We start from the raw sequence: 57,671 nt of genomic DNA, 5'->3' as shown, positions 1-57,671 counted from the left end.
GCGTCGCGTGACGAAATCGCCATGCGAGCGAAGCTTGCCGAAAAACCCCGCGGGCGTGCTCATCGGGCGGTGTTCACAGATGATCCGGACAACGGAACTGATCCGCGAGACCGGGCGTGAAAGGATTGGTCACGCTGCTCGCGCTCAGTTCGAGCACAACGCGCCGCCCATCCGGGCCGAAACTGAGGCGGAAACGGTCCGGCTGTCCGGCGCTCTGGAGATGCCCGGCGTCGAGGAGCCTCAGCAGCGCCCACGGCCCCTGCGCGCTCGCGCCAGCCGTATCCTGCTGCGGCAGGAAATCGATATGGGCCTGCCCCGTGCCGCGCCCGCTCGGCCACTGAAAATCCGTCCAGCGTGGTTGCGTGGGCGTGGCCACGAGCTGCTGCCCGTCGATATCGAGCGTGATCTGATCGAGCGCGGGGTCCATCGACACGGCGTGCACCGCGAAGCGCACCGACACTTCGCGCCCGCCCGCATGGAAGAAGGCATCGCGGATCTGCGCCGCGCGCTGGAACTGCGCGAGCACGCCGTCGCTGATGCCGAGCGGCGCGACGCCTGCCCGCCAGCGCCACTTCGGGCCGGACATCTCGACATAAGCGGCGAGGTTCTTCTGAAAGAAGTCGTCGATCAGGCCGCCCGGCGCGAAGAGCCGTCCGAAATCGTCCGGCGCGGCGTCACGTGAGGATGAACGCACGAACGGGTATCGACCATCGATCGCCTGCCTGCACAACCGGCCGACGTTGGTCTGCCAGAGTGCATCGAGCCGCGCATGCTCGCCGCCCGTGAGCACCGCCGACGCATCCGAGGACAATCGCGCGCCGATCACGCTGAGCGGCGGCGGCGCGCTCTGCGCGGCGGTCGTGAGGCGCGCGAGCGCGTCGTTGGGCGGCGCGGGCTGGCCCTGACGGCGCGCGGCATCGGCGGCGTTCAGGTAGGCGGCGGTGTCGCGCAGCACGGCGAGTTGCGCATCGAGCGCACTCGCGCCGCCCGAGCCGGAAGGTGCGCCTCCATCGGCGCTTTTTGCCGCGCCGGTCAAGTCGTGCAACGCCTGAAAATGTGCATCGACGGGATTGGGCGGATCGAGCGGTGGCGGCGTACCGCCCGGGGCTTGCGCGGGCGCATCGTCGAAGGTGTGCGTCATGCGTTGCTTAAACGCGCCCAACTGACCCGCGATTCCCGTCGCCTGGGCCTGCGCCGAAGCAGCACCGCCTTGCGCGACCCCGAGCGTGGTTTCTGCCGCGGCGCGCTGCATCAAAAGACGCAGCGGCGAGTCCGGTGCGGACAGCACGCTTGCCGTGCGCGCGGCGCGCTCGACGCTATCCGGCGCGACGATGCTCACGTCCGCGAGAAAGTCGTCCCAGTGCCGGATGTAGTCTTCCTCGTACAGCCGCGTCACCGATGCTCGCAAATCGTCCGCGCCGCCGCGCTTCTCGACCGACTCCTGACGCGCGAGCACCCAGTCGTCCTGCACGATGCCGCGCACGGCCGCATCGCGCGCGGCGCCGAAGCGCCGCCATCCTTCCCGCGTCCAGACGCCCGGCACGCCGCGCGTGAGTGGCTGGCCGCTCACGCGCGCGAGCACGAGCGGCGCGCTGCGCCCAGCGGCATCGACCACGCTCAGTTCGGGCAGGTTCATCTGCTCCAGGTCGCGCCGCGCCTGGTTGTACGCGCGCTGCGCGAGCGGCATGCGCGCGAGCGTGGCCCGCGCATGGGCGACCAGCTCGCGGTCGAGCGGCAGGCCCGGCTGAAACAGCGCGGGGGAAAACAGCGCCGCGAGATGGGCGTCGAGCGCGGCGCGTTCAGCGTCGGTTGCGTTTGCGAGCGGGCCGCGCCGCCAGTCGGCGTTCGCCCACTGGCGCACCGCGCGGGCATTGAAGTGCGCGACGTCGCCGAGCATCAGATAGGCGCGCAGCACGTCGTACTGATATTCGAGGTCGTTCGCGTCGCCGCGACGCAACTCGTCGGTCATGCGCCCGACGACGAGCGGCAGCAGCGTCTGCTGAAGCAGCCGCGCATACGCCGCCTGTGCCTCTGCGCCGAGCTTGTCGCCCTGAAACAGGCCGAGCCGTTCGAGCCACGGCACGGGCTCGTCGCGCTGCGCGTATCCGCGCGGCAGATTGCGCGCGGCGTCGAGCAACGGCAAGAGCGCGCGCGGATCGTCGCCGGGGCTGACCGCTTTCGCCAGTGCCTGCACGTGCTCGGCCTGCTCATGCGCGGTATCGACGAGCGCGAGATTGCGTTGATAGCTGATCGCAAAGCCCGCCAGCGCCAGCAGAACCAGCGCGCCGATCACACCGAGCGCGACCCGCTCGAGCCACGCGTGGCGGCGCTCCTGACGCGGATTCGCGCCCACCAGACCCGCTTCGCGAAAGATCACGTCGCGCATGAGCCGCGTGATGAAGTAGGAACGCCCCTGCGCGTGTCCCGGCACGACGAGCTTGCGCTGCATGCCGAGCGCCAGCGCAATGGCGCTCAGCATGCGGTCGATCGGCCGGCCTTCCTGCGTGCCGCTCGTGAAAAACACGCCGCGCAAGAGCGCCGGCTGATCGAAGCGCGATCCGCCGAACGCTTCGGCGAGAAAGCGCGTGAGCGCGCTCTTCAAACCGGCGAACTGCTGGGGAAAGGCGTGAATGAGCGCGCGGCGCTGCACGTCCGGCTCCTGCTGAAGACGGCGCAGCAGGTTGGCCTGCAACTGCTGCTCGAGCGTGTCGAATTCGGCGGGAAAGCGTCCGAGCGCTCCGTCGGCGCGGCCGTCGGCGCTGACGGGAAAGGTCATGCCCCAGACCTGCTCGCGCTCGTCGCTGCCGAAATCGGCGAAATACTCGGTGAAGCCCGCGAGCAGGTCGCACTTGGTCACCATCACATATAAGGGCAGGCCCGCGCCGAGACCCGCCTGCAATTCGCCGATGCGATCGCGCACCGAAGTTGCCGTGCGGTTCTGGCCGGACTCGTCGAGACACAGCAGGTCCGCCACCGAAAGCGCGACGATCACGCCATTGAGCGGCCGGCGCGGCCGGTACTTACGCAACAGCCGCAAAAAGCCGGACCACGCGGTGCGGTCGGCTGCCGCGTTGCTGTCCTGCGTCGTGAAGCGGCCGGCGGTGTCGAGCAGCACCGCTTCGTCGGTGAAAAACCAGTCGCAGTTGCGCGTGCCGCCCACCCCGCCGATCGCGGCGCGGGCAGTCTGACCCAGCCGTTCGGCGAGCGGAAAGCGCAGTCCCGAATGCACGAGCGCGGTGGTCTTGCCGGTGCCCGGCGCGCCGACGAACATGTACCACGGCAACTCGTATAGGTAATGCTTGCCGAAGCGGCCCTTCACGCGCGCGGCGCGCAGCACGCCCAGCGCTTCCTCGAAACGCTGTCTGAGCGTGGCGAGATCCGCTTCGGATTCCTTCTTGCCCGGCGGCGGCTCCGGCATGTCCTCGACTTCGCGCACGAAGCGCACGTTCGCAAAACGCCTCACGAGATGCCGCGCGATCCAGTACAGCGCCCAGATCAGCAGCAGCACGAGCGCGACCATCAGACGGCTGCGGCGCGACGCGAGCGGCTCGGCGCCGTCGAACACGAGCAAGGGCCCTTCGATCCCGACGATCAGCGCAAGCGCCAGCACGCCGACGAGCGACAGGATGACGGGGCGGCACAACCAGCGGATGAGTTTCATGAACCACCTGCCTGCGATGAAAAAGGTTTTCGGATCAGGGCATCGTGCCCGGCGCGAGCACCACGATCTCGACGCGCCGGTTGCGCGCCCGGCCCGCGGGCGTATCGTTCGAGGCGACCGGCTCGGTGTCGCCGCGTCCCTCGGCGGAAAAGCGCTGCGGCGTGCCGGTGCGCGCGGCGAGCAGCGCAGCGACCGTTTCGGCGCGCGCCTGCGACAGATGCCAGTTCGACGGAAAACGCGCCGACAGCATGCGCTGGTTATCCGTATGGCCGGCGACGATCACCCTGCCCTGCACCTTCGTGAGCGCATCGCCGATGCGCGCCATCAGGTCGGCCGTAGCCGGGTCCGGTTGCGCGCTGCCGGAGGCGAACAGGCCATCGCCGTTGATGAGCACCGTCGTGCGCCCCGGCAATGTACTCACGCGTACGAGCCCGCGCGCAATTTCCGGGGCAAGAAAGTGCGTAAGCTCCGGCGCGGCCGGGCTCGGCGGCAAACCCGGCAAGGCGTGCCGGGTGGCGGCCGGCTGCGGCGCGACGCGAATGGCGTGCAGCGCCTCGAAGACTGGATCGGAGACGGCGTTCAGACGCAGGCTCAAACCCAGATTGAGCGTCACGAGCGCCACGGCCGCGAGCGCGCCGCACACCCACACCGGCATCAGATGCGAAAGCGGCTTCTGCTCGCGCGCCTGCGGTTGCCAGCGCGGCGAGAGCGCGCGTTCGGGCTCGCCGCGTTCGCGACCGATCAGGTCCGCGAGCCGTTCGCGCACGCCTTCACGCTGGGCGCGGCCATCGCCTAGCAGGTGATAGCGTCCTTCGAATCCGAGACTCAGGAACACGTAAAGCTGTTCGAGAAGGTCCACATGCGCTTTGGGGTCGCGGGCGTAGCGCTGCAGCACCAGAAAGAAGCGCTCGCCGCCCGCCGTGTCGTTGTGAAAGATCACGAGCAGGCTGCGCGCGCCCCACACGCCCGCGCCCCACGGCGTGCTCGACACAGCTTCATCGACGAAGGTGCACAGGCAATAGTGCGCCGCGCCGAGCGTCTGTTCGTCATAGCCGCTCGCGCCCGCCTGCGTTTCGAAGGCCCGGACCATCTGAACGAGCTGCATGCGCAGTTCCTCGACGTCGGCATGCGCCGGCAGCGCGCGCAGCATGAGCGCTACTTCGATTAGCGGATTCGATGCACGCAGGAGCGGATTGAGCCCGCTCGCGTAGGCGGCGAGCGGCGGCGCGCCGCCCGTCACACCGCTCATGAACGCGGCCGATCGCGCCGCGCCGGGACGCGGCACCAGGATGGTCGGGCCGGAATCGGCGTCGGCATAGGCATCGGCGTCCGGACTGGCTGGCGCCGCCGCGAAGTCGTCATTGCTCACGATCAGGCATCCTTAAGATCACCGGGCGGCGGCATGCCGTGCCGGGCGCGTCATCAGTTGCGGATCGCCCACATCTGCATGGCGAGCCCCGGAAAATCGCCCGCGACGAAGAGCGCGAGCCCCGCCGATGCGGGCAACTGCTGCCACAGCTCGCTGCCGCCATCGAGCGCGAAATAGGTGTAGCCCGCATGAAACGGCAACTCGCGCGGCGCGACCGGCAGCGCCTGCAGGCCGATGCCCGGCAGATGCAGATTGACCAGGTCGCGAATACGCTCGATCGGCCCGATCTGCACCTGTGGCGCAAAGCCCGTGAGCAGCGCCTGAGCCGGCATGTGGGCGTGCACGGCCAGCACGAACGACGCGTTCGCGTAGAGCGTCTTGTCCGCGACATCCGCGACACGCACGCCGTACCGGCGCTCTTCGAGCGGAATCGGCACGGCGCGGGCGTCGTCGGCCATGCGCAGCGAAAAGCACAGGTCCTCGATCACGGGCGCGAAGCTCTCTTTCAACTGATCGTGGCGATACACCGGATAAGACGGCGGACGCCTGCCGGTTTTGGAAAACGTGGACAGTTCGCCCGCCAGTTGCAGGACCACGCGATACAGCGCGTCGGGGTGCGTCAGCGCTGTTTGCGCGAGATGTGCGAGGAGTGGCTCGGCGCGATTGATCGCCTGTAGGAAGAGCAGTTCGGCGACTTCGGCCGCGCCGGTTGTGCCGGGCTGCGCGAGGCGTCCCGCGAGCGACTCGCCTCGCTGGTGCAGCATGGCGACGAGATCGTCGACGAAGCCGGCCAGATGCGGCGCGACGTGGAAGTCGAGGCACGGCGGCGCGTATTCTTCGTCGATGAGCACGCGGTTATCCGCCAGACGCTCCATTACTTTCACGACACCGAGCGACGTGTATCCGTTCGCGACATCCGGCGCGAGCGCGAGCCGCACGCAAAGCCGCCCCACGCGCAGCAGCGCCGCGCCGCCGTCGATCGTGCTGCTGTCGCGCACTTCGAGGTCCGCGCCGCAATGCCGCGCGAAGCTGTCCGCGCGCGGCACGTTCTCGCATTCGGGCACGTCGGGGCGCGTGAGCGGCAGCGCGAGCACCACGAGCGTATCGCGGGCGCCATCGGGTATATCGAGCGGTTCGGGCAGGCTGTCGCTCGCGGGCATGTCGAAGGGCGTGCCGTCGGGCAGAACGCCGGACGCCGAGCGCAGCGCGAGCTTGCCGAGCGCGAGCAGCGGCTCGTCGATTTTGAGCGACGTGAAACCCCAGCCGAACGGCCGCAGCCCTGCGCAGCGCGCGGTGAGCTGCGCACGCTGATAACGGTCCTGCTGCTGCAGATGCTGGGGCTGCAGGAACATGCCTTCGGACCAGATCACCTTGTTGTTGAGCGACATATGCGGACTCATCCTTGCTGGTTGGGAGCGCGGGCGCCGCCGGACAGCGCGGCGATCTGCTGTTGATAGCCCTCGTTGAACGCCTGTTCGGCGAACGTTCCACCGCCCGCGGCCGCGTCGCGCCCGCTGCGCGCCTGCATCGCGACATACAGATCCCACAGACGCGCCTTGCGCCCCGGCAGCAGACTTCGCGAGCGCGCGCTGCCCGCCTGAGCCTCGATGCGCGCCGGATGAAAGCGGGCCTCCATGCCGTCCAGCGCGGCGCGCATGCCGGCCATCACGGCCAGTTCGTGCGCGGCGAGATCGGCGAATGCCTGGCGCACGGCTTCGTCGGGCGGCAGATACCCTGCTACGTGGCCGGAGAACATCTGCAACAACGCGCTGTCCACGTCGGGGAAGAACTTGAGCGGATTGTTGTCGCGCGTGGCGATTACGGTCCGGTCTAGGCGCGCCTCCTGCTTGATGCTGGTACGCGAACGCAACGCGGCCATCGCGCCCGCGAGCGATTCGCGCAGCATTTCGCCGGATAGGCGCGCGAGAGCGGCGGCGTCCAGCGTGAGCGGGTGACGCACGTCCAGGCCGAGACCTTCGAGCAAGGCGGCGAGTACGGGGTCGGTGTCCGGCGCGCGGGATGCGGGGGCACGTGGGGATGTTGGGGGTTTTGATGCGGGCGGCGACGGGTGTTCGGGCAGCCGGTTGATTTCGTTGACAGGACGGATTTCGCTGGATTCGTCACCTCCACCGATTCCGGCGATCCCCGCGATTTCGTCGCTTTCAGCGCTTCCGCCAACCCCACCCAAATCCTCCGGCAACCCACGCCGGGCGTCCGGTGTGCGCTTTGGCATCAGCACGTCGGCATCGCTTGGCGGCGCGGCGGGTTGTGCGCCGAGCGGATCGAACGAATCCGGCAGCGTGAGACGCGGCGCAGGTGCAACAGCAGGCAGACGTCGCACCCCGAACGACGCTGGCAACGCGTGCGATCCGGGCGACGCGTGATCGCTCACCGAGCCGATCGCACCTATCGCACCTATCGCACCGCTCCCGCCCATCGCGCCACTTGCACCACCCGCTCCCCCCACCGGACGCCTCAGCAGATCCACACCAAAAAGCCCCGCCGCGTCACGCGCGCCGTCATCCGCACCTTGCCCGTTCTGCGCATGCACGCCCCACGCGGCCTGTCCCCCGGATATCCCGCGCCGCACACCGGCATCTTCGTCGCGCGGAATCATCTCCGCCACCAGCGCATACGCGCCGATCCGTATGCGGTCGCCCGCCGACAGCCGCGCTTCACGCGTGCCGCCGAGCGCGCGGTCGTTGAGCAGGCTCGCGTTACCGCCCAGATCGCAGAACAGAAACGCATCGCCGCGCCACTCGATGCGCGCCTGCTCCCGCGAAATCAGCTTTCCGGGATCGGGCAGCACCAGCGTGCAATGGCTCGCCCGCCCGACCGTGCCGCCCTGCGCGCCGAACTCGACGGCGATCGGGGCCGCCATCGGCTGGCCGTTGGAAGTCAGGACACGCAGCGACAGGATCATCTGGCTCATTGTGGTTTCTCCCGGCGAGTGGCGGCGCGGGCGGCGTCAGGAACGCAGCCGCTTCGTGCCGTCGTCGGCGTCCTTGGGCGCAGTAGGCGCGGTGGGCGACGCGCCATCGCCCGATTGCGCCGAGCCGCCGGAATTGAGCAGGATCGGCGTGCCCGACACCGCGACGCTCGCCGGTCCGATCACCACGAACGCGCCGCCCGCCTTGAGCGTGATGCTCATGCCCGCCTCGATCACCACGTTCATGCCCGCCTTGATATGCACGTTCATGCCCGCGTCGATGGCGTGATCGGTGCCGACCTTCTGCTGCATTTTCTGCCCGACTTTCAGCGACACCGTGCCGTCCACCTGCGCGTTGCTGTCGCCGCTCACGGCGTCGTTGCGCGCGCCCGTCACCGCGACGAACTCGCCGCCCTTCACCTTCAAGTGCCGGTCGCCGCCAATGTTGGCGAGCGCGTCGTGCTTGATCCACGTTTCCTCGTCGTTTTCGGCGTGGAAGAAGACCTGCTCGGCGCCTTTCGTATCGTCGAAACGCAGTTCGTTGTAGCCGTCGCCGCCGCGCGTGGAATTGCTTCGCAGCGTGGAAATGGCGGCGTTCGCGGGCAGCGTAAACGGCGGCATGGTGTTGGCGTTGTAGAGACAACCCGTGACGAGCGGCCGGTCCGGGTCGCCCTCGATGCACTCCACCAGCACCTCCTGGCCCACGCGCGGCAGGAAAAAACTGCCCCAACGCTTGCCCGCCCAGCCCTGCGACACGCGCACCCAGCAGCGACGGGTGCGCGCGGCGGCGTCGGCGGGCGGGTCGAACTGCTCCCAGTGGAACTGGACCTTCACACGGCCGTATTTGTCGGTGAGGATTTCCTCGCCATCCGGGCCGACCACGACCGCCGTTTGCGGACCCGCGACGACCGCGCGCGGCGTACTGCGCTCGCTGCGAAAGCAATAGTCCTTGCGCAGCGCCGTGAACCCGCAATCGAAGAACGGCCGCGCGGCCGCTGCCGCCGACGTTGAAATGTTCTCGTCGGAATGGATTTCGTAGGTCGTGCCCGTCACGAGATACTCGCGGTTGAACGCGTCGCGCGGATGCCCGCGTAGCCTGAAAAAACCGCCCGGCAGGATGCCCCGCACGCTCGATCGTCCCTCGATGCTGTCGTTGCGCGCCTGAGCGATCTCTATGCCGATGCGCGCAAAGCGCTCGCCGTCGCCCCGCTGCACGTGCCCCGCAAGATGCTCCTGCTGCGCGTAGACGGGCGGATCGTGCGCGGTGTGGCGCGTCGCGCGCGACACCAGCCCTTGCTGCGCGCTCGCCGTGGGCTTTTCGAAGTCGTAGTCGTTGACTTCGTAAGTGCCGGTCTGCAACTGGCCGCCGCAGGACCATTCGTAGATGCACTGTTTCTCTTCGCCCGATGCGTGCCACGGATCGTAGGGAATCGTCTCGTAGTGGGCGAGCGGCGCGTGTGCGTCGGCGGAGTCGGCCAGCACGAGCGTGTGCCGGCCATCGGCGTGCTCGAAGAAATAGAAGATGCCTTCGCGTTCGAGCAGCCGGCTCACGAAGTCGAAATCGCTTTCGCGGTATTGCGCACAGTGTTCGAGCGCGGGATACGACGCCGTGCAGCGGTTGACGAAATCGATCTGATAGTCCTGCAACAGCCTGGTGACAATCTGCGGCACGCTTTCGGCATGAAAAAAGCGGCTGTGCGATGCGCGCGTGAGCAACCACAGACGCGGATGCACGCTCGCCTCATAACGCGCGAGCCGGTTTTTTGTGCGATCGCCCGCGTCGGCGAGCCGCCACGCGGTGACGATGCCGTTCATCTGCCGCTCGCCGCCGCCGGGCAGATCCACGGCGACGGACAGATCGCGCCCGAGCACGTCGGCGGCGGCGATGTCGGCGCGTGTGCTGAAGAGTTCGAGCCGGTATTCGCTCAGGCGGCCGAGCGCCTCGCGCCCGGACAGGCTCGCGAGGCTGACCGGCTTGCCCGCGCAGCGCACTGCGACATGGCGATGTGCATCGATGGTCGTCATAGCGCGCTCACGGAATCATGGTCTGCACGGTCGCCGGAACTAGCACCGACACCACGCCGCCCCAGTTGCACATGCACTTCGACACGTTGTCGAGCGATGGCATGCTGTCGAGCAGCACGGTCGGCGCGCCGGGCACCCATGGCGTCATGGTCGCCGGGATGCAGGGCATCGGCGTGAGGACGCCCATCGCCGCGGCCGTCGCCGACGCCACTACCGGATTGGCTGGCGACGTGCACATGCCGAAGGGCAGGATATTGACCATCGGCTGATGGTCGCCAATGTTCGCCGCGGGTGGCCCTTCGGCCATCACGAGGTGAACGGGCAGCACGACGAGGCTGGAGGGCGCGAGCCCGAACGAGCATTGCAGCGTCGCGCCCATGGTGACTTGCTGGGGCATCGTAATGTCTCCGGTTGGCTGACGCGAAACGGCAAATCATGACGGGCTCAGTCGAACGCATAGCTGAACTCGCCGTCCTCAACGCCGATCGCCACACGCGTGAGCGTGCGCTTGTCGATCATGCGCGTGAGGAACTCGGCGCTGATGCGCGGCAACAGCGTGTTGGTGACGATCGAGTCGATCATGCGTCCGCCACTTTCCAGCTCGGTGCAGCGGCTCGTGATGAGTTGCACCACTTCGTCGCTGAAGACCACCGGCACGCCGTGGGCGTCGCGCACGCGCTTTTCGATACGGCCGAGCTGCAGCCGGATGATCGCGCCGAGCATGGCGTCGGAGAGCGGAAAATACGGCACCACGACGAGCCGCCCGAGCAGCGCGGCGGGGAACACGTCGAGCAGCGGTTCGCGCAGCGCGCGCGCCATGGCATCCGCATCGGGCACGTGCTGCGGGTCTTTGCACAGATGCGAGATCGCCTCGCTGCCGACATTGGTGGTGAGCAGGATTAGCGTGTTTCGAAAGTCGATCACGCGGCCTTCGCCATCTTCCATCCAGCCCTTGTCGAACACCTGGAAGAAAATCTCGTGCACGTCGGGGTGCGCCTTCTCCACTTCGTCGAGCAGCACGACGCTGTACGGACGACGCCGCACCGCCTCGGTCAGCACGCCGCCCTCGCCGTAGCCGACATAGCCCGGCGGCGCGCCCTTGAGCGACGAGACGGTGTGCGCCTCCTGATACTCGCTCATGTTGATGGTGATGACGTTCTGCTCGCCGCCATAGAGCGCTTCGGCGAGCGCGAGCGCGGTTTCCGTCTTGCCGACGCCCGAGGTGCCCGTGAGCATGAACACGCCGACCGGCTTGCCCGGATTGTCGAGGCCCGCGCGCGCGGTTTGGATGCGCCGCGCGATGGTCTGCATCGCGTGATCCTGACCGATGATGCGTGCGCCGAGCGTGTCCGCGAGCTGCAGCACGCTGGCGATTTCATCGCGCACCATGCGCCCCACGGGAATGCCGGTCCAGTCCTGCACGACCGCGGCCACCGCCTGACGGTCCACGCCGGGCAGGATCAGCGGGTCTTCGCCTTGCGCCTCGTCCAGTTGCGTAAGCCGCGCGCGCAGTTCGTCACGCAGTTCGTCACGCAGTTCGGCGCGCGCGGCGTCGCCGGTATCCGGTTCGTCGCACAGACGCGCGCGCAGCGCGAGGATCGATTCCACCAGCGATTTCTCGCTCGCCCAGCGCGCTTCGAGTTGCGCGAGCCGGGCGCGCTCTTCATCGACGCATGCGCGTGAGCGGGCCTCGCGCGCAGTTGCATCGATACCCTGCGCCATCTCGCGCGCGATGATCGCCAGCTCCGTTTCGTGCGCGGCGATCCGCTTGCGGGCGTCATCGACCCGCGCGGGCGTGGCGTGCTGGCTGACCGCGACGCGCGCGCAGGCGGTGTCGAGCAGACTCACGGACTTGTCCGGCAACTGGCGCGCCGGAATGTAGCGATGCGACAGCCGTACGGCAGCCTCGATCGCCTCGTCGAGCACCTGCACGCCATGATGCTGCTCCAGCGTCGCGGCCACGCCGCGCATCATCGCGACGGCGCGCGCCTCGTCCGGTTCGCGCACCTGCACGACCTGAAAGCGCCGCATGAGGGCGGGATCTCTCTCGATGTGCTTCTTGTATTCGGCCCAGGTGGTCGCTGCCACGGTGCGCAGCGTGCCGCGCGCGAGCGCGGGCTTGAGCAGGTTGGCGGCGTCGCCGGTGCCGGCCGGCCCGCCCGCGCCGACCAGCGTATGCGCCTCATCGATGAAGAGCACTATCGGCTTCTCCGAGCCCTGCACTTCCTCGATCACCTGCCGCAACCGGCTCTCGAATTCGCCTTTCACGCCCGCGCCGGCCTGCAATAGTCCGACATCGAGCGTGCGCAGCGTGACGTTCGCGAGCGCGGGCGGCACGTCGCCCGCCACGATGCGCTGCGCGAGTCCTTCCACCACCGCCGTCTTGCCGACGCCCGCCTCGCCCGCGAGCAACGGATTGTTCTGGCGGCGGCGCATCAGGATGTCGATGACCTGACGAATCTCCTCGTCGCGTCCGACGATAGGATCGAGCTTGCCGTCGCGCGCCTGCTCGGTGAGATCCACGGTAAAGCGCCGCAGCGCCTCGTTCTGGCCGAGCGCGGCGGGTGGCATGGCGTCGGCGTCGTGACCCGAGGACGGCGACGCGGCATGGATCGCGCTCGCAGCCGTTTCCGGCGATGCGGCAAGCAGCGTGGCGAAGCGCTCCACGAGTTCGTCGGGTCGCACGCGTTCAAACTGTCGCGAAACGCCGCGCAGGCTATTGCGTAGCGAAGGCGTCTTCAGCGCGCCGACGATCAGATGGCCGCTGCGCACGCGCGCCTCGCCGAACAAGAGCGACCCGTAGACCCAGGCGCGCTCGACCGCCTCTTCCATTTGCGGCGCGATGTCGATGACCGAGGACCCGCCGCGCGGCAGCGCATCAAGCGCGTCGGTGAGGTCGCGCGCGAGGGCGGCCGGTTCAATGTCGAAGTGCGCGACGATACGATGCAGATCCGAGTCCTGCAGTTTCAGGATCTGGTGCATCCAGTGCACGATTTCGATATACGGATTGCCGCGCAGCTTGCAAAAGAGCGACGCGCTTTCCATCGCGCGATAGCTGAGCGGGTTGAGCTTGCCGAACAATGCGGCACGGCTGATCTCGGCCATGAGCTTGCCTCCTTGGTTAGCCATCCTATGCTTAAGGTTTGCATTGCCTTGCGATGACGGGTGCGGGCGCGAATACCAGATCGTCCGCATCGCGGCGGGCCGGGCCGCCGGCGATCCATGTCGTGTGACCGAGCCTCGCCTGCTGCCCGAGCGCGAGGCGCGGCACTTCCGCGCGCCTGAGCACGAGCCGCACGTCCCAGTCGAGCGGGTCGCGCAGGTAGCCGCGCACCCATTCGATCAGCCGCGCAAGGCTCGCGCCGCACGGCAGAAAGCGCAGATAATCGGTCAGGCAGACCGGCCCGATAACGATTCGAAACTTGTTTTGCCGGTCCCACACGCGCGCGCCGAGCATGGTCGAGGAGCCGAGTACGCTCGCGCCGTCGGGCGCGCCGAGATGCGTGTGCGCTTCGTCGGGCAAGGTCATCCAGTGCCCGACGCCCTCCTCGATGCGCACCGGCAAGCCGAAGAAGCGCGCGAGCACCTGCTGCAGGCCGACGGCGGGACGCGTCGGCAGCGCGAGCAGGCCGGCGAAGTGCAGCCGCGCGAAATCGGGCACGGCGGCTTCGTGTCTGCGATCAGTCTCACTGTCAACGTCACGATCATGCTCAAGCGTTTTCCCGCGCGGCACGAGCCCGAAGGTGCTGCCGACATACACGGAAAAGCGGTCGCCGCCCGCGCGATCCAACGACACGGCGGGCTGCGCCTGTGCCCACGCGCGATAAAACAGCGCCACCATGCGATGATGAAACACATCGAGAAAACGCGCGAAGGTGGCGTCGCCCGCGTAACGTGCCCGCTCGCGCGCATATTCGGTGAGATGGATCGGCAGCGGCCCGTTCGGCCCGAGCAGTCCCATGAAATTGACCACCAGTCGGCCGCCGCCAGGGAGTTTGGAAATCGGCCGGAAGCCGGCGAGCGTGGTCGGCGCGAAACAGAGTTCGGGCTCTTGGGAAAAGCGCACGAAGTCGTCGCGCGGGCGCGGCGATTCGCCCACCCGTGGACAGGACGCATGTGCGCATTCGAGCAAACGCACGGCCTGAAAGAAGTCGTAGCGCGGCGCGGCGGCGGCGAGCGTCTGGCTGGCCTCTAGAGTGTCGGGCATGCGCCTCTCCTCGCGGGCCACCGCATGAGTTCGCCGCGAGCCGCCGTCTTCACGACGGTCTCGGCGAACGAATTGAGCGTCACGTACTGCCTGAAAAAGCGCGCGAGCACCGCGCCGAGCAGGAATGCGCCGGATGCGCCGCCGCTTTCGTCGAACAGCAGCGAGACTTCGAGGCCGCGCCCGAACGCGATCGCACCCGCGTCGGGCAGCCGCCGCGTGACCGCGCGCGATTGCACGGCGCGCAACGCGTCGATCTGCCGTCGCGCCGCCGCGTGTTGCGCCGGGCAATAGAGTGTGAGCAGGTCGCGCAGCGCGCGCGCGCTGTCCGGCGCATCCGGATCAACGAGCGATGCATAGTTGAGCGCCAGATGCCCGAGCAGCCGCCATGCCACCGCGCCGTCCGCGAGCGACGGCTGCGGCTCGCTTGGCCCTTCGAGGCAGCGAACCCGCTCGACAGGCGCTTCGGCGTCGAGCGTGAAATCGGTCGAGCCGCGGCCATTGGCGAGCATCATCGGCAGATCGCGGTTGGTGCAACGAACCGTGAAGCCCAGCTGGCGCAAATCGGCGTGATACGGTGCGTTGCGTGTATCGACGAGCGCGATGAAGGTTTCGCTGCCGAGATAGCTGCTGCGCGCACCCCGCTCGCGCTGCCGCGCCGACGGCAGGCGCTTTTCGCGGCGCACCTGATACCACGCGCCGCCTGCCTGCCCTTGCTCGCGCCCTTTTGCGTCACCGAGATCGCGGGCGCGATAGAACGGCTCGAAGTGCTGTTCGGCCTGCGCGTCCGAACGGTAGCCGGTCACACTCAGCACCTGATGCACCTCGAAATCCAGCGGACGCGCACGGTCGGGCAGTACGTGATATTCGAACTGCTCGCCCGACACCGCGATGCGGTCGGCACGCCGCTCAAAAAGATTGACGACTGGCGTGCAGTGCAGCGCGAAGTGGGACGCATCGACGACGCGTTCAAGCGTATCGTCCGCGCCACACAGCAGCACAACGATGTCGAGTTCCTTCGCCGCATGCCGCAAGGCGGACCTGAGTCCTTCGATCGCGAAAAACAGGAAGCGCTGCGGCAACGCGAAGTATTCCTGCAGCAGCCGGTAACCCGGAAACGACTGCGCGCTCACCGGCAGCAATGCCTCGTCTTCCTCGAAACCCACGGTGGCGAGCGCCGACGCGGGCAGCACCACGCGCGATCCCGGCTCGCCGGGACGTTCGATCGCCACGCCTGCGACACTGCCGAACAAACGCTCATGGATACGCTCGGGTAGATCGTCCGCGCCGCGCAAGTACACCACGAGCCGGTCGAGCGCGATCTGCGCGAACGTGAGCCCGGCGGTGGCGCGCAGCTTGAGCCGCAGTCCGCCGGTCACTTCGCGCGCGCGGGCAAGTCCCGGCGGCGCGCCCGCGGTTGCCACGCGCGCGCCGCTCAGCGTGAAAAAGCGCGCTTCCACAATCTCGACAGGCGCGAGCGTGAGCGCATGCGCGGTGCGATATTCACAACGCGTGGAGGCGGCCTTGTCGAGCACGGCGTAAAGCGGGGCCCCGCGCGGGATAGTCACGCCCGGCGCGAGCGCCGGATTGGCGAGATCGGGCTGAATCTGAACCACCGCCATGGACGGCGTGGGTGCCAGATAGTGCGGATAGACCAGCTCCGCGAGATGCTGCGTGAACTGCGGAAACTCGGCATCGAGCTTCACCTGCACGCGCGCGGCGAGAAAGCTGAAGCCTTCGAGCAGCCGTTCGACATACGGGTCCGCGCACTCCAGACCATCCAGTCCGAGCCGCGCCGCGACCTTCGGAAAATCGCGCGCGAACTCCGCGCCCATTTCGCGCACGTGCTGGAGTTCCTGGCTGTAGTGTCTGAGCAGTTCGGGTGTCATGACTTGTAGCGGGCAAGGTCTTCGGAAACACGCACATCGCCGGATTCGAGATCCAGCTCCGTGCGCAGATACAGCCGCTCGGGAAACGGCTCGCCCCACAGATCGCCCTCCAGCAGGAACGAAAGCGTGTTGTGCTGCGCGGGCTGCGCGCGTCCGAGCCCGGTGACACGCAGCGTTTCGGCGACGATGCGCGGCTCGAACGCCTGCACGAGCCGGCGGATCGACTCTTCGAGCGCGGCCGTGTCGATACCGTCGGCGGTCTTGCCTGCAATATCCGGAAAGCCGAAATTCAGTACCGAATCCATGACGAGCGGATAGCGCGACGCATCCTGCGCCGAGCACAGCGCGCTCGCGTTGAAAAGCCAGCCGAGATCGCGCTGCACCGAAACGCGCAATGCGCGCATCGACAACAGGCGGCGTTCGCGCGGCTCGTGCTTCGCGCCGGGCTCGAGGTCGGTCAGCCGATCGAGCAGCGACGGCAGCAGCCGGTCCTTTCTGGCGACGTCATTCATGGCGCGAGTTCCATCGAACATGATCCGCTGCGCTCGCGCGAACGCGCCTCGACCACGGCACGCCCGCGCATGCGCAGGCTTATCAGCTTTCCGCGTTGGCCGGAATGTTCCAGGTGGCCTTGACCGGGCCGCCTTCCTTCGCGCCCTTCGCGTTTTGCGGTTGGTACATCACCTGGAACTTCGCGAAGTTCAGCGTGACGTTTTCGGTGAAGCGTTCTTCGCCGCCCGACCCGCCCGTGGAAAACGAGCTGATGATCACGTCTTCGAGCGTGATCGTGTAGTACTCCAGCGCATCGCCGCCGGCCTTGCGCACCGTCAGGGTGGCCTTGTCCATATGCTCGCCCTTGGTACAGAACTGCATGATGGTCGGGCTCGCCTTGTCCGAGTACTTCGTGAACGACAGATCCTGCACAGTAACCTTTCCGGTGCCGCCGCCCGTGGCCATATGCATGGTTCCGGTCTGATGCAGGCCCCAGTTCCACGCGAGGATGTCGATCTCGCCTTTGTGCTTCGTGTCCTGTGCTTCGCCCGAAATGGTTCCGAGCTTCATGAACATGTCCATTGCCATGACTTTCTCCGATAGATGACTACATTTGCTTCACTGGGACCGCCGTCAGGCCGCATTGCCTGACGGAAGCTTTGACACCAGCCGAAGCGACACCGTGAGTCCTTCGAGCTGATAGTGCGGGCGCAGATAAAACTTCGACGCGTAATAGCCGGGATTGCCCTCGATCTCCTCCACCACCACCTTCGCCGCGGCGAGCGGCTGGCGCGCCTTCACTTCCTCGGGCGAGTGCAGCGGGTCGCCGTCCACGTACTGGAGAATCCAGTTGTGGAGCCAGCGTTCCATGGCCTCCTTGCTCTTGAACGAGCCGATCTTGTCGCGCACGATGCACTTCAGGTAGTGCGCGAAGCGGCTGCACGCGAACAGATACGGCAGACGCGCGGCAAGATTCGCGTTGGCGGTGGCTTCGGGGTCTTCGTAGACGGCGGGCTTGTGCAGCGACTGCGCGCCGATGAACGCCGCGAGGTCCGAGTTCTTCTTGTGCACAAGCGGCATAAAGCCGTTTTTCGCAAGCTCGGCCTCGCGCCGGTCGCTGATGGCGATTTCCGTCGGGCATTTCATGTCGATGCCGCCGTCATCCGTGGGAAACGCATGCACCGGCAAGTCCGGCACGGCGCCGCCCGACTCGATGCCGCGAATCCGCGACAACCAGCCGAACTCCTTGAACGAACGGTTGATGTTCACCGCCATGGCATAGGCGGCGTTGGCCCAGGTGTACTTGCTGCTGTCGGCTCCGGCCGTGTCTTCCTCGAAATCGAAGCCTTCCACGGGATTGGACTTTACGCCGTAGGGCGCACGCGCGAGAAAGCGCGGCATCGCGAGACCGACATAGCGGGCGTCGTCCGACTCGCGCAACGAACGCCACGCTGCATGCTCCGGCGTCTGGAAGATGTTGGTCAGGTCCGCTGGGTTGGACAGCTCTTGCCACGATTCCATCAGCATGACGGCCGGGTCCGCGCTCGCGATGAAAGGCGAATGCGCGGCCGCCGCGATCTTGCTGATCTGCGTGAGCAGATCGACATCGGGACCGCTGTTGTCGAAGTAGTAATCGGCCATCAGTGCGCCGTAAGGCTCGCCGCCGAACTGACCGTATTCCTCTTCGTAGAGCTTCTTGAAAATCGGGCTCTGGTCCCAGATGGCGCCCTTGTACTTGCGCAGCGACTTGTGCAGCTCCGCCTTCGAGATGTTCATCACGCGGATTTTGAGCAACTCGTCGGACTCGGTGTTGTTGACGAGATAGTGCAGGCCGCGCCATGCGCTCTCCACCGCCTGGAACTGCTCCGAGTGGATGATCTCGTTGACCTGATCCGTAAGCATCCTGTCGATGCCCGCGATGAGTTTCTCGACCGTGCCGAGCACGTCGCCCGAGATCACGTTGCTGTCGCGCAGCGCCTGCTCGGCGAGCGTGCGCACTGCGGTTTCGACGGCTTCCTTCGCCTTGTCGCCGCGTGGTCTGAATTCCTTTTGCAGGAGTGCTTCGAAGTCGTTTGCCGCGAGCATGCTGCCCACGGACGCGTCCGCCTGCTCCGCGACCTGCTCTGCGATGTGCTCTGCCATGTTGATTTCTCCTGGTTCTGCCGTATGCGCTTACGCGCCGTCTGCCTGGGGCCTGGCGCCGTCCTGCGCGCCGTCCTGCGGCTTGGGCGCGCTGGCGAGCGCCTGCAGCAGCGCGGGGTCTTTCAGAAGACGCGCGATCAGTTCCTCCGCGCCCACCTTGCCGTCCATATACGTGAGCAGGTTCTTAAGCTGCCCGCGCGCTTCCAGCAGCTTCGCGAGCGGTTCGACCTTGCGCGCGACGGCATCGGGCAGAAAGTCGTCCAGGCTCTCGAAGGTGATGTCGATCGGCAGATTGCCCTGGCCGGTCAGCCGGTTCGGCACCTGCGCGGCGGCGCGCGGCTTCATCGACTTCAGACGCTCGTCGAAATTGCCGTTGTCGATTTCGAGAAACTTGCGGTCGGCGACGGGCGGCAGCGGCGCGGTTGCCTGACCGCTCAGGTCGGTCATCACGCCCATGACGAAGGGCAGGTTGACCTTCTTCTCCGAACCGTTGGTCTCGACGTCGTACTCGATCTGCACGCGCGGTGCGCGATTCTTTCTGAAGAACTTCTGGCTGCTGGGTTTGTTCACGGTGACTCCCCTTAACAAAAGTTTCTGCATGACGAAATATGCAGCGGGCTGCTTCACTCCTCCACTTCCCCACTCACCAGCCGGGCCTGGCCAACGCCTTCCGGCGCGAGGTCCAGCAGGATTTCGATGAAGTTTTTGTCCACCAGCCGCCGCGCGCGCTGCATGAGCAGCGGCACCGGGCTCGACGGCTCGTGTGCGCGGTAATAGGCGCAGATGCGCTCGATGGCCGCCACCACGTCCTTGCGGCTTTCCACGTCGCCGGTCACCCCGCGCTTGCGCGATGCGCGTGCACCGGGCGCGTCTGGGTCGGTATCGGCATCGGCGTCGACGGCTTCGGAGGCGGCGTCGCTGGCATCGGGCAGTTGCTCGCGGATGAACGCAGCGGCCTGCCCGAGCAGCGTGCGCAGCGCCGACAGATCGACCGAGTACGCCGCGCCCACGTGGGCTGTCAGCGCCGTCTCGATGCGCGCCGCGCTCGCACTGGCCGATTCGAGCGCCGCGAGCGTGGCGACCGATGCCTCGGCGCTGTCGGCAAGCGTCGCTGCCATCGATGCGACCGAGGGCGCCTGTGTGTCGGCGGGCAGCGGCACGATCCCGGCCGCGTGCTGCACGTCGCGCAGGCAAAAGCGCCCGAAGCGGCGCGATTCAGCGAGCGGCGCATCGCGCAGGTCCTTCAACAGTCCGGGCGCATCGGCCAGCATTGCGAGTGCGCTTACGCGCACGGTGGGATCATTGCCATCGTCGGGGTCGAGACGCGGATACAGCGCGCTCCAGTTCCGCTCGATTAGCGCCGCGACGATCCCGAGTCCGTCCGCCAGTCCTTCGACGCGATGCCGCGCCAGCAGCGCGCGCGTCAGATACACGGCCACGCGCAGATCGCGGCTGCGCGCGAGCAGTTCGCTCGCGAGTTCGAGCGCGGCGCGCCAGTCCGGTGGCGTGGACGCCACCAGCGTCTTGCCGTATTCCGCCTCAGGTTTGCCGTTGACGGCCGCTTCCAGCGCGCGCAGCGCGGGCTCGTATTCGACGTCTTCGCCGCATGGCGCGTCGGGCGAAATGTCGGCGGTAAAGGCAGCAATGTCGAGCGTGGCCATGGCGGGTTCGTCGGGTACGAAGTTCGTCAGATACGAATGGAGTGCGGTGGGCGCCGTCCGCGTGTGGCGATGCGCCCTGCTTCGACGACAGAACGAAATTCGCGTCTGCTTTTTAAAAGCACGGCGGATTTTGCTTGGCACGCGTTTCAGCCATGGCGGGCTTCGCCCGTCTTATGGATGGCGCCCGCGCGCAGGGACGCGCGCGGGCACCGGACGAGATAAACAAGATGAACTAAGCGCGAACAACCATCGCGGGCTTGAAGGAGAACAGCGTGCAACTCGAAAGTGCCAGTCTCAACGAGCAGGGCGGCCGTGCGCGCAATGAAGACGCGCTCGGCGAATGGAGCGGCGAGCGCCTGTATTACTGCGTGCTCGCCGATGGCGCGGGCGGCCACGGCGCGGGCGATGTCGCGGCGCGGATCGTGATCGACACGACGCTCGCGGATCTGCGCTTTCTCACCGTGACGGAACTGCCGCCCGATGGCGAGCGCCTGAGGCGCGCGCTGCTGCATGCGCACGCAAATATCGTGGAGGAGCAGGCTCGCGGCGGCGAGCTTGCCGACATGTGCTCGACCGGCCTCGTGCTCGCCATTGACCGCGAGCGGCAGACGGCGGCGTGGGCGCACAGCGGCGACACGCGGCTCTACTGGTTTCGGGGCGGGGGCATCGATGCGCGCACGCGCGACCACAGTCTCGCGCAGGAACTGATGGACGCGAGCCTGCTGCCCTTCGACGACGCGCGCCAGGCGCCGCATCGCAACGTGCTGGTGGCATCGCTTGGCACTCGCGACGGAGCGCGTATCGACTGTGTGGACGGAACGCGTGGCGTGCGTCCGCGCGACGCCGTGCTGCTCTGCACGGACGGCCTGTGGACCTACGTGGACGACGCGTTCATGCTCGAAGCGCTCCGCGACTCGGTCTCGCCGGCGCAGTGGATCGCGCGCATGTCGGAGCGAGTGCGCGCGAGCGCGCCGGCGCGTCACGACAACTATTCGGCGCTCGCCGTGTGGATCGGAGCCGCGACATGAGCGCGCCGGCCGATGCGCACGCGAGCGCGGGCACGCCAGGGCGCGGCGGGTCATGACGAGCGCGGACGAGGATAAGACGATCATCGTCGGGCGCGCGCCGCGGGTGCATGCCGACGGCGTGAGCGGCAACGCACTGCCGCCCGGCACGCAGCTCGGCGGCTTCACCATTCTCGATCTGATCGGCGAAGGCGGCTTTGGCATTGTTTATCGCGCGTGGGATGCGCGGCTCGAACGCATCGTCGCGGTGAAGGAGTACTTTCCTGGCACGCTCGCGGCGCGCGCGAGCGCGGGTCACATGACGGTGCGCTCCACGCGCCTCGAAGACACCCTGGCCGCCGGGCTCGAGTGCTTCATCAAGGAAGCGCGGCTCCTTGCCAAGTTCAACCATCCGTCGCTCGTCAACGTCTTTACGTACTGGGAAGCGAACGGCACAGCCTACATGGCGATGCCGTTCTACGAAGGCCTCACGCTGCGCGACACGCTGCGTGAATTGCCCGAGCCGCCGTCGCAGGCGTGGCTGCTTTCGTTGCTCGGACCGGTGCTGGAGGCGCTCGGCGTGCTGCACGACGCGGGCTGCTGTCATCGCGATATTGCGCCGGACAACATTGTGTTGCTGGCCGACAGCGGCCGGCCGGTGCTGCTCGACTTCGGCGCGGCGCGGCGCTTGATCAACGACATGGGGCAGACGCCCACCGTCATCTACAAGCCGGGGTTCGCGCCCGTCGAGCAGTTCGATACGGTCACGAGCATGCAGCAGGGTCCGTGGACGGATTTGTACGCGCTCGCGGCCGTAGTGCACTGGGCGATTCGCGGCACGACGCCGCCGAACCCGGTCGGCCGGATGATGCGCGATGATCACGTGCCGCTCGCGCGGACATCGGCCGGGCGTTATTCGGAACGCTTTTTACGCGCGATCGATCATGCGCTCGCCGTGCGTCCGGGCGACCGGCCGCAGAGCGTCGAAGCGTTCGCGGCGGAGCTGGGCTTGAGTCTCGATGCGCAGCGCGCGCACGGACAGACGGTCGATCTGCGCGCGGGCGTGCCGGCTTTCGAGGCTGCGTGCCGGTGGGACGAATCCGCGCGCGCGGGTCTCTTCGCGCGGGGACCGGGCTTTGCGGGGACCATGCGGCCGCGCGTCGCCGTGATGGCATCGATCGCGGTGGCGGTCGCGACGCTCGCCGGCGCGCTGGCGTGGCATGCGTGGTCGCCTGTGAAGAAGGCGGATCAGACGGTGGGGGTCGGGAGCGAATCTGCGCGGCAGGCGGGTGCGGATGTGGCGAGTATGGCGAGTATGGCGAGTGCTGAAGGCGCAGGGCGTATCGAAAACGACGGAAGCGTCGCGCCTTCGGGTTACGGCGCGAGTGCTGCCGGGCCTGATCGTGCTTCTGGCGCGCTTGCCGCTGCGAACGCGAGCCGAACGGCGGGCGCGGCGGGCGTTGGTGCTTCGGGGACGGCTGCGTGGCCGGTGCAATCTTCGCAACCGTTGCAACCCGCCCAGCCAACGCGGCAAGCGACCGCTGAGCCCGCCTCGCCGCCGCCCGGGCCGTTCGCGTCCGGAGGATCGAGCGCGTCGCCCGTGCTCTCCCGCTACTCCGCCGCCGATGAGCTTGCGCGCATCGTGACGCTGGCCGATCCGTCGATCTCTGTCACCGCCGCGCCGCTGCAATCGCCGGTCAAGAGCGGACAGGATCTGCAGTTCGAGGTGCGGAGCGCGCAGGCGGGCTATCTGTATATTTTCAGCGTCGATCCGTCCGGTGGGTATCAACTGCTCTTTCCGAACCGGCATCATCCGGACAACCGGGTTGCCGCCGGTGAAACGCTGCGCCTGCCGCATCAGGACTGGCAGATGGAAGCCGACGACACGCCCGGACGCGTGCGCTTTCTCGCGCTCGTCTCGCTCGGGCCGCGCAGCTTTTCGCGCGCCGGCCTGCGTCAGGGCGACGTGTTCTCCGCTTTTTCCAAAGACGCGCAACGGCGCGCGGCCGCGCTTCGGACACCGGATTATTCGCCCTTTGCCGGGCAGGCGCGTTGTACGTCGGGCGCGCGCACGTGCGCAGGCGCATTCGGGGCGGCGACGTTCGGCATAGAGGTTACCGGTCGATAGTGGTTTGATGGCGATGGCGAGCCCTTCGCGTTATGTCAAACCATAGTGTTGAACACACAGCGTTGAAAGCACGCAGTTGAAAACACTCAGGCCGGCGCTTTTTGCACCGGCCGCTATCTTTCTCCGCCATCCTTCGACAATTCAGAAATCGTCGCAACCGTGCTTGCGCGTCACGCTCACGCAATGATTGAGGTTCGGCTGTGCGCGCACCCGCTTCCACTCGACCGCCAGCGGATCGGCCTTCTCGCCGGGCGCGTTGTTGAAGAACTCCGGCTGGTTCGATGCAATGCACACCTGCGTCTGTCCCTGAAGATTGTTCTCATAGACGAAGGTTTCCTCACGCGACGAGAACAGCGTCTGCAATCCGGCGAGAGCGGACGGCTGGCTCGGATCAGTATCGCCCAGTGGATCGACCACTGGATTATTCGGGGGATTCCCCGGAAGAGTCTCCGGATTTCTTGGAGGATTCCCTGGACCAGGAAGGGCCTGGGGTATGGGTGGCTGGTCTCCACCGTGATCGCCGCCTCCTCTTCGTGAGGCTAGCACCGTCAACGTCCCCGATTTCGGAACGATCTTGTACCCCACTGGCGACGTATAAGTGGGATTGATCGTGTAACTGCCCGCGCCGGGACGAATCGCGGGACTCGTGGTGTAGCCCTCCGTGAGCGCGCCTGCCCGGGTGTCGCCGTTGACGAGTCCGCTCACGCTCGCCGTGAATGGAGGCACGGGGTTGCCGTCCAGGCTCGTCACATCCTGCGCGGTGACCGTAACGCTCGGCTGCTCGACGTACACGAAGTGATTGCCCTTCGCTGGCACCGCCCCGCCCCAAGAGCAGCCGCCCGACAGCGTGCAGCCGTAGAAGTTGGGCCGGTCGGGGCCGGGCTTCACCGCGCCGCGCACCTCGCCTTGCCAGTTCAACGCGTAGATGCGCCATGCGTCGTCGGACGAGATCGTGCCCGTGCCGGCGTTGCGGAACTGACCGTTCTCCATCGCGAGCTGGATCGTGCCCTTGCTGCTCAGGCTGGTGTTCGCCGAACCGGTCGGCCCGCTCGTTCCGGCCGGCACGCCCGTGCCGCCGCCGAGCGTAATGCCGCCCAGCAGCGCTTGCGCGAGCAGGCTACCGGTGAGCGTGGAGTTGGTCGCGTCGAGATTGACGAAGCGGCCGGACACGGGATCGAACGTGCGCGAGATCATCGAGCCGATGGAGAAACCGTGCGCGTTCGTAAAGGTGACGTTGCCCGCGTTGGCGAACGCAATCACGTTGACTTCGTTGTTCTTGTCGTCGAGCGTGAAGATCCCCGGCCCGCTCAACATGAGCGCGTTGGCCGCAATACCGCCCGGATCGGTCACCTTGCCCGACGATTGCAGCGTGAGCGTCTTGCCCGGCGTCGCGAGTCCCGAGCCAAGCGAAATGCCCTGGCTGTTCACGCCCGAAGCGTTCAGCGTGAGATTGTTCGACAGCGTAGGCCGGCAGGCGCCGCCCGCGCAGTCGCTGTACACGGTGATACGCCCGGTCTGCGTCGGACTGCCGATCGCGATGGTGTCGAAGCCCGCGAAAGTTTGCTTGAGCGTCGTGGCGTCGAGGCTCAGGCCCGGTCCGCTGCTGAAGAGATTGATCGGCGTGGCGCTGGCCGTTGCGGAGCCCGACGGAGTGAAGACGCCGCCCGGCAGGATCGCGAGCGCGCTGTTCGCGCCGGTCGTGAACTTCACATTGCCGAAGAAGGCCACGCTGTCGCTCGTGCCGTTGTTGAGCGCGCGCAGAATCACGGTGCCGTTCTTGCCGGTCACGATGTTCGGGCCGCCGCTTTCCACATTGTCGAGATAGCTGCTGAACAGCAGGCCGTAGTCGTTGTTGCTCGACTCGCCCGTAAGCGAGATTCTGGCGCCGTCGCCGGTCGCGCTCAGTGTCGAGGCGTCCAGCGCGAGCCCCCGGTCCGCGATCGGCTGCTTCGTGCCCGCGGGACGCAGCAGGCCGCCGCGAATATCGATCGAACTGGTATCCGACTGCACTGTCGTTCCGCTCATGATGCGCACGCCGCTGATCTGCGTCGGCGCGGCGCCGGTCGGGTCGGTGCCGATGCCGGAAATCTGCACCGTGCCCGATGCGCTGCGCACGACCGAGCGCCTCGCGTTCGCCGCGAGCGGACCGGGCTGCTGCGCCTGCAACGTGCTGATCACCACGCCGCTCGTCGGCGTTTTGGTGCCGGCGCCGGGCGTGGCCTCGATGTCGATCGCGCCGCTTGACGTGCGCAGCGTCGCGCCGTACAGGGCGATCGCCGCCGGGCCGCGCGTGTCGCTCGAACCTGTGGGCGCGAGCGTCGCGCCCGAGCCCTGCCCGTGAATGGTGATCGCGCCGCTTTTCAGGAGGTCGGAGCCGGTCGCGGGATCGGCCGAGCCGCCCGCGCGTGTATCGAAGATCGAATCCTGGATCGCCACCGCCACGCGTTCCTGCGGCCGTGAGCCGATCTGCACGTCGCCCTGATTGCTGAAAATGCTGGCCCCGGTTTCCTGCGTGCCGAACCGGATGGACTGCGGCGTGCCGAGGTCCTCCACGTTGGCGTCGAGGACCACGTTGAGCTTGCCCTTCGTGGAGCCGATCGCCGCAGCGCCATCGCGGATCGAACCGGCGGATTGCAGTTGCAGCGTCGCGTCGCCGCCGTCGGTCTTGCTGACCGGCGCGTTCACGTCGATGTCGCCCGGCGCAACGGCGCCGCCCTGGGTCCAGCCGCTGGTCGAAAGCGTGACCGACGTGCCGCGGTTGAGCTGCTCGTTGATCGCGGTGTTGAGCATGAGGCTCGGGCCGCTGCCCGCCGAGAAGTCGGGCTGCGTGCCGGGTTGCGGCGCCGTGGTGCCCGGCGTGCCCGAAGCGGCGATATCGATCGCGGCCGCATTCACGTGCCACGTGCCGCCCTGCCCGTTGGGCGCGCCGAGATAGACATGCGCGTTCGACGCGTCCAGAAAATGCGCGGACGTATGAAGCGAACCGCCATTGCCGCCGCGCTCCGCCGCCGACGCATCGAAGCTGCCATAGAGCCGCGCGGTATTGGCCGCCTGCACAAAAATCTGCCCGCCGTTGCCGGGTCCACCGGATGCGCCCAGCCCATAAGCATCCACGAACGCGCCCGGCGCCATCCAGATTGCGTTCGAGCCCGTGATGTTCACCACGCCGCCCGACGTGCCGCGCGCGTTCACGTGGCTGCCCGTGAGCAGGGAAATGTTGTTTCCGAGCACGTCGATGCGCCCCCCCGGATTGAACGAGCCGCCGCTCGCATCCACCTCGCCTTCGATCTGCGTCACGCCGTTCGCGCCGCCGTCGAGTACCACGTGGCCGTTGCGCTGCTGGATGCTCAATGCGCTCACGTAGCCCTGCTGATTTACCACCGCGCCCGAGAACGCCTCCGCGTCGTGCGCGCTCAGCACGATCTGGCCGCCCTCCGCGAGCAGCCGTCCGTTCGGGCCGTTGGTCACCAGCGAGCGCAGGATGCCGTCGTTCACCGTGATCTTCGTGAGTCCGTCGCCCGCGAAATCGAGCGTGACCGCGCCGCCCGACGCGAGTGCCACGGTGCCGAGCCGCGCGCTGATCGTGCCGTCGTTGCGCACTTGTCCGCCGAGCAGCGCCACGGTGCCGCCCTGCGCCGCCGAGAACACCGCCGCATTGGTGACCGGGCCGCCGCTTTTGCCGCTGAAGGTGAAACTGTTCTTGGCGGCCATGAACGCTTCGGGCGTGATGTCGAGCGAGGACGCCACGAGCGAGCCGACGTTGATCGCCGCCGAGCGCGAGAAGGCCACACCCGCCGGATTCACGAGGATGAAGCCGCCGGTCGCCGACAGTGTTCCGTCGATGTTGCTCGGCACACGATCCGGGCCGATGACGCGCCCGAGCAACATTGACGACGTGCCGGGCTGCAGGATGCGCACGCTTTCGCCCTGATTGATGGTGAAGTTATCGAACTGCATGGCCGCGCGGTCGCTGGTCTGATTGATCACCATGTTCGACGTGTTCGCGCCCGTGACGCTGACGTGGCCGCCCACCACCGCGCTGCCCGTCGGATGGCCGGACGCATCCGGGACGAATGCGGCCGCGCCGGCCAGCAGCCCGGCCGCCGCGAAGCTCGCGCGCCGCAGCGTGGCGCTGCGCCTTGCACGTGACGTTATGCGCATCATGCCCTCCTGCCCGATGTGGTTGCTCAGAATGCTTTCGTGACCTGCACGTACACGCGCGGACGATGATCGTTGCCCGTCGTATCCGGCGACGACGTGCGCCACGCGAGCGTGCCCTGCACGGTGAAGCCGCCGGGCGCCGCCCAGAACGCGCCGATCCCCGCGCCGCTTCGCGTGATGCTGTTGTTCGTCTGGCCGGGAATCTTGTTGGCGTTGTACCAGCCCTTGCCGAGGTCGTAGAACGCGAGCACGGTGAAGCTCGGCGTGATCGCGTAGCGACCTTCAACGGTGGCGATAAAGCCTTCGTCCACGAGCGCCTCGTCCGGCGAATAGGCGCGCACCGCCTGCGGGCCGCCGAGCAGCAGGCGCGACGAATTGTCGAGATTGCTGTTGGCCCACTGCCCCGAGATGCCAACGAAAACGTTGAAGTGATCCGTAACCCGGTTGAGCCGGTTCGCGCTGAACACGGCGTGCAGGTTCGTGCCCTGCGTATGCCGCCCGACGGGGCTTTGATCCAGCGCCTTGGCCTCGCCCGAGCGGATATTGAGGGTGCCTAGCACGATGCTCGCGGACGCGCTGTTGAACCCGCCGCCCAAGAGCGCGTCGCGGCTTTCCCAGGAGAGTCCCGCGTTCACGTCGGTGAGGGACTTGGGCGTGTCGAGACTGAGCGCGCCGATCTTGTCCACGAGGTTGCGATACTCCACGCCGCCGCGCAGCAGGAGCGTCTGGTTGCGCGTGCGGATGAGCGGATGCGACACCGCGAGATCGACGACATCCGCTTCGCCGTGCGCGCCGAGCGCGCTGAATTCCTGACCGACGTTGTAGTAGAGATGCGCGTAACCTACGCCGAGCCGCGTGCCGTAAGCGTTGATCGGCGCGTCGTAGCCAATGCGGCCGTACATCGTGTCGAGCCGCTGGGTGCCGAGCAGCCGCAAGTCGAGGTTATCGCCGATGCCGAACGGCGAATTCAGCCGCGCGATCATGCCGAGCCGCCCGGAGCCGGTCGTCGGCGCCCCGTAGTTGTCGCCGCTGATCGCGAAGTCCGAGCGGCGCGCGGGCGCCACATCGACATCGAGGATCACGCTGCCCGGTTCGTTGCCCGGCTCGATCGCGGAACCGACCTTGATGCCCGGCACGTCGGAGAGCAGCAGCATGGCGCGTTCGAGGTCCTGCTGACGCAGCGCGCGGCCCGTTTCCAGCGACGCGAGCCGCGCTCGCACGCGCGCCTCCGACAGCCGCGTGCCCGGCGCCATGTTCACTTCGATACGCTCCAGTCGCCCTTCGATCACCGAAAACGTGACGACCCCGCTCGTCGCGTCCTGCGGCGGCACGATCACCTGCGCGAGCGCATAGCCGCGGCGGCGGTAGAGCGCGGTCATGCGCAGCGCAATGTCGTTCAGCTCCGCGAGCGTCGCCGGCTTGCCGATGTGATCCTGCGCGAGCGCGGCGAGTTCGGGCTCCGGAATCGAATCGTTACCGACGATGCGCACGCCGCGCAGATCCACCGTCACCGTGCTCGCCTCGGCGCTGCTCGCCGCCTGCGCCCCGGAGGCGGGCAGCGCGGGCAAAGCGCCTGGCGGCGGCGGCTCGGCGGGTCGGTTTTCGCGGGGAGTCACCTGATTGAGCACGGCGCCCGCGTTGGGCGTCTGGTTCAGGCCGCCGCCGATGCCCGCGCCGAGCCCCGCGCTGGGCGTCAGCTGTGCCTGCGCGGCGTTGCCGGCGGCGAGCGAGGTGGCGGCGCATAGCGCCGCGGCGAGCGCACGGCCTCGCGTGTCGAAGGGGAGCGTTTTCACTGCGACACCGCCGTGCTTGCAATACTAAGCCGCCAGTTGCCCATCAGATCGAAGGGCGCCCAGTAGAACGGATGCGCGAAGCGCGGCGTATGCAGCGCGGCGAGCTGCGCGTCGCGCATGGCGTCCGCAGCCTGCGCTCCTTGCGTAAGCTGGCGGTAGAAGGTGCGCATCATGAGCGCGGTCGAGGCGTCCGAGACGGGCCACATCGACACGATCAGGCTCGATGCGCCCGCATAGAAGAAGGCCCGCGTGAAGCCGGTGATTTCATCGCCGCGCTCCACGCGGCCGAGCCCGGTTTCGCACGCCGACAGCGTGACGAGCGCGGTGCGGTCGAGGCGCAGGTTGTAGATGTCCTTCGCGAGCAGCGACGACGGTCCGTCGGCGGGCTGCAGCGACGGCGCGAGCAGGATGCGCGAGTGCAGCGGGTCGATGGCGTCGGCCTGCGCGTGCGTGGCGACGTGCAGCACGCGCCCGGTATCGGCGCTGCCGGTGAAATTTTCGCGGGTCGCCGCGCTGCGCAGAAACACCGACTTGTCCGTGAAAAGCGGCGCGATAGTGCTGACTTCGGCCTCCGCGCCCGGCAATGCGAAGCGCTGACCGATCTGCGGATTGCCAAATGCCACCAGACTGCTGCCCACTTCCTGCCCGCGCGCGGCGAGCTGCACAGCGATGCTCGCCGACGGCTCAATCACCACCGCATGCGTTTCGACGAGAAACTTCCCGTCCTGGCGCAGCGCCTGGAACGGCAGATAGTGCAGCGCGTCGTGCGGCACGATCACGAGGCGCTCGTCCGGACGCAGAGCGAGCGGGCGCATGAGCTTCGCGTTCAGACCGTCGGCGAGCGTGAGCGCGGCGGGATTGCGCGCGACGATCGCATCGCGCAGCGCGCCGACGTCATGCTGAAGGTCCACGCGTGACAGCGGCAGCGTGTGGCCTTCGAGACCATCGGCGCGAATCACCCAGACGATCAGCCGGTCGTCGAGACTCTGGAATTCGATGAGCGCGTCCTTAGCGCCGAGAACTTTGCGCACCTCGTCCAGACCGAGCGCGCGGCCCGCGAGCGGCGCGGTTTGCGGGCCGGTGTTGACGCGTCCACGCACCGAGTCGAGCAGCGCACGCGCGCGGCCGCGCTCGGAGAGCTGCCACGCCGCTTCGAAGTCACCCGAGGCGGCGGCAAGCGAGATCGCCCGTTCGAACACGGACTGGATGTTGCCAAAGAGCCCCGTCTTGAATTCGTCGCTGCGAAAGCGCGCGCGAATCCGCTCGGAGTCGTCGATGGCCGCGAGAAACGCACTGCGCGCCGCCGTCGTGTCGCCCGAAGAGAGCGCGGCGCGGCCGATGCCGTCGTGCGCCCACAGGCGATCGTAGCTCGCATCATCGGTCGAGGCTTGTGCGAGCGCCGCTTCGAAGGTGCGCGCCGCGTCCTGCGGCTTGCCCTGCGAGAGCAGCAGATTGCCTTCGATGCGCTGAACCATCGGCGCGAGCGCGGGCGCGGGCGGCCCTGCCTGAGTGAGCGCCTCGCGCGCGCCGTCGGTGTCGCCCGCGGCGATGCGCGCGTTCGCGAGCGACAGCAGCACCAGCGGGCGGAAACGTTCCGAGGCCGTGTCGAGCGCGTGCGTGTAGGCCGCGACCGCTTCGTCGAGCTTGCCGCGCCGCGCGGCGACGTCGCCCAGCACCTTGTACGACGGCGCGTAGACCTGCTCCGGATGATGCGGCTTCGAATCGAACGCTTCGCGGGCGTAGCGTTCGGCATCGTCGAGATCGCCCGCGTAGTTGTAGGCGATCGCGAGATCGCGTTTGGAGAGCGCGACGAGATCCTGATTGTCGTTCTGCTGCGCGAGCACCAGAGCGCGCGACGCGGCCTCGATGCTGTCGCGGAAATCGCCCCGCTCGGCCGCCGCGACGCTCAGGCTGCAGTACTGATATTCGGGCAGCTTTACGCGGTCGCGTCCGAGCAGCAGGCGGCCTTCGGCGGTCAGCGTCTTGAGCGACTCGGCGTCGCGCTGAAACGCTTGCGCGGCGTGGAACGCCTGATCGGAATCTGACGCGGGCGCGGTGTCCTCGGCGCGGCTGTCGCGTGCGAGTCCAAGGGTTGCGCAGCACGCCAGCGCGATCGGCCAGCGAAGCCAGGCGTGCCGGCCGCGCAAGCGCAGCAAAGCGTTGTCAGGATGAAGGTGGCAGCGGGTCACGTGACCTCCCGTTACGGATCGGCGCCGCCGGCGCGACATGCGATGTCCGCCCGGTGGCATCGGCTAAACGAGTGGTGCAGCGTGTTTTTGAATGCGCTTTGGGAGTGCGCGTTTCAGTTTGGTTGGGGGGTGATCGTCTCCGTCAAGTGGAGGATCGATGAAACCGGCGTGGGCTTTCGTCAGCTTCGCCGAGTGGCCGCCTGCGCTAGGGCGTCGCGTTTCGTTGAAACGAACGCGCGTCTCGCGTTCCAGCATGCGCGCGCAAGCCGCCGATCATCTGCCGCACGACGCGCGCGTGTCTGATGGGAGATACGGAACGCGCGCTCGCATCGCGGCATCGGTGCCGCGATGCGAGCCTGAACCGCGCGAATGACGCTCATCGCTCGATTCACCGGGGCTCGCGCCAAAACAACGTAACCATCCAGGGCATCGATTCCGGCGTGCCGGCCTGTGCGCTTCGATGCAACCCGCATCCCACACCATCGCACTCCCCGCGTCACCCGCAAAACATCCCCCGTCGTCCCCCTTCTACGACTTTCGATGTAGTTCGTTCAGCCGATTTTGCGAGGTCGCCGCATTCCGTACCTTTGCTCTCACGGATCAGCCACACATCAAGCAAAACGGTCCGGAGCCACTCGCGACCAGCCGCGCCGGGCCGCGAACGCAACTGATCTTCGGCGCCTGCCTGATCGTTTCGAGGCCGTGGAGGCGTCATGACACATTCCGCCGAAGTCGTTCATTCCGAGCCGCCCGTAGAGGCGTCCTGCGCCACTTCCGGCGTGCCCCTGCCCGATGGCGCGCGCCGCCCGGCCTCGCCGATAGCGTTCGTGTTGCGCGCCATCGCGCGTCATCACAACGTGTCGCGCGCGCTGCGGAGGGCATCATGGACGCGCTGAATATCTCCGATCCTGCCTTCGCGCCCGAAGCCCTTTCGCTGCCCGACCTCTGGCATCGCCGGGCGAGTCTCAGCAACGTCGAAATGGAACGCATCTATGTGCTCGTGCGGGCCGCGCTGCACGGCTACCATCCGGCCGAATTGCGCGCGCTGCACGAGGACAAGGAAGAACTCATCGCGCAGTTCATCTTCTCGCGCGTGCTGCGGCTCGACCCCGAACGCGCCGAGTCCCACGCCTGCGCGCAAAGCGCGCCCTCCAGCGGCTTCGCGCTGTGCGCTTACTTCCGCCGCTATCTGATCGACTGTCTACGCAGCGCGAGCCATCAGCGCAACGTATCGCTCGAAGTGGACGGCATGGCTGATCAGATCGACGCGCGCGCCCATTCGATCGACGATCCGGTCGAATCGGCGCTCACGGAGCACGGGCTGGACGAAGCCAGCGTGCGCATGGCGTCGCGCGCGTTCGTGGCCGCGCTCGACGACGCCGACCGCGTGATCCTGGCCGGCACGCTCGGCGCCTACCGCGACCGTGACGGCGGCCTGAAGGGCGTCGCGGACGAGCACGGCGTGCCGTCGTATCACTATCGCGCGCGCAAGCTCGGCGTGACGATGAAGAAAACCGCGTTGCCGGCCGACTACGCGCGCACCAAGATCGGTCAGTGGATCGGGCAGACGCTTCGCATCGACATCACGCACGAGAATTGCGAAGTCATCCTGATCGTGCTGAACCTGCTCGCGATCGAGGCGAACGTCTGAAAGCGTCGCGTTGCGTTGCGCTCAGGGCGGAGGCGGTATATTGCCCGCGCCGACGTTGGCCTCGGTCACGCGGCGCAGGACTTCGTAGATATCGAAGGTCTGCAGGCGCAGCGCCGTCGTGCCGGCCTTGTAGACCACGTTCTGCCTGACCGCGAGCGCGCGCACCGCGAGCCGGGCCGGCGACGCGAGCAGCGACACAGCGGGTTTGCTCGGGTCAGCCAGACGCCGCAACGCGTGCGGGGCCGCGGCGCTCGTTCCCTCGATCGGGATGGTGCTGCCGCTTTTCGTGCCCGCCGCGGGCATGCCGGTCAGCACGACGCTGCGGTCGGTCATGGCTGCCGCGTCCGGGCCCGTGCGCGGTGGCGCGCTGAAGGTGACCACGTTGGGGCCGGTGTTCGAGAAAGACGCGCTCGCGTAGTCGCTGATGCGGTATCCGGCGATGACCGCCGTGCCCTTGCCCGTGCCGATCGAATTGAGCGAGTTGGCGCGCATGACCCAGCAGGCCGACGCGCCGTCCACGTCCTGCTCTTCCGTAAACCGGTTGAAGAGCGGATAGGCGTCGTCGTCGAAACGCGACTGCCGGCCGCGCACCGGCAGGCCGGCCGGTGTTTCGTTGCGCTGGACCCACGCCTGCGCCGCGACCTGCGACGCGCCGTTGTTCTTCAGATGCAGAATCCAGTTGCCGCTCCCAGCGAGCCGCCGCTTGCCGCCGCGCGCGGCGGTCGGCGCGAGCGCGACGAGGATCATCGGGCCGTCGCCGCGCGCGCCCGGACCGCGATGCACCACCGTGCAGACCGTGTCGCCGCCCGGCGACCAGGTGGCCACGTTGCCGACGCTGATCGGCGGGCTGAGCGCGCCATCGGGCGCTTCGATCGTCAGATCGACCTTGGGCGCGCCGCCGTCGGCCGTCGAAAGCCAGATTTCCACGAAGCTCGGCGTGTGGCAGTCGGGCAGGACGCGCCAGCGCATCGGTTGCTCGTCGCCCGGCGCGATCACGCGCGCGCCGTGACCGCGGTCCAGATTGCTGTTGCCCGTCGGCAGGAGGATCGCGCAGGCGCCCGTGCCGATGAGTTCGTCCATCGCTTCCTCGATCAGCGAGGAGCCGTCGTGCGGACCGGCCATATATCCGTAGCTGAAATTGATGAACAGCCGGCAGTTGTTCCCGGCAATGCCCTGCGCCCGGTCGATGGCATAGCGGAACGCATCGATCGCCTGCGCGTCGAGCCACAGGCCCGAGGTATCGCGGATATTGCGTCCCGGCAAACGGAACTGCACGCCGATCAGCGCGGGAACCGACGGCACCTTCTGCTCCATCTGGCGCGGATTGACGGGATGCACGCCCGCCGCGAGATCCAGCATCGAGGTGCCGTGCGTCCAATAACGCGCGACGTCCGTGTAGTTGCTCTCGCGATAAATGCGGTCCTCGTCGAAGCCGCCGCCGAGTTTGGCTTTCGCCATCAACTTGTCAAGCTGCGGTTCGAGCAATTCAGTCCCGTAGCCGATGCCCGGCGCGGGCGGCGATGCACCATCGTCCTGATTCCAGAAACAGCGCACGCGGGTGTGATCGTGCATGGAATTCACATGAAAGCGCTGATGCGCGAAGGCGATGCCATCGTCGCAAACGGCGACCACCGTCTTGCCGAGCGCGCTGTTCTGCGTGACGGCGCTCAGCCCGGCGGAAGCGGGTTTCGACGGCTGCGCGCGCGCCGGCCACCCCGACACCACCGGCAGCGCGAGCGTGAAGCGCTCGATTCGCGCGAGCAATGCCGCCGGCAACTTGCTCACGAAGTCGAGCGTCACGTGCGCCGTGCAAAAGCGCGTCTGCGCAAGCGCGGCAGGCGGCGAATCGTAGAACGCGGACATCCAGATGCAGCTTTCGCCGCTGATCGCGACCGCCAGTTGCTTCGCGCTGCCCGGCTGGCCGGTGCTGCTGGCGTCCGGCGGCTTGACTTCGATCGCGATCGGAACGAACGCGCCGCTCGCGGGTATGCCGCCCAGATCGGCGAAATCCGTCACCGCCGCCCAGATCAGATACGGGTCGAGCCGCGCGAAGCTATTGGTCTGCAGTCCGGGGAATACATGGTTCCAAGCGTTGGCCGGATCAATGGTCCAGCCGGCCGCCGTGGCCGTGGTCGCGCCCGTCGTGGTGCTCATGTGCGGACTCCTTCAGATGCGGCTGTTCTTGAGCGCCTCGCCGTTCCACTCGTTTCGCGCCTGCTTCCACATCCAGGCGAGGAGCGGCGAACGCTGCACGGACGTCACGGTCGTTTTCACAACGACATGCGCAGGGTACGGGTCGGTCGACGCGGGCGCAGGCGCATAGACCGGATCGAGACGCTCGTTCGGGTCGAAGTCCGTGTCGCCGTTGAACAGGTCGCCCCGGAACACGCGCGTGGCGTAGGCCGCCGCCACCGGCGGCGCGGACGCCGGCGCAGGAGCCGGAGCCGGAGCGCCACCCGTGCACCGCGCGACGAAATATTCGCCAAGCGTGGTGCCAAGCAGATGGCCTGCAGCACTGTCAGCCGGAAAGTGCACGCCCGCAATGGTGCGATTGATCGCCACGCGAGCCGCCTGATAAAGCAGTTGCTTGCGCAGCGTGATCGCGACTTTTTTCGCGCCGGTGGAATCGACTTCTTTCACCAGATCGTGAAAGAACGCCCACAAGACCTCCGCGATGATGAACGCCTGCGTCGAGTGCCCGCTCGGCAGCGAGCCGTGGCCCGGCGTGGCGATCATCGGCTGCGTTTGCGGCGTGTAGTCCACCGCGCGCGTGCACGCGAGCGCGTGCTTGAAGCGCATTTCGACGAGGATCGAAAAGCGGATCACGGTGGCGAGCAGTTCGAGCGTCTTGGGCGTGCGGATCGGACTCAGATTGACGATAGACGCCCAGAACGCCGTTTGCGGTCCCATCTGGATGAGCGTTTCGTTGGCGCGCTCTTCACGCAGGTCCGAATAGCGGTCCATAAAGGCGAGCTGCTTGACGAAGCTGGCCGTACTGGGCCGAAACATCTGCACGATCTCCACCGGCGCCGCCGCCCCGGTCGGTCCGAACGGCCGGTGCCAGAGCGTAACTCCGTTGGGCGGATCTTTTTGATCGAAGGGCGAGCGCCCGAACGCGAGATTCGACGCCAGCTCGAAATCGTAGACCGACGCGCGCACCCAGTCGTCCCAGCGCCACATCTGGCCGTCGTCTTCTATGTGACTGCCGCTGTCGTCCTGATCCTTCTGAATCTCGAGATACGTGTCCATCCACGGCCCGACGATGCCGTCGCGGTGCACGATCATCGCCTGCGTCAGCAACTCCGCATCGCCGAGCACGCTCGGTGGCGTCCCCGCCACGCCAGCCCCTCCCGCGCCCCCGGCGCCACCCGCACCCCCTGCACCCCCTGCACCCCCTGCTCCTCCTGCGCCGCCCGCTCCACCCAGTGTGCTCATGTCGTTCTCTCCGGCAAAAGGTCACCGATGCACGCCGCATCGGCCTCACCCCAATCCGAACGCTTGTATGACATGGCGCGCGCCACGGTCCGCCCGGCCGCCCGGGCAATCCATCAGCCCGATGGCAGACCCGCGCGCGCGAGCCCCGCCGACCAGATGCGCCCGGTCTCATAACCGGCGCACGGCGAACGCTCCAGATAGCTTTTTACGGTAAGGCCCGGCTCGATGGCGAGCACGCGCGCGACGGTCGCGCGGGCGGCGTCGATCATGCCCAGCTCGGACTGCGCGATCGCCAGCGCGCGCAAGGTCGACGTGTTGTTCGGGCCGCCCTTGAGCGAGCGCTGCGCGAGCGCGATTGCGCCTTTCCACTCCTTCGCCGACAGCGCCGCGGTCGCCGCGAGCGATTCGTAGAAGTTGCGCATGGGATCGAGCGGCGAAAGCGACAGCGCGTAGCCGGTGGCGGCCACCGCCTCCGTGCCTTCGCCCTTGAATGCGTGCAGAGTTCCTTTCAGCAGCCAGGCGAGGGAATCGTTCGGATTCACTTCGAGTGCGCGTGAATAGCGCTCCTCGCCAATATCGAGCTGCTTCAGAAGATTCGTCTGCACAAAGCCTTCGACCGCGAGCGCAATGGACGATTGCGAATCGTTGTCGAGCGCAGCCTTCGCGCAATCGAGCGCCGCCTGCGCCTTACCGAGCCGGTCGGTGGTCCATCCGCGGTTAAAGCTCAGCACATGCCATTTGGCGAGCCATGCGTAGGGCGTGGACTGACGGCGCGCGCGTTCGGCGAGGACTTCGAGCATCTGCCCGGCGCGTTGGAATTCTTCATACACACCACGGTGCATGAGCGCGATCGCGTTGAGCAGCAAGGTGGAGCTTTCCAGCGTCGGCAGAGACTGCGAGCGCGCACGCTCCAGTTCGTGCGACACGATCGCCGTCCCTACGCCCTGCCGAAGCTGCGCGCTGACATTGCTTTCGCCGGCCACGATGGAACCGATGCTGTCATTGAGCGTCGTCGCCCACACCACGCGGTCCTCCTTCGCATCGGCGAGTTCGACCGACAGCACCAGCCGGTCGCGGCTCGTGCGATACGCGCCCGAGAGCACGTAGCGCGTGTCGAGCAGCGCGCTGGTTTCGCGCGCGCTCAGGCTGCGTTCGCGTAACACGCTCGTGGAAAGACGCGAGATCACCTGCAGCCGGTCCGAGTGCGACAGCGCGCCAATGAGTTCATCGGCAAGAATTTCTCCGAGCGCTTCATGACCCGGCTCGACCACGCGCGCCGCGAACGGAATCACCGCGATGGAGGGCCGCAACGTCTGGCTGTTGGCCCCCGCGCCCGGCGCGATCACCGGGCGCGGTCCGGGACCGCCCAGCCGGTACGCGCGCACCGGTTTGGCGAGATGCCGGAGATGGCATTCGCCAAGGTCTTCTATCTGCTCGTCGTAGCTGCCGCGCAGCCGCGCATGAATGGGTTCGGATATGACGATCTCGCCCGGACCGGCCAGATTATAAAGACGCGCCGCGAGATTGACGCCGCGCCCGTAGACATCGCGCTGATCGGCGAGCAGGTCGGTTTCGTGCAGGCTTTCGCGCAGCATCAGGGGTTCAGCCCCGCTCTGCGCGGTGCCGCCGATGCGGCACATGCGCTGAATGTCCAGCGCGCAGTGCGCCGCCGCGAGCGGATCCTCGAAAACGATCATCAGCCCGTCGCCCTCGGTTCGGATGAGCCTGCCGCGATGCCCCGGCACGATGCGCGTCTCGATCGCCATGCGCAGTCCGCGCCAGCGCGCGGCGGTGCCTTCCTCGTCAACCTCGGCGAGCCGGCACGACTCCACCAGATCGGCGAAAAGTATCGTGCGCGTCACGCGTTGCAGGTCGCTGGCCGTGGCGACAGTTTCCATGTCAATGTTCTTCCACCGTGACGACGGTCGTGACGCGCAAGCACGCGCGGCTCCGTTGCGCCGGTCAACAATATTGCAGAGGGATGTCAGGATATCGAAGAATACGACCGGCTTTCTATTGATCGTTTTTACTGGCGGATTCTTCATGGCCCGGACGGACGATGATGCTCCAATGCTTCGGGAAGCGAAACGACCTTGCTCTGGTCCGGACGCATCCCATAACGTACTCACTGCGAAGTCGAATAGCAAGCAGTTTGCGGCGTGGCCTGCAGCCGGCTTGCTACGAGTTGAATCATGTACAGCGCGAAGTCCGGCTCCTGATAATAAATGCGAATGGCTTCGGCGGCGGACACCGTGCGCAGCTCGCACGCGGTCTTGCATATCGCCGTCGACGTTCGCCTGTGATCGGGCGAGAACAGCCCGATCTCGCCCAGCACCGCGCCCGCGCCGAGTTCGATGCCGAGATCCGAAAGCCGGATGGTGCCGTGCTCGACATAGAACAGCGCGCCGCCCGGATCGCCTTTTCGAAACAGGATTTCACCGGGCTGGAAGTGCCGGCTCTGCACGTTCGCGAGAAAACGGGCGACCGGCACCGGGCCATTGACAGCCTTGCTGGCCTGCGCCTCGCGAATGCTCTCCAGCCGCGCGGCGACCGCGCTCGCTTCGCCGCGGCTCGTGACGTTGAGCGCCTTGTAGATAGTGGTCAGGTGCGTTTTGACAGTAGCTTCGGCCATGTCGAGTTGGCGCGCGATCATCTTGTTCGAGCGGCCGCGCGCAACCAGCGCGAGCACTTCGATCTGACGCGGCGTGAGGCGCAACGCGACATCGGGCGCACCTGGCAGCGCCGGGCCGTCGCGCCGAGCGCTCGGGTCGTGCAGCCCTGCGGACACGAGCGAACGCGGCAGATACACGCCGCCCGCGAGCGCGAGCCGCAACGCGCCAAAAAACAGTTCCACCGACGCCGATTTTTCCACGCATCCCGATACACCCGTGGCCACCAGCTGGTCGACGACAGCCTGGGTTGCCTCGGGCAGCAGGACCACGACCGGCGTGGCGCGGGCGCAGGCGCGCAGCATCTCGACATCCGCGCGATCGTGACGCAGCATGGCGCCGTCGATGATCACGCAACCGGGCGCGCGCTCGCCCGGCCAGTCGGCGCAAAGCTCGTCCGTCACGCGCACTTCGACGCCCGTGGCGAACTCGCGCAGCAACCGCACGATGCCTTCGCGGCAGAGTCCCGCCTGCGCCATGAGCAAGATGTCCATTTGCCTTCCTTTCCCGCCGCGCTGCCGCGATGGAGCTGCGCGCGAAGGGCCGTATCGGCGTTCGCGCTGCTTCTGCACATGACGGCGCGAACCAGTCTGTCAGCATCCTATACCCGGTCTCGCACGCTCGCGCATGCATGCGCGCGCCCGATGCTTTCGCACCACAAACGAACGTTCGACCCGTGCTTGAGCGTCTTGCGGCCCCATGGCGGCGGCTTTGTAACGCCGGCTATCGGCACCTATACTGAAGCCTCGCTGAAAACGCATGGACACCGCGAGCGCTAGGCCAGCATGCGCGCGCCGCACTACCTGCGCACGGCTTCGAACCATGGGCGACGACATGAACCGTCACATCGCGCAATGCCTGCGCGCCGGAACCCGCAAGCGCGCGCTGCATTTCATCCTGTGCGCCAGTGTTTGCGCCTGGGCGTGCATCGCCGGGACACACGCCGTCGCGGACGTTCCCGACAACACGCTCGTCTATTGCTCGGAAGCAAGCCCTCGCGGCTTCGACGACGCGCAGTATTCGACGACCGTGGAGGCCACCGCCGCGGCCTATACCCTTTACGACCGTCTCGTCGAACTGAAGCTCGACGGCCCCGGCGTCTCTCCCGGTCTTGCAGAGGACTGGAAGGCTTCGGACGACGGACTTCAGTACACGTTTTATCTGCGGCGCGGCGTGAAGTTTCATACCACACCCTTTTTTCATCCGACGCGCGAGTTCAATGCCGACGACGTGGTGTTCACCTTCACGCGCCTGTTCGACCCGGAGCATCCGTTTCGCAAGGCGTATCCCAAAGACTTTCCGTATGTGAGCGGCCTTGGACTCGCGAAGAACATCACGCGCGTCGAGAAAGTGGACTCGTACACGGTGCGCTTCACGCTTGCTCAGGTCGATACGCCCTTCCTGCAAAAAATGGCGATGCCCTTCGCTTCGATCCTCTCGGACGAATACGCGCAGCAGTTGCTCAAAAACGGCAAGGCGGCCGATATCAACCTGCTTCCGGTCGGCACCGGGCCGTTCGTGTTTCGCGAGTACAAGCCGGATGCCACCATCAGCTTCGACGGCAATCGCGAGTACTGGCGTGCTCACGCCGTGCTCGTAGGGAAACTCAAGTTCGCGATCACACCCGACGCCGCCGTGCGGCTGCAGAAACTCAAGGCGAACGAATGCCATGTGATGAGTTTGCCGCGTCCCACCGATATCGCCGCGATCCGCGCCAATCCCAATCTGCAACTCATGAGCCAGGTGGGCTTCAACCTCGGCTTTCTCGCCTACAACACGTCGCGGCGCCCGTTCGACAACCTCAAGGTGCGCCGCGCGCTCGATATGGCGATCGACAAGCGGGCGATCATCGATTCGGTGTATCAGGGCGCGGGACAGCTCGCGACCAATCCCATGCCGCCCACGCAATGGTCGTATGACAAGTCGCTCGGCAGCGCGCCTTTCGACCCGGCCCGCGCGAAGGCGCTGCTTGCCGAAGCCGGTTACCGCGACGGCCTTTCCTTCGATCTCTGGGCGATGCCCGTGCAGCGGGCCTACAACCCGAATGCGCGCCTGATGGCCGAGATGATTCAGGCGGACTGGGAGAAGATCGGCGTGCACGCGCATATCGTCACCTATGAGTGGGGCGAGTATCTGAAACGCGCGCACGCGGGCGAGCACGATGCGCTGCTGATCGGCTGGACGGGCGACTACGGCGACCCAGACGACTGGCTCGGCGTGCTGCTCGGGTGTGACGCCGTGGCGCAGGGCAACAACTTCTCTAAGTGGTGCTACAAGCCCTTCGACGATCTCGTGAAGTCGGCGCGCGCCACCTCCGATCAGGAAACGCGCACGTCGCTTTACATGCGCGCGCAGCAGATTTTCAAGGAACAGGTGCCGTTCACGCCGATCGCGCACTCGACCGTTTATCAGCCGCTCGCGCGCAATGTGAACGGGTTCAGGATCGATCCTTTCGGTCCCACGCTCTTCATGGGCGTATCGCTCAAATAGCGACCGCGCGCGCCGCTTTGAACGCGGCCTCGCGCGCCTTGCGAGCCGCGATCTCTGACCTTCAAAACCCTCCTTCCTGACTCGTTTTGTTCATGAAAGGCGCGCTCGCCGCGCCGCTCTCCCAAGGCTTTTGCACGGGTCGGAGGATGTCATGAGCAAGTCCGTGATTCGCAATTTTCAGTCGCTTCGCGCGCAGGCCGAAAAGTGGCTCGCGGCGGGCAGCGATACGCCATTGCATGTGCGCCTGTTCGGCCGCACGCCCACCGACCGGCGCCGTTATGTCTGCATCGAGGCGCTGCGTCCGTCGGGTGCGTGTGCGCTCTTTTTCTTTCGGCACGACGACGGCAACTGGCGCGTGTTTCCGCGCGCCACGCCGCAGCCGATGATGGCCCCCGGCGCACGCCTTCCGCGCTATTGAAGTTCCACCCACGCATCACTCACTCTGTGCGAGCACATCCATGACCCAGTTCAAGGTATTCACGCATCCACGCGGCGCAAGCGAAGCGGTCAAGCAGGGCTGGTCGTGGCCAGCCTTTTTCTTCACCTGGATCTGGGCGCTGTGCAAGCGGCAGTATCTGCTTGGCGGACTTATGTTCGGCGGGCTGGTCGGCGTCGGCCTGCTGCTCGGCTGGGCGCAGGCGTCCGGCGCGCCCGAGCACGAGCTCCTGAGCGTGCGCCTGCTTTCGCTCGGCGTGCAACTGGTCTTCGGCAAGTATGGAAACCGCTGGCGCGAAAAAAATCTGATCGCGCGCGGTTACGACGACGCGGGTTTTGTCGGCGCGGACAACTCCGAGAAGGCTGTGTCCGCGTATCTCGAGACGGCGCGCGCGCCGGGTGTCTGACGCGCATCGCGCGAACCTGTCACGCGTCGAGGGACCACGGACATGGCATACAACCGCACCTACAGCCTTCAGGAGGTCGTGGACATCCTGAATTCGAGCGAGCATCGTCTGAGGCCGGATCTGACGTCGCAAAACGGCCCGCGAGGACACGCGATCTCTATGCACACCGAAGAGCGCATCTGCATGTGCGCGCGGCCGCCCCACAACGGTGCGCCCGCCAAGCTGCCCGAGGTGGACTCGACGCTTCTCGCCGGGCGCACGAGCCTTGCGCTCCTGGTGCACGAAGCGCTCAACTCCGCGCCGGGACAACGCGAGCTCGACACCCTCAACGCTCCCGGCGTGAACAGCGCAAGCATTCGCTCGGTCATTCTCCGGCAAGGCCGGGACCTGGATGTGTTCACGGTCTACCGGCCCAGCAAGCCGGGTCAGACCTCGTTCGACTGGCTTTCCGCCGCGCGCGGCGACGGCTGTATCGTGACGATCTTCGTGCGCGTCTACAAGATTCCAGGCTCGCGTGACGAGGCCATTCACATTCAGACCGCGTTTCCGCTCGACTTTGCCACGACCATCGGCGAATCGATCGCACGCGCGCGTCCGCGTCCGGGCTCGAAGCTCTACACCGGTTCCGAATGACGCCGCCATTCGTTGCACGGGCGGCGGTCGCGAACGAACCCACACTCGATGAAGCACGAGGAGTTTTCATGGCCAATCTGCACAAACCCACCAATGTCGATCAACGCGGATACGACGCGAGTCGAAACTTGCAGGTGATGTCGCTCAATCAGCGCACGACTTTCTATCTCGTCGCGGGCGCCGGGCTCGATGTCTTCACCGACGATGAAAACGTCGCGGTCGCATCGGCCGGTGCATCCGACAGCAAGCAGGCGCACAAGGAAGGTTCGCTGAGCGGTTGGGAGAAGGATCAGGTGATTCGCGTCATCGGACTCACCGCGAAATCGCCGGGCACAACGCTCCTGCGCGCGACGCAAGACGGCAGCGATTGGATCGCGCCGCTTTCGGTGCGCGTGATCGGCGATTCGACGTGCCGGCAAGTCGGCAAGGCGAAAGCTCAGGTCACGCCCGAGCTGCGCCGCGAGCTGATGGACATGTCCCTGCGCGACGCGGTGATCCGCGTGGCTGAAGACCAGATGTGCAGCGCTATAGCACAGACGAGCGGCTTTGGCGTGTACAACATGGCCGACGATCTGAACTGGTGCGGTGGCTTCGCATACTGGTGCTGGGATCAGGCTTGCGCCATTCGCGGCGAGGAGAATCCGTTCGGCACGTCGAACAAAGTGCTGTGGTCGCCCGAACGCGCGATCGACTGGGGCATACGCGATACAAGCCCCGTGCAGGTGCTTCGCTATGCGGGAAGCAGCCCGATGGACGGCACTGGCAAACAGGCGTACCACGACGTGGGCTGGAACGGTTGCGAGCTCAGGCGGGCGGATGTGGTGCTGGTGAGATCGGAGAAGGCGAGCGGATGGCGGCACGTTTCGCTCATCCACCGAATCAGCGGCCGGCAGTTGGAGACGATCGACGGCAACCAGTACAAGCCCAAGATCAAGCTCGTGCAGCGCTCGCTGGACAGCAAGATCTCCAATGGGGCGTATGAATACGCGTTCCTTGCGGTGATGCGTGCGTGAGGTGATTTGGCGTGTCGTGTCCTGATCAACGAAGGCCGGCGCACGCCGGCCTTCGGGTGTGTCAAGCGGAACCGCTGTCGCTCATCTTGGTCTCTTACCTACCTCATCACGCCATTCGAGCACCGTTTCGAGCGCTGCGATGCCTGCGCGATAGTAAGCGTCATCTTTTCCCGGCGCCCACGTCGCGATCTCGGCTACATGACCGATGAAGAAATAAGCGAAGCGGATTCGGAGTCCGCTATCTGCCCCGGCAAGAAGACAATAGCGTGCGAGAAACCGCTGCCATCCGGATTCATCGCGGCAGAAATCTTCGAGAAACACGGCGCAGAGATCCTCCGCGGGGTCGCCGAGACGCGCGCGTTCGAAGTCGATGATGCCGGTCGTCTCGACGCCATGCTCCGTGTTTCGCGCAAGCAGGTTGCGTGTCGAAAAGTCGCCGTGAACGAAAACGCCCTTGCGCGCCCATCCGGCAGAATTGTCGAGCAAGAGTCGCTGCATTTCCGAGCTTGCCCGTCGCCAGAGCGGGCGCTCGGACAAGTGCGCTCGCGCGGCGCATGTGACGAAGCCGGCATACTTCGTGAGGCGCGCCTGCAATAGCGTCGCGCGCGCCTCCTTCCCGACGAACAGAGGCGACGTATCCGCCGGCAAGCGATGCAGCTGCGCGAGAAAGGTCGCCATGGCATCGGTCAGCCGGGCAGGCGAACCGGGCATGCGCCGCTTTATTTCCTTGATGGTTTCGCCGGGCACGTGGCTCAGGAGAATCCACGGCACGCCGGAAGGCAGCACGCCCCAATCCAGCAGACGCGCCACAGGCAGGCCGCTCGATGCGAGAAACGCGTAAGCCGTGAGTTCGCGCATTTGCTTGATTTCCGGCGCGTGATAAAAGAGCTTCAGCACGCACTCGCCGCCGTTTACGCGATACAGCATCGTGCGTCCGGCGGTGCCTCCCATGCTTTCGATAGCCACCACGCGTCCGAGACGGGAACGAAGCATGTCGGTCAATCCCGCATCATCCATTGCAGGCCTCACGTAACGAAACAATGCGCGGGCAGTATGTCACGCGCATGGTCAAAACGATCGGCTGCGTGAGGGATTGAACGCGGGCGTGCGCCGCGCGATCACCGCTGTGTGTGGCTTCACGATCGCGCCTCTTCATCAAAAATCATCGACGCTCGTTCGTCTAAGGAAGCGCGGGTAGCGGAAAACCATTCGGCTCGCGACTCGTTTCAATCTCTTTTGAACAGAGGAGAAAGTAATGGCCGATCCGGACCCGCAAGTCGCGCGCATGAACGAACTGATTGCCAAATGGAACAGCTTTCGAGTGGACATACCCGCACCTGAGCGATTCGACCAGATCAGACGGGATCTGTATCAGGTCCGCAATGCCGGATGGGACGGTAATCCACCGATCGGAACCTGGCCGCCCGAACTCGTCGATCCCGACGACGCCATGATGGCCGCCGTCGAACATTACTACCTCTGCCGCGCGTGGGTAGGCAGCGGCAAGTTTCCGGCGTGGGAGATGAGCGTGTTGAACTTTATCTACGACGCAGGGAAGGTGGTGGGGGCCAGCCCGCGGCACAATCCGAACAAGCCGACAACGAAGCTCTCGAGCCTGCAATTGACCGCGCAAAAGAACGGCGTGCGTGACGGCAAGGTGGATCTCGCGACGTCCGGTCAGAGCGCGCCGTGGGCGGCAAGCCCGCCGAAGTATTGGTGAGGCGACCGTGCGCCGGCCTTCCCGCGCGAGCGCAAAGCCCAGGCGCGCCTGAGGCGGCCGTTCGTGATGCTTCGCAAAACGCACCAAGTTTACTTCGGTTGACGGAAATTCTGCTTATTTTGGCGTGGAATATTCACCGAGCGGCCTAAATTGCCCCCCACGGTTTGGTTCACTCTCCAAAACGCACCAACTTCACGTCGGAGGACGCCTGCCTATCCTAGAATGCATCCCAGAGCCATTGTTGATTGTCCGGAAGGCGGCGCTTGTCCCATTCCATTCGATCAACGGCCGGGAGCCGATATGAGCTATCGAGTATTGACGCGGGACGAGCACTTTAAGTTCAATGGACGCCCTAAACGCATCCTTTCGCTCGATGGCGGAGGGCTGCGCGGCGTACTCAGCCTTGGCATCCTCCAGGAACTCGAAAGGTTGCTGAGCGAACGTCACGGGGGGCAGCAAGATTTCCGGCTGTGCCATTATTTCGATCTCATCGCCGGCACGTCCACCGGTGCGATCATCGCGGCCGCGCTTGCGCTGGGCTGGACCGTGAAGCGCATTCGGGATTGCTACTTCGAACTCGGGGAAAAGGCATTCAAGAAGAGCTTACTGCGCGACGGCTACATCCGCGCCAAGTACGATGAACAAATCCTTGTGTCTTATCTGAAGCACTTGTTCGGAAAGGAGAACACGCTTGGCGGACCAGCATTGCAAACCGGCCTGATGATCGTGGTCAAGCGCCTCGACACCGGTAGTCCGTGGTCGATCAGCAATAATCCCGACGGCCAGTACTTCAATTCCGCAGAGGAAGGCGTCATCGGCAATGGCGAATATCTGCTCTGGCAAGTCGTGCGCGCTTCGACGGCAGCACCGACTTATTTCGATCCGGAGTTCATCACTATCGCACGATCAAAGAAGGGGACGCCGGTCAAAGGCCATTTTGTCGATGGCGGAGTAAGCCCCTTCAATAATCCGGCCCTGCAAGCCCTCATGTTTGCGACACTGGGAGGCTACCGCATCGGCTGGCCTATGGGCGAACATAAGCTGCTGCTCGTCTCGATCGGCACCGGCGCGAAGGATCCGACCGTCGCCAGACCGACCGTCGCTACGGAAGCGGGCGTCAGCGCCCTGCTCTCGCTCATCGAAGATTGCTCAGTTCAGCAGCAGATGATTTTGCAATGGATGTCCGCAAGCAAAACCGCGCGGCCGATAGATTCCGAGGTAGGTCACCTGAAAAACGATCTACTCGGCGGAACCGCGCTTTTCAGCTATCTGCGTTATGACGTCGATCTGAGCCGAGGATCTGTCGAAGCGCTTGCGCCCTCTCTTGCCAGCAACACTAAAATCAGAGAGCTGAGTAGAATGGATGCGCCGAAGAACATGCCGACACTGCTCAGGCTTGGGACGCTCGCCGCACGCCGCGACATACGCAGCGAACATTTCAATCACTGTTTCGATCTCGATACGGCTTCTTATGAATGAGCTACGACGCTATCGCCTCAAATCGGATCGCTTCGTAGTTGCCGTTCAGCTACGACTCGATACAGCTGGCTTCAACTACAACAAGTGGGGCTCCGGCCAGCACTGCAAGGCGGGCGACTGGGTCGTCGAGAACGACGGCGAGATTTACACCGTCGACGAAGAAGTATTCACGAGGACCTATCGCGAGGTCAGTCGGGGCGTGTACGTGAAGGATACGCCCGTCTGGGCACGCCGGGCAGAAAGCGCCGGGTACATACGGACGAAAGAAGGCCAGACGCACTACGAGGCGTCCGACTATCTCGTCTACAACGACGCGAATGAGACCGACGGTTATGCGATGCCGCCGGAGACCTTCGATTTGAAATACGAACTCGACGAATGACGCACCCCTGCTCGCGCTCGCATCGCGGCACGGTCCTCCACGGTTTCATTCCCATCGCCACCAACTCCCGGCGTTGCGCAGGCTGAATACGGGCAGAGCGCGCGCGAGGCGCTCGCAGCGGCCGATACTCATCGACCCGTCGGCCAGCAATTTCAGCTGCATATTTACAAGCTCATCTCCACACAAGGCGAATGTTTGCGCGAACGCCGTTCCGTCCCGCTGAAGGTCGATCGTCATCGGACCGAAGTCCAAGTCGAGCACCTGAGTAGCGACGCCGTTGGCTCGATCGGCTCTCCACGGAATAAAAGCCGCATCTTCGAGAGGCAAGGAGATGTCTTGTTCCACACGTCGATGCATCAGATGCAGTCGGAGCAGATCAGCCGCGTCCCATTCGTCGCGCCAGCGGAGCCAGCCGTCTTCCGCGGCGAAATCCAAACACACCGTCGTGCCGTCGAGCAGCAAAAATTCACCACGGCAATAAATGCCGTTCGCTAAAGCGGGTATTGATGCGTCGCTGCTTCGCCGGTATTGGAGAAACAGTCCGTCGGGAATGCAGGATAGCCAACGCGCCGAGACGTCGATCGATTCGTCAGACTCCGGGCTGATGCTACATGCATCGATCGCGGCCTGATATTCCGCACCTTCGAGCGTGGCGCAGGCTCCGCTCCCGCGCCGCGTCAACCGCTCGATCACCGATGCAAACCTGGTGCTGTGTCCGATCGTGCGAAGCGTTTCCGGCAAAGTGCCGTCAAGGAGCCGGCGAAGACGGCGTTGTTGAACGTCGCTCAGCCTGTTGGCGAAATCTGTAAAGCTTCTCACCAGTCTCAGCGCGATTTCGCGCTTCCCGCCATCGATCGCCAGACCGAGCGCATATACGTCTGCATCAGTGGTTCCACCGCGCGAGTGTTCGTCTCGCCGGAAGCGTTCTTCCAGAAGAAAATCGATGAGTTCCGATGAAGCACTTTTCACCGCAGCCGCGAGAATCGAACGATCGCGCTCGCCGGGCAATGAATAAAGCGTGGGATCGTCGACGAGAAGGCGACGTACGACGTCGACATGCCCTCCTGCCGCAGCACGCTCAAGCGCGTGCTGACCGTTAGTCGTTTGCCGGCCTGGATTCGCAAGCGCTCGATACGGTGAACTCAGCAGCAAATTCACCGCATCGAGCGCGCCGAGACCTGCCGCGATCGTGAGCGCTCCGGGAGTTTCGGCATCTTCCGGATTCAATAAGTGCGGATCGCTTTGCAACAGCCATTTCAGAACGTCGAGATGTCTTTTCTCGCTGGCAGAACCCAAGGCGGCTCGGCGTTCCAGACCCGTCGACCCGTCGAAATGCGGTTTGGCCAGATCCAGCAGACCGAGCGAACAACATACTTCCAGCATGGATGTAGCCCTGCTCAGATGATGGTCATCGTTCATCTCCGGCGCGATCTTTTTCGCAGTAGCGTCCGATGTGCATTGCACGGTGAACAGGCTCGCGAACACGGTCTTGCCGTAGATCACGGTTGCTGCCAGCCGGAGGTTGTCGCCGTCTCTCCACAGAGTTTTTGGAAAAAGCAGATTCGTGAGCCGGACCGGTGTTGCGGGCGTTCCGTCGGCCAGCTTGACGTCGTCACGTAGCGAGGGAAGCTGGCTGGTGTCCCTTAACAAGCAGAACGGGCCGTCTTCGCCAGTCACGTATCGGCAAAACAGTTCCGCGTACTGAGCCGCTTCATCCACGCTCGCAATCTTGATTAAGCCGGTCTTTGCCGCCCAGTGCAATCTGGCCGCCTGCCCGTTGAGCCATGTGACGATCGCTCCGGTAGCCGCGTCGCAAAGGAAGACTCTCACCAGCGGCGTATCTGTTCCGCCGATCCGATACAGCACTTCGACCAATTCGACATCAGGCAGGCATAAGAGTTTGGCCGTACGAGCTTCGTATGGCCTACCCGCAGGAAGCGCTCGCCGCAAGTGCATGTCCTTACGGAAAACTCCGATGGCATCGGCAAGCCCCGACAGCGCCGCCTGGTCCGCAGGCTCCCACTGCCACGTGGGCTCGATCGCAAAGCCCCAGCGCGCAGGACCCTGTACGTTCTCAGGCCTGATGTTGAGCGCGCCGTCGCTCAACTCAGTAGGCTCTTCCGGATTGAGTTGAGCACTACGCAGCGCCTCGAGCATTGCTGTCGATTTTTTTCCTCCTGACAGATCTTCGTATTGATTCCATGTGATCGACACGCCGTTGTCGTCGACTGATTCGATCATCTCTTCGGCCCGAGGACGAGCAAGAAACTTGCGCAGCAGCGGAACACCCCGCTCTTCGAGAGACGCGATATCGAACAGCATCGAACCGCTCGTTGCCGCTTCCGTGTCGCTATTCAGAATATTCTGCAGCAGCCATTCGACGACATGTGAATGCTTTCCTGCACGTGCCGCGCGAAGTGCAAGGTGTCGGCTCGAAACGTCAGCGTCGTTGTAGAGCGGTCTGGCCAGGTCGAGCAACCCGAGCGAACAACATACTTCGAGCATGGAGGCTTCCTTGCTCAGAGGATGGCTCACGTTCATCGCCGGCGAGATTTTCTTCGCGGTGGCGTCTGAGGTGCATTGCAACGCAAATAAGCTGACGAGCACGTTTTGGTTGTAGATCACCAGTGCTGCCATCCGGAAGTTGTCGCCTTCTTCCCAAACATTCCTGGAAAACAGTAGTTTCGTGAGTTCGACTGATTTGGCGGGCGTGCCGTCAGCCAGTTCGACGTCGTCACGCAAGGAGGGAAGCTGGCTCGCGTCTCTCAACAAACAGAACGGGCCTTTCTCGGCGGCGACATACCGGCAGAATAGCTCGGTGTACTGGGCCGCTTCATCCACGCTCGCTACCTTGGTAAAACCGCGCCTGACCAACCAGTGCAGTCTGGCCGACTGCCCGTTGAGCCACGTGACGACTGCGCCGGTATTCGCGTCGCAAAGGAAGATTCTCACCAACGGCGCATCTTTTCCCTCGATCCGATACAGCACTTCGGTCAGTTCAATGTCAGGCATGCACAGGAGTCTGGCAGTACGGGCTTCGTGCGGCCTGCCTGCGGGGAGCGCTCGCCGCAAGTGCATGTCCTTGCGAAAGACTCCGATGGCATCGGCGAGCCGCGACAGGGCCGTTTGCTCAACGGTCTCCCACTGCCACGTAGGCTCGATCGCAAAGCCCCAGCGCGCAGGACCCTGTACGTTTTCGGGCGTGATGCGAAGCACGCCGTCGCTCAACTCAGTCGGCCCCTCCGGACTGAGTTGAGCGCTACGCAACGCCTCGAGCATTGCCGTCGATCTATTTTCTCCTGACAGATTTTCGTAATAACTCCACGTGATCGACACGCCATTCTCGTCGACCGATTCGAGCATCTCGTCGGCCCGGGGATGAGCAAAGAACTCGCGCAGCAGCGGAATACCCCGCTCTTCGAGAGACGCGATATCCAGCAGCATCGAACCGCTCACCGCCGCATCGGTCTCGCTCTTTAGAATATTCTGCAGCAGCCATTCGATGACGTCTGGATGCTTTCCTGTGCGTGCCGCACGAAGTGCGAGCTTGCGGCTCGAAGAGTCTGCGTCTCTAAAGAGCGATTTGGCCAGATCCAGCAAGCCGAGCGCACAACACACTTCCAGCATCGAGGTTTCCTTGCTCAGAGGATAGTCATAGTTCATCTCCAGCGAGATCCTCTTCGCAGTGGTGTCTGACGTGCATTGCACCGTGAACGAGCTGGCAAATATGACCCCGCCGTAGATCGCCAGTGTTGCCAGTCGAAAGCTATCACCTACTTTCCACGGCTTTTTGGGCAGAAGCAGATTCGTGAGCCGGATTGATGCGGCGGGCGTGCTGTCGGCCAGTTCGACGTCGTCACGCAAGGAGGGAAGCTGGCTCGCGTCTCTCAACAAACAGAACGGGCCTTTCTCGGCGGCGACATACCGGCAGAATAGCTCGATGTGCTGGGCCGCCGCCTCCGCGTTCGTGACCTTGACAAAACCGCGCGCGACCGACCAGTGCAATCTGTCCGACTGCCCGTTGAGCCACGTGACGATTGCGCCGGTATTCGCGTCGCAGAGGAAGATTCTCACCAACGGCACATCTTTTCCCTCGATCCGATACAGCACTTCGGTCAGTTCGATGTCAGGCATGCACAGGAGTCTGGCAGTACGGGCTTCGTGCGGCCTGCCTGCGGGGAGCGCTCGCCGCAAGTGCATGTCCTTGCGAAAGACTCCGATGGCATCGGCGAGCCGCGACAGTGCCGCTTGCTCAACGGTCTCCCACTGCCACGTGGGCTCGATCGCAAAGCCCCAGCGCGCAGGACCCTGTACGTTTTCAGGCTTGATGTGAAGCGCGCCGTCGCTCGACTGCGTTGGCTCTTCGGATTCAAGTGGAGCGCTACGCAGCGCCTCGAGCATTGCCGTTGATGTCATCTCGGCTGACAAGCTCTCATAGTGACTCCATGTGGCCGACACGCCATTCTTATCGACTGATTCAATCGGCGCGTCATCTGCCGAGTCTGCTTCGCGTCCAACCTCGATGAGGATTCGCACGTATTCCAGGTTATCCAGATGGACAGCCCAATCGAATGCATTGGCGTGATCCTGGGGACGCCGATAAGAAATGTCGATATGTTGGCGATACCGCTTCTCCATGAACAAAGCAAGAAACTCATCTCGCCGAAAGCCGACGGTCGTCATCAATATCGATCTGTCCTCCTGTCCGAGCAGACCAAGCAGTCGCGGTTCAGTGTCGATCAGTTGCCGCGCTACTTCGAAATGTCCGTTCTTGACCGCCCGATCGAGCGCGTGACTTCCATCCGACGCACGTCTCATGAGGCACGCGTGAGGCAAGTACGGCTCCTTCAACAGCTTGCTCACGATCTTATTAGAGCCTTGACGCGCGGCCGCAATCAGGATAGTGTCGCCGTCCGGCCCAGGTAGTGCCGCAAGTTCCGGCGTATGGTGCAGAAGCGACTCAAGGCATCGAGTGTTCTTTTCATTTATCGCGTAATAAGCCGCGTGCAGGCTGGTGTCTCTTTGAATCCATGGATCAGCACCTGCTGCCAGTAGCGCGTCCACCGTTGTAACGTTGCCGCACCACGCCGCGATCATCAGTGCCGTGAAGCCGTCGCTGTCCTGCGCGTCCAGAATGGACTTGTCTCCCTTGGCTTCAGCAAGCAACACCGACAAGATATCGCTGTTGCCGGTGAAGGCGACTGCGTGAAACGCGGTGCGACGGTTCTTGGTCGTGCACAGCCGGATCGAGGCGCCGAGCTTGAGGTAGTGATGGATCAAAGCGGTGTCTGATCCTGAGGCCATCCAACAAAACGCCCGCGCACGCTCCTCAGCATCTTCGGGCAACTGATCCAGCGCTCGCAGACTTTCACGCAGATACTCGCGCGTGAGCGGCTCAAGTGCCGATTGAAAAATGCCCCAAACATGTTCGCAATCGCGAACAGTGAAGTACGTCAGATTCCCTTCGCTGTTTTCGACCGATGCGCCGGGCGCCATAGTCGAATCCGGAAGAGCGTAGTGTTTATCCGCTTTCAGAAGAGTGTTCGACGCCTTCTCGAACCTTACCCATGCACCGGCAAGGATAGACAACTCGTTTCGTATCCGCAGCAACTGCCTTTCCTCAGCCAGCCATTCGGACGCTGCGTGCCAGTGCCTAAGAATGGCCTCATGGCTAAGCTTGAGTTCTCCGCGCGAGCCCTCCGGCATCATCAGCCGTTCCTTGACCAATTGTTCGGCAAGACTGCGCGACGCGTCCGTCGGGAGCGCCGCCATGCCTCTAGGGAGCAGCGACATTCGTGCTTTGCCTTTCTCGTCGCCGAGATCGACCATTTGCCGAAGTAAATCCACTACCGCGAATGCTGCGTAAGCACCTCCGCGTTTGTCCTTGCTAAACGCTTCGAACGCCCGATCGGCCAATCGCTGTATCTGAGATTTCAAATCGAGCGCCGATGCGCTCCTGGCACTCTCGACTGTCAGTCTGGCCTCTTTGGCCGGCGCGCGAGTCTTTTCGACTGTCGTGTTGAAATTACTGGCGTTGGCCGAAGTCCTATCGCCTATCCCGGTCGTGGCGGATTCGACTGATGTCGATTCATTCGCCAGCTTCTTCCAGCAATCCACGAGGGCGTCTAGCGTGAGCGAAAGCAGCGGCATGAAGGACGCGCCCCCTCCTTCCGACTTGAAGTTCTCGATCTCCTTTGATACTTCGCTTACTACGTCATCGTCGAATATGACGCCATTCGTTTTCAAATGAAGGCGAATGATGCCGTCGATGTTGGCGTCGTCGATATCGCGCAGCACGAAATATTGCGCCTTGCGCCAATAATCGTCGTCAATATCCAGACGAGTTGCCGTTTCATCGAGTTCCGTCTTCCAGTCGGTCGGGATGGTAGCGACGAGCCAACCCCATTCCTTCTGACTAAGGGCAGACAAAAACTCGAGAACCGGCGCCCAGGCAGCCCCGTGCTCGATATCGCGCAGGGTGTCCGCTACCACTTCCTCGAGCTGGTCGAATCCCACCAAGATGTGATGAACTTTGTCGCTTCGTTTGCTATCCGCATACTTCAGCACGAACTCGATTCTGCGCAGCAATTCTTCCCGAGCTATGTTCGCGGCGAGCCAGTCGGACACATCCTGATCGCTCCACCAGAGTTCCTCCGCCAGGGACAATCTATAAGGGAACCGGTCCGCTCTGAAGCGATCCTGGAGTTGTTGCCTCAGCTCGCGACTGAGTGCAAGAAAGGGTTTCTCCTGACCGGACGTTTTCAGAAGCGTCGGCTCTATGAGAATCGGCACATGCCATTTAGACCCCGACAACGGTGCTTCCTGCAGGCTTCCGAGCAAGCCGGCTCGCAGCAACGATGATTTTCCGATTCCCGAAACGCCACTGAAAAGGCCGAGCCGCATGTGTTCGTGGCCCGCACGAGCTAGCCAGGCCGTGACCTTATCGAGCAATGGCTGGCGACCGAAGAAGCTGTCTTTATCGGTCACATCTTTTGGTTTCAGCCCGACCGCCCGACTAGGAACGACATCCATCGATCTTCTGACCACCTCGCGGATTCGATCCTCGAAATTCTCTTCTCGGAATTCATCCCAGCCAAATCCCGTATCGATACGGTTGAGAAAAGCGATTAGCCAGTTAAGCTGATTGAAATAATCCTGTTTGACGAGTGAAGGCGCTTCTTCTTCGCCAGCTCGTTGAATGTCCCACCAGGCGTGCGCGCCGAGCTGATATTGAAGTGGATCGTCGAACGCCCTCGACAGCAGCCTTCGATCTTCGCATTTGACGAGAAGAAAGACCTTCTTTCCGTGAGCTAACGAGCGCGCATACAACAATTCGAAGAGCGTGCCGGTAAGCGGAATTTCGCTAGCCTCTAGTTGATCCGTTCCGTCGACCGCGTGCTTGATCTTTGGCGGAAGGCCGGGCAGGTAATCTCGCACCGGGAAGGACTGCGGAACGGGCGTGCCGAGTCGTTCACCAAACATGCAGATCACGATATCCGCCGCCTCCAATTCTCCGATCATTTGCATCTGCAACGGCTGCCCTGAATCGTAGCCTCGCTCTTCTTCATACAAATAGCAGGCCCGCGATGGTTCGTGCAGTTCGTCGCAGATTATCTTTTTCGCACGTTTGCGCTCTTCGATAAGATCGCACGGACTTGAAAGAAAGACTTTCGTCATCGGCATCTCCCGGAGAGGCTTCGACTGTGAAAAGCGAACGGTGGACCGGCGAGGCACATATCAGCATCTGAGCAATCGAATAAGGGCCGGCGCGGCGCTCGATATTCTTACTCAGTCAACAATCGCGATGTTTGAAGCCGGACGCTGTGCTTATTAAATGTTGAGTGCTCGGCAAAAGCAAGCCGAGCGTCCCGCCGGCACGAAACTCGGATCAGGTCTATAAGGTGATCGGGTTTTTATTCAGGTTCTCCTCGCGCTCTTTAGGGCTCGTTCAAAAACTCTGCCGCGCCATACCATGCCCGGTGCTCAGGATCTTCGCGCGGATGCGAACCTTCTCGGTTCCCAGGTATGTCACTGTCCGCTGATGAAGCGAACGCTGATGAATCTGACTCGAGTCCGAAAGACACATGAACGATAGCTTGACGCTGGCGCTCTACGCCGAATTTTCCGACGTCTATGTCAGCCGCTTCAAGTCAGCAGCGGTGAGTTGCATGTGCTTGGGTTTCGAGTGCGGCGATTGTCGGCACGAACTTGCTCAGGACCTAGCGTTGTCGCTACCGGTTACTCACCTAGGGAACCGGGTGGAGGAGTTTGAAGTGCCCATCCCCCTGAGGAATTTGGGTGACCGCCGGGGGGTTGTCCGCGATCTTCGTCAAGCCGCCGGGACTTCCCTCCGTCCCACAGCGCACGCAAGCGCAAGGACATCAGCGCGCATTGGGAGGGCGGCCGACGGGCGGCATCCGAAAGGACCCGACTAACCACGGCATGGCATTCCACCTGGCCGACGACACCTGCCTTCAGGGACTCTGAACGCAGCCGCACCGATACACCCACAGCCCGGCCGGCACCCGCGCGCTACGCTTCGCCCGTCGCGGCGGTGACCATTCGACGATCAGCGGCGGAGCCATATTGAGGGCGTTCAGCGCTACGGTCTTATTCGGGAATAAGGAGGCGCAGTCCCGGAAGGTCAGCGAAATCGGCGCCATTCAAGGTCATCAGCGCGTAGCCGCGCTCAATGGCTTGAGCGGCGATCCACAGATCGTTATACCGGGGCCAAAGGGGTTCACTGCCAATAATAATTAGCAGACAAGGCTGGTTGCGCTAACCCCACCTGATTTTGGCCCGTAGCGCCCTGCTTTTCCATCCGCCCACCCCTCCAACATTGACTTCCCCTCCAAAACAGCCTATAACCATCCCATTGGATGGTAATCGGATGTCTGGAATCAGAAATGTCAAAAGAACCCCTTGACCGTACCCGCGGCGGCGAGACCGAGAAAATCACCGTCAACCTCGGTCCCATCGATCTGGGCCAAATCGACCTTCTCGTGGAAGAAGGCTTTTACTCGAACCGCACCGACCTGATCCGCACCGCGATCCGCAATCAACTGTCTGTTCACGCACCCGTCGTCAAGGATACGGTGACGCGTCGTGAACTCGTTCTGGGTCTCCAGCACTTTTCGAAACAGGACCTCGAAGCAGCCCGCGCTGCCAATCAGCGACTCAGAATCCAGGTGCTGGGACTAGCCAGCATTGCGACCGACGTATCGCCCGAACTCGCTTTGGCGACGATCGACTCGATTCTGGTGCGCGGCGCGCTCCATGCATCACCGGCAGTCAAGGCCGCGCTGGCGGATCGAATCCGCTAGCGCCCGCACTCCCATGCCGATAACGGAAAAAACATGAAACTCAACGAAGGCTTTCTGGACTCGATGAAAGAGGCGTTCACCCTCTTTCGCAACAACGATGCCGCCGCTGCGGCGGAGGTCGTGAAGCGCGCCATGCGTGGCGAGCAGACACCCGCGCCACGCACCCATCAGCACGCAGACGTCGATAAAACGCCACCGCGACATCACCCGAACGTCGCGCAACCCGAATCCGACGTGCTGGATCGCGGCCACTTCAGCACTCGACGTTACGTCGACACCGCCGGCCAGCGAAGCTACAAGCTCTACGTGCCGGGCGCTTATCGCAGTGATCCGCTGCCGCTCGTCGTGATGCTGCATGGCTGCACGCAGGACGCCGACGATTTCGCC

Annotated in this window: 38 protein-coding genes (2 of these 38 running past the window's edge); 14 read left to right on the top strand and 24 right to left on the bottom strand. The window is 64.9% G+C overall.

Translation table 11 applies throughout. The annotated features are described in order from the left end of the window. From tagF to tssA, 15 genes are all read right to left on the bottom strand, one after another. Positions 1-63, bottom strand: partial view of a type VI secretion system-associated protein TagF gene (tagF, locus tag BTHE68_RS28750; RefSeq protein ID WP_162069688.1) — the beginning only. Its footprint begins 606 nt before the window's first position; the window shows 63 of its 669 coding nt (coding positions 1-63); the start codon lies at positions 61-63; its stop codon lies beyond the left edge, outside the window. A 10-nt stretch (positions 64-73) separates the two neighbouring features. Continuing rightward, the gene (gene tssM / locus BTHE68_RS28745; protein ID WP_162069687.1) at positions 74-3,661 is read right to left on the bottom strand and encodes a type VI secretion system membrane subunit TssM; all 3,588 of its coding nucleotides are present in this window, start codon (positions 3,659-3,661) and stop codon (positions 74-76) included. A 34-nt stretch (positions 3,662-3,695) separates the two neighbouring features. Beyond that, a complete protein-coding gene (gene tssL / locus BTHE68_RS28740; protein ID WP_232078126.1) occupies positions 3,696-5,030 on the bottom strand; it encodes a type VI secretion system protein TssL, long form in 1,335 nt (444 codons plus the stop codon). Positions 5,031-5,083: 53 nt separating this feature from the next. Beyond that, complete coding sequence (gene tssK / locus BTHE68_RS28735) at positions 5,084-6,418, bottom strand: type VI secretion system baseplate subunit TssK (RefSeq protein WP_162069686.1); 1,335 nt, start codon at positions 6,416-6,418, stop codon at positions 5,084-5,086. An 8-nt stretch (positions 6,419-6,426) separates the two neighbouring features. Then, on the bottom strand, positions 6,427-7,962 hold the full coding sequence (tagH, locus tag BTHE68_RS28730; RefSeq protein ID WP_162069685.1) for a type VI secretion system-associated FHA domain protein TagH: 1,536 nt from the start codon (positions 7,960-7,962) through the stop codon (positions 6,427-6,429). Positions 7,963-7,998: 36 nt separating this feature from the next. Further along, entirely contained in the window at positions 7,999-9,984 is a 1,986-nt protein-coding gene (locus tag BTHE68_RS28725; protein ID WP_162069684.1) for a type VI secretion system Vgr family protein, read from the bottom strand. 7 nt (positions 9,985-9,991) lie between these two features. Further along, the gene (locus tag BTHE68_RS28720) at positions 9,992-10,381 is read right to left on the bottom strand and encodes a DUF4280 domain-containing protein (RefSeq protein WP_162069683.1); all 390 of its coding nucleotides are present in this window, start codon (positions 10,379-10,381) and stop codon (positions 9,992-9,994) included. A 47-nt stretch (positions 10,382-10,428) separates the two neighbouring features. Further along, a complete protein-coding gene (gene tssH / locus BTHE68_RS28715) occupies positions 10,429-13,089 on the bottom strand; it encodes a type VI secretion system ATPase TssH (RefSeq protein WP_162069682.1) in 2,661 nt (886 codons plus the stop codon). Between the two features lie 31 nt (positions 13,090-13,120). Next, on the bottom strand, positions 13,121-14,191 hold the full coding sequence (tssG, locus tag BTHE68_RS28710; protein WP_162069681.1) for a type VI secretion system baseplate subunit TssG: 1,071 nt from the start codon (positions 14,189-14,191) through the stop codon (positions 13,121-13,123). Then, positions 14,176-16,077, bottom strand: a complete 1,902-nt coding sequence (gene tssF, locus BTHE68_RS28705) for a type VI secretion system baseplate subunit TssF (protein WP_162069680.1) — start codon at positions 16,075-16,077, stop codon at positions 14,176-14,178. The genes tssG and tssF overlap by 16 nt, the downstream gene beginning before the upstream one ends. Then, positions 16,074-16,589, bottom strand: a complete 516-nt coding sequence (gene tssE / locus BTHE68_RS28700; RefSeq protein WP_162069679.1) for a type VI secretion system baseplate subunit TssE — start codon at positions 16,587-16,589, stop codon at positions 16,074-16,076. The genes tssF and tssE overlap by 4 nt, the downstream gene beginning before the upstream one ends. Positions 16,590-16,671: 82 nt before the next feature. Then, positions 16,672-17,157, bottom strand: a complete 486-nt coding sequence (locus BTHE68_RS28695; protein ID WP_162069678.1) for an Hcp family type VI secretion system effector — start codon at positions 17,155-17,157, stop codon at positions 16,672-16,674. Positions 17,158-17,202: 45 nt separating this feature from the next. Next, the gene (gene tssC, locus BTHE68_RS28690) at positions 17,203-18,654 is read right to left on the bottom strand and encodes a type VI secretion system contractile sheath large subunit (protein ID WP_232078158.1); all 1,452 of its coding nucleotides are present in this window, start codon (positions 18,652-18,654) and stop codon (positions 17,203-17,205) included. An 87-nt stretch (positions 18,655-18,741) separates the two neighbouring features. After that, positions 18,742-19,281: a type VI secretion system contractile sheath small subunit gene (gene tssB, locus BTHE68_RS28685; protein ID WP_162069676.1), complete on the bottom strand. Its 540-nt coding sequence runs from the start codon at positions 19,279-19,281 to the stop codon at positions 18,742-18,744. Positions 19,282-19,334: 53 nt separating this feature from the next. Next, on the bottom strand, positions 19,335-20,372 hold the full coding sequence (tssA, locus tag BTHE68_RS28680) for a type VI secretion system protein TssA (protein ID WP_162069675.1): 1,038 nt from the start codon (positions 20,370-20,372) through the stop codon (positions 19,335-19,337). A gap of 272 nt (positions 20,373-20,644) precedes the next feature. Here tssA and BTHE68_RS28675 point away from each other — a divergent pair, with 272 nt between their 5' ends. Continuing rightward, on the top strand, positions 20,645-21,400 hold the full coding sequence (locus BTHE68_RS28675; protein WP_162069674.1) for a PP2C family protein-serine/threonine phosphatase: 756 nt from the start codon (positions 20,645-20,647) through the stop codon (positions 21,398-21,400). A 52-nt stretch (positions 21,401-21,452) separates the two neighbouring features. After that, on the top strand, positions 21,453-23,504 hold the full coding sequence (locus BTHE68_RS28670; RefSeq protein WP_162069673.1) for a serine/threonine-protein kinase: 2,052 nt from the start codon (positions 21,453-21,455) through the stop codon (positions 23,502-23,504). A 141-nt stretch (positions 23,505-23,645) separates the two neighbouring features. On the opposite strand, the gene BTHE68_RS28665 is transcribed toward BTHE68_RS28670, so the two are convergent. From BTHE68_RS28665 to BTHE68_RS28655, 3 genes are read right to left on the bottom strand one after another with little or no spacing between them, the layout of a single operon-like run. Further along, positions 23,646-27,668, bottom strand: a complete 4,023-nt coding sequence (locus tag BTHE68_RS28665) for a two-partner secretion domain-containing protein (RefSeq protein WP_162069672.1) — start codon at positions 27,666-27,668, stop codon at positions 23,646-23,648. A gap of 23 nt (positions 27,669-27,691) precedes the next feature. Then, positions 27,692-29,458 (bottom strand): ShlB/FhaC/HecB family hemolysin secretion/activation protein, encoded by a 1,767-nt coding sequence (locus BTHE68_RS28660; protein WP_162069671.1) that lies wholly within the window; start codon positions 29,456-29,458, stop codon positions 27,692-27,694. After that, positions 29,455-31,647 (bottom strand): CHAT domain-containing protein, encoded by a 2,193-nt coding sequence (locus BTHE68_RS28655; protein WP_232078125.1) that lies wholly within the window; start codon positions 31,645-31,647, stop codon positions 29,455-29,457. Before BTHE68_RS28655 ends, BTHE68_RS28660 begins: the two co-directional genes overlap by 4 nt. 713 nt (positions 31,648-32,360) lie before the next feature. Here BTHE68_RS28655 and BTHE68_RS28650 point away from each other — a divergent pair. Beyond that, positions 32,361-32,543, top strand: coding sequence for a hypothetical protein (locus tag BTHE68_RS28650; protein WP_162069669.1), 183 nt, complete (start codon positions 32,361-32,363; stop codon positions 32,541-32,543). Continuing rightward, positions 32,531-33,298 (top strand): hypothetical protein, encoded by a 768-nt coding sequence (locus tag BTHE68_RS28645; protein WP_162069668.1) that lies wholly within the window; start codon positions 32,531-32,533, stop codon positions 33,296-33,298. The genes BTHE68_RS28650 and BTHE68_RS28645 overlap by 13 nt, the downstream gene beginning before the upstream one ends. A 21-nt stretch (positions 33,299-33,319) precedes the next feature. Here BTHE68_RS28645 and BTHE68_RS28640 read toward each other — a convergent pair whose 3' ends face one another. From BTHE68_RS28640 to BTHE68_RS28625, 4 genes are all read right to left on the bottom strand, one after another. Beyond that, on the bottom strand, positions 33,320-35,452 hold the full coding sequence (locus BTHE68_RS28640; protein WP_162069667.1) for a S8 family serine peptidase: 2,133 nt from the start codon (positions 35,450-35,452) through the stop codon (positions 33,320-33,322). Positions 35,453-35,464: 12 nt separating this feature from the next. Then, complete coding sequence (locus tag BTHE68_RS28635; RefSeq protein WP_232078124.1) at positions 35,465-36,637, bottom strand: phosphatase PAP2 family protein; 1,173 nt, start codon at positions 36,635-36,637, stop codon at positions 35,465-35,467. Positions 36,638-36,846: 209 nt separating this feature from the next. Further along, a complete protein-coding gene (locus BTHE68_RS28630) occupies positions 36,847-38,631 on the bottom strand; it encodes an adenylate/guanylate cyclase domain-containing protein (protein ID WP_162069665.1) in 1,785 nt (594 codons plus the stop codon). Positions 38,632-38,858: 227 nt separating this feature from the next. After that, on the bottom strand, positions 38,859-39,896 hold the full coding sequence (locus BTHE68_RS28625; RefSeq protein ID WP_162069664.1) for a LuxR C-terminal-related transcriptional regulator: 1,038 nt from the start codon (positions 39,894-39,896) through the stop codon (positions 38,859-38,861). A 340-nt stretch (positions 39,897-40,236) separates the two neighbouring features. Here BTHE68_RS28625 and BTHE68_RS28620 point away from each other — a divergent pair, with 340 nt between their 5' ends. The 5 genes from BTHE68_RS28620 (at position 40,237) to BTHE68_RS28600 (ending at position 44,380) form a co-directional block, all read left to right on the top strand. Then, entirely contained in the window at positions 40,237-41,892 is a 1,656-nt protein-coding gene (locus BTHE68_RS28620) for an ABC transporter substrate-binding protein (RefSeq protein WP_162069663.1), read from the top strand. Positions 41,893-42,043: 151 nt separating this feature from the next. Then, positions 42,044-42,310 carry a hypothetical protein gene (locus tag BTHE68_RS28615; RefSeq protein ID WP_162069662.1) on the top strand — a complete coding sequence of 89 codons (267 nt, stop codon included), beginning with the start codon at positions 42,044-42,046 and terminating at the stop codon, positions 42,308-42,310. A 40-nt stretch (positions 42,311-42,350) separates the two neighbouring features. Beyond that, positions 42,351-42,734, top strand: a complete 384-nt coding sequence (locus tag BTHE68_RS28610) for a DUF2628 domain-containing protein (RefSeq protein WP_162069661.1) — start codon at positions 42,351-42,353, stop codon at positions 42,732-42,734. A 42-nt stretch (positions 42,735-42,776) separates the two neighbouring features. Then, entirely contained in the window at positions 42,777-43,367 is a 591-nt protein-coding gene (locus BTHE68_RS28605; protein ID WP_162069660.1) for a hypothetical protein, read from the top strand. Positions 43,368-43,435: 68 nt separating this feature from the next. Further along, the gene (locus BTHE68_RS28600) at positions 43,436-44,380 is read left to right on the top strand and encodes a hypothetical protein (protein ID WP_162069659.1); all 945 of its coding nucleotides are present in this window, start codon (positions 43,436-43,438) and stop codon (positions 44,378-44,380) included. A gap of 81 nt (positions 44,381-44,461) precedes the next feature. Here the strand turns inward: BTHE68_RS28600 and BTHE68_RS28595 are convergent, their stop codons facing one another. After that, positions 44,462-45,373, bottom strand: a complete 912-nt coding sequence (locus BTHE68_RS28595) for a phosphotransferase family protein (protein ID WP_162069658.1) — start codon at positions 45,371-45,373, stop codon at positions 44,462-44,464. A gap of 262 nt (positions 45,374-45,635) precedes the next feature. Between BTHE68_RS28595 and BTHE68_RS28590 the strand changes: the two genes are divergently transcribed. The 3 genes from BTHE68_RS28590 (at position 45,636) to BTHE68_RS28580 (ending at position 47,961) form a co-directional block, all read left to right on the top strand. After that, positions 45,636-46,100: a hypothetical protein gene (locus BTHE68_RS28590; protein WP_232078123.1), complete on the top strand. Its 465-nt coding sequence runs from the start codon at positions 45,636-45,638 to the stop codon at positions 46,098-46,100. 300 nt (positions 46,101-46,400) lie between these two features. Beyond that, the gene (locus tag BTHE68_RS28585) at positions 46,401-47,579 is read left to right on the top strand and encodes a patatin-like phospholipase family protein (RefSeq protein WP_162069657.1); all 1,179 of its coding nucleotides are present in this window, start codon (positions 46,401-46,403) and stop codon (positions 47,577-47,579) included. Beyond that, positions 47,572-47,961, top strand: coding sequence for a hypothetical protein (locus BTHE68_RS28580; protein WP_162069656.1), 390 nt, complete (start codon positions 47,572-47,574; stop codon positions 47,959-47,961). Before BTHE68_RS28585 ends, BTHE68_RS28580 begins: the two co-directional genes overlap by 8 nt. Before the next feature lie 45 nt (positions 47,962-48,006). Here the strand turns inward: BTHE68_RS28580 and BTHE68_RS28575 are convergent, their stop codons facing one another. After that, positions 48,007-55,638, bottom strand: a complete 7,632-nt coding sequence (locus tag BTHE68_RS28575) for an ankyrin repeat domain-containing protein (protein WP_162069655.1) — start codon at positions 55,636-55,638, stop codon at positions 48,007-48,009. A 1,229-nt stretch (positions 55,639-56,867) separates the two neighbouring features. On the opposite strand from BTHE68_RS28575, the gene BTHE68_RS28570 reads away from it, so the two are divergent. Continuing rightward, entirely contained in the window at positions 56,868-57,284 is a 417-nt protein-coding gene (locus tag BTHE68_RS28570) for a ribbon-helix-helix domain-containing protein (protein ID WP_162069654.1), read from the top strand. A 33-nt stretch (positions 57,285-57,317) separates the two neighbouring features. Then, on the top strand, positions 57,318-57,671 hold the start of the coding sequence (locus BTHE68_RS28565; RefSeq protein ID WP_162069653.1) for an extracellular catalytic domain type 1 short-chain-length polyhydroxyalkanoate depolymerase. Its footprint extends 705 nt past the window's final position; only the first 354 of its 1,059 coding nucleotides appear in the window; it begins with the start codon at positions 57,318-57,320; its stop codon lies off the right edge, out of view.

Origin of the sequence: Burkholderia sp. THE68, assembly GCF_009938265.1 — a bacterium.
In the GTDB taxonomy this organism is placed as follows: domain Bacteria; phylum Pseudomonadota; class Gammaproteobacteria; order Burkholderiales; family Burkholderiaceae; genus Caballeronia.
The sequence above is the reverse complement of the archived record's forward strand: the minus strand, read 5'-3'. Positions and strand labels throughout refer to the sequence as shown.

Excerpts from the sequence above, each read along its gene's own strand:
- BTHE68_RS28595 (WP_162069658.1), bottom strand. The coding sequence starts at position 45,373 with ATGCTTCGTTCCCGTCTCGGACGCGTGGTGGCTATCGAAAGCATGGGA.
- tssK (WP_162069686.1), bottom strand. The coding sequence starts at position 6,418 with ATGTCGCTCAACAACAAGGTGATCTGGTCCGAAGGCATGTTCCTGCAG.
- BTHE68_RS28590 (WP_232078123.1), top strand. The coding sequence starts at position 45,636 with ATGGCCGATCCGGACCCGCAAGTCGCGCGCATGAACGAACTGATTGCC.
- BTHE68_RS28650 (WP_162069669.1), top strand. The coding sequence starts at position 32,361 with ATGACACATTCCGCCGAAGTCGTTCATTCCGAGCCGCCCGTAGAGGCG.
- BTHE68_RS28725 (WP_162069684.1), bottom strand. The coding sequence starts at position 9,984 with ATGACGACCATCGATGCACATCGCCATGTCGCAGTGCGCTGCGCGGGC.
- BTHE68_RS28670 (WP_162069673.1), top strand. The coding sequence starts at position 21,453 with ATGACGAGCGCGGACGAGGATAAGACGATCATCGTCGGGCGCGCGCCG.
- tagH (WP_162069685.1), bottom strand. The coding sequence starts at position 7,962 with ATGAGCCAGATGATCCTGTCGCTGCGTGTCCTGACTTCCAACGGCCAG.
- BTHE68_RS28575 (WP_162069655.1), bottom strand. The coding sequence starts at position 55,638 with ATGACGAAAGTCTTTCTTTCAAGTCCGTGCGATCTTATCGAAGAGCGC.
- tssA (WP_162069675.1), bottom strand. The coding sequence starts at position 20,372 with ATGGCCACGCTCGACATTGCTGCCTTTACCGCCGACATTTCGCCCGAC.
- BTHE68_RS28645 (WP_162069668.1), top strand. The coding sequence starts at position 32,531 with ATGGACGCGCTGAATATCTCCGATCCTGCCTTCGCGCCCGAAGCCCTT.
- tssE (WP_162069679.1), bottom strand. The coding sequence starts at position 16,589 with ATGAATGACGTCGCCAGAAAGGACCGGCTGCTGCCGTCGCTGCTCGAT.
- BTHE68_RS28570 (WP_162069654.1), top strand. The coding sequence starts at position 56,868 with ATGTCAAAAGAACCCCTTGACCGTACCCGCGGCGGCGAGACCGAGAAA.
- tssC (WP_232078158.1), bottom strand. The coding sequence starts at position 18,654 with ATGCTCGCGGCAAACGACTTCGAAGCACTCCTGCAAAAGGAATTCAGA.
- BTHE68_RS28600 (WP_162069659.1), top strand. The coding sequence starts at position 43,436 with ATGGCCAATCTGCACAAACCCACCAATGTCGATCAACGCGGATACGAC.
- BTHE68_RS28720 (WP_162069683.1), bottom strand. The coding sequence starts at position 10,381 with ATGCCCCAGCAAGTCACCATGGGCGCGACGCTGCAATGCTCGTTCGGG.
- tssG (WP_162069681.1), bottom strand. The coding sequence starts at position 14,191 with ATGCCCGACACTCTAGAGGCCAGCCAGACGCTCGCCGCCGCCGCGCCG.
- BTHE68_RS28585 (WP_162069657.1), top strand. The coding sequence starts at position 46,401 with ATGAGCTATCGAGTATTGACGCGGGACGAGCACTTTAAGTTCAATGGA.
- tssH (WP_162069682.1), bottom strand. The coding sequence starts at position 13,089 with ATGGCCGAGATCAGCCGTGCCGCATTGTTCGGCAAGCTCAACCCGCTC.
- BTHE68_RS28610 (WP_162069661.1), top strand. The coding sequence starts at position 42,351 with ATGACCCAGTTCAAGGTATTCACGCATCCACGCGGCGCAAGCGAAGCG.
- BTHE68_RS28695 (WP_162069678.1), bottom strand. The coding sequence starts at position 17,157 with ATGGCAATGGACATGTTCATGAAGCTCGGAACCATTTCGGGCGAAGCA.
- BTHE68_RS28625 (WP_162069664.1), bottom strand. The coding sequence starts at position 39,896 with ATGGACATCTTGCTCATGGCGCAGGCGGGACTCTGCCGCGAAGGCATC.
- tssF (WP_162069680.1), bottom strand. The coding sequence starts at position 16,077 with ATGACACCCGAACTGCTCAGACACTACAGCCAGGAACTCCAGCACGTG.
- BTHE68_RS28640 (WP_162069667.1), bottom strand. The coding sequence starts at position 35,452 with ATGAGCACCACGACGGGCGCGACCACGGCCACGGCGGCCGGCTGGACC.
- tssM (WP_162069687.1), bottom strand. The coding sequence starts at position 3,661 with ATGAAACTCATCCGCTGGTTGTGCCGCCCCGTCATCCTGTCGCTCGTC.
- BTHE68_RS28580 (WP_162069656.1), top strand. The coding sequence starts at position 47,572 with ATGAATGAGCTACGACGCTATCGCCTCAAATCGGATCGCTTCGTAGTT.
- BTHE68_RS28615 (WP_162069662.1), top strand. The coding sequence starts at position 42,044 with ATGAGCAAGTCCGTGATTCGCAATTTTCAGTCGCTTCGCGCGCAGGCC.
- BTHE68_RS28620 (WP_162069663.1), top strand. The coding sequence starts at position 40,237 with ATGAACCGTCACATCGCGCAATGCCTGCGCGCCGGAACCCGCAAGCGC.
- BTHE68_RS28665 (WP_162069672.1), bottom strand. The coding sequence starts at position 27,668 with ATGATGCGCATAACGTCACGTGCAAGGCGCAGCGCCACGCTGCGGCGC.
- BTHE68_RS28605 (WP_162069660.1), top strand. The coding sequence starts at position 42,777 with ATGGCATACAACCGCACCTACAGCCTTCAGGAGGTCGTGGACATCCTG.
- BTHE68_RS28630 (WP_162069665.1), bottom strand. The coding sequence starts at position 38,631 with ATGGAAACTGTCGCCACGGCCAGCGACCTGCAACGCGTGACGCGCACG.